Origin of the sequence: Thalassotalea sp. PLHSN55, assembly GCF_052030545.1 — a bacterium.
Taxonomy (GTDB): domain Bacteria; phylum Pseudomonadota; class Gammaproteobacteria; order Enterobacterales; family Alteromonadaceae; genus CANMXU01.
On sequence record NZ_JBPDIH010000013.1, the window covers coordinates 1 to 57,671 of the forward strand.

Sequence of the window (57,671 nt, forward strand, 5' to 3'; positions counted from 1 at the left end):
GGTAAGCGGTAAGCGGTAAGCGGTAAGCGGTAAGCGGTAAGCGGTAAGCGGTAAGCGGTAAGCGGTAAGCGGTAAGCAAGAAATGTTAGTCGAATTATCCGAACAAGCAAGCACTGGTTAAGCCGCTACTTTTAAAATAGACTAGGGGCTGTTGATCTTTCGTGTTTATTTTTGCAGCCGTTTATAGGGATTTAGACAAAGCATTGCGCTTTTATGTGGTTATTCCACATAAAAGCGCAATAATGAGGTATAAATGCCTAGAAAGTTCAACAGACCCTGGGTTATCACGTTTAATACTTATAATAATTAGAGCACCTTTATGTTTCCCAATTGGCAATTAGCAACATTAAGCTTTTCTTATATCGGGCTGTTGTTTTTAATTGCCTTTGTTGGTGATAAGTATCGCCACAAATTCGTTGAAAAACACCAATCTATCATTTATGCACTTACCTTAGGTGTTTATTGTACTTCTTGGAGCTTTCTTGGCACGGCTGGGCAAACCGCAAACAATATTCTGTCGCATCTGCCGATTTATATTGGCCCAATTCTGCTGTTCATCTTTGCTTGGCCGTTTATTCAACGCATTATTCGGGTTAGTTTAAAGCTTAACTTAACTTCAATTGCTGATTTACTTGCCGCTCGCTACGGCAAATCGCATAACCTTGCTGTTATCGTCACCTTAGTGGCGCTGGTTGGCACCATGCCCTATATCGCGTTGCAATTAAAAGCGATTGTTTATTCATTCACCCAATTGCAGGCAGAAAAAAGCTTTATTAATTGGCATTTAGGTTTAGCTGTTAGTTTAGTACTGGCCGGCTTTACTATATTTTTTGGTATTCGCCATATCGACGTTACTGAACGTCACCCGGGGGTTATGCTTGCCATTGCTTTTGAATCGTTAATTAAGCTATTTGCCTTTTTAGCGGTTGGCATATTCGCGACATTTTTCTTGTTTGATTCGCCGTCTGAGCTTTGGCAACGCGCTAATGTCGACATGCAACTTGAACAGCAATTAAGCCTGCCAAATATTGCCTCAATGTTAGCCATGTTAGTGATCACCATGGCGGCATTTTTATCATTACCGCGCCAGTTTCAGGTCATGGTTGTTGAATTGAAAGATGAAAAACATACCTGGTTGAGCCGTCGTTTATTTCCAATTTATTTGTTAATTTTTGCCATATTTGCCATTCCGTTAGGGCTTGCCGGACAAGCCTTGTTAGGCAATGCCGTACCTTCAGACGCCTATGTATTATTCCTGCCAAGTTTAAAGCAACAAACCTGGTTAACCTTGCTATCTTTCTTAGGCGCTATTTCAGCAGCAAGCTCAATGGTGATTATCTCAGCCATTGCGCTAAGTACCATGCTCAGTAATGAAATTGTTTTTCCATTACTTTTTCATTCGAATAAATCAACGCCAAGCGATTACGACAACTTTAGATTACGCCTACTGAACATTCGTAAATTCCTAGTATTATTAGTTATTTTGTTAGGTTTTGGTGTTTCACTGTTATTGTCGCCCGATACATTATCTTCATTAGGAGAAATCGCTTTTGGCGCCTTTGCGCAATTAACGCCCGCACTTATCGCCGCCTTTTATTGGCGCCGAGCAAGTTTAACCGGCGTATATGGCGGTATTTTAGTGGGCTTTATGTTGTGGCTTATTTTTAACTTCTTGCCGCAATTTGGCTTATACGTTCAGCCTTTTACTGATGGTTTTATTCCAGCAAGTTCAATGGCAACCTTGCTCAGCTTAAGCGCCAATGTTTTTGTGGTGTGGACCTTATCGCAAATTAGTCGTCAAAGTGTACAAGAGCGAGTGCAGGCGTCGCTTTTCTTAGAGTGGCAATCACCTAAAGTACTAACCTCACAAAAATTTAAACATATTGATTACCGTGAATTAGAGCTATTGGTTTCACGCTTTGTTGGTAATAAAAAAGCCCAACAGAGTTTTAATTATTTCCAACGGGCAACGATTAAAAAACAAGTAGGTAACGATACCTATAATCAGTTACTGCTTGAACATACCGAAAATACCTTAGCCAGTGTGATGGGCGCATCGTCAGCGCGCTTAGTACTTTCTTCGGCGCTTGAAGGCCGAGATATTGCTTTAGATGAACTGGCGGTGTTGGTTGAAGATGCCTCGACTCAGCGCCAGCAATACAGTCAAAATTTACTGCAAAGCGCGATTGAAAATGCCAGTGAAGGCATTTCCATTGTCGACGGCAATTTAAAGTTGGTGGCGTGGAATAAAAAATACCTCGACTTTTTTAATTATCCCAAAGAATTAGTGTATGTGGGCTGTCCGGTTGAAAGTTTAATTCGCTACAACGCCCAACGCGGTTTATGTGGCGCTGGTAGTGTTAATGAACAAGTGAATAAACGTATTGCCTATTTGCGCAAAGGTAGTCCGCACTCGTCTGAACGTCAACATCATAATGGTCAAGCCATTCGCATTGCCGGTAATCCGTTGCCCGATGGCGGCTTTGTGATGATGTTTTCTGATATCACCGCTTATCGCAAAGCCGAACAAGTGCTAAAAGAGGCTAACTTAGATCTTGAAACCATTATTAATGAACGCACCCAAAAGCTTGAACAGGCCAATGAAGCTTTAGCCAAAGAAAGTCAAAAAGCAGAGCAAGCACATGTGAAAAAAAGCCAATACTTAAAAGCATGTAGCCATGACCTAATGCAGCCATTAGAAGCGGCACGTTTATTTACCTCGGCTTTAGCTGATCAAAACAATTTAAATACTGACCAACGACGCCAAGTAAACAACATAGATCATTCTTTAAAAGTGGCGAGCGATTTATTATCCGATTTAGGTGAAATAGCGCGCATTGAAAGTGGCAATATCAAACCACAAATCGTTGTTTTTTCGATCAATGAATTGTTCGACGACTTAGCATTAGAGTTTGAAGCCTCAGCGCTCGATGTACATGTCGACTTTCGGGTAGTTAAACATTCTGCGTGGATAAAATCAGATAAACGCTTATTACGCCGCATTTTACAAAATCTTATTGGCAATGCTTTTCGTTATGCCAGCCCAGGTAAGGTATTGCTAGGCGCTCGTGTGCGCAATGGCAATGTTGATATTGAAGTACTCGACAATGGTCCGGGTATTCCGGTTGAAAAACAAGAAATAGTATTTGAGCAATTTACCCAGCTTGATACGCCAAGTGCCAATGCCGGGCGCGGGTTAGGCTTAGGTTTAAATATCACCCAAAGTTTAACGCAATTATTGCAACATAGTTTGTCGCTGCAATCACAAGAGCATAAAGGCTGTAAGTTCACCTTAACGGTTGAAAAAGCCTGTGCTGGCGTAACTGTTAAGCCAACTGCAGCGAAAGTGGGTTCAGTATTTACCGATGTCACGGTACTGTGTATCGATAACGATCCCGATGTACTCGCTGGCATGGTGGAATTACTTGCTGCCTGGCAATGTAATGTTTATACCGCCGACTCGTACCAATCGGCCGATGAAATTTTCAAACATGAAAAAGATGAAATCAAAATTGTGCTCGCCGATTACCAACTCGACAACGATGAAGACGGCTTAACCTTGATCGCTTCGCTGCGCGAGCAATGCCAGCATTATTTACCAGCAATTCTGATCACCGCAACAACCGATGCCGATATCGACAATAAAGCGGCAGAAGCTGACGTCGGTTTTATGCGTAAACTTGTTAAACCAGCAGCACTTCGCGCGATGATGAGCGCCATGCTTGCCAAACACCTAAAAGACAGTTATTTATAGTTCATTAGGCTTAGTTGAGCAGGGCACATTAATGGCAGCAATATCAATTGAAAACGCTGAACACTACCACTGGGGTGAAAACTGTCATGGCTGGCATTTAGTCAAATCAAAAAGCTTAAGCGTGATCCAAGAATTAGTGCCGTCGGGCAGCTCAGAAACACGTCATTTTCACCAACAAGCTGAGCAGTTTTTTTACGTATTATCTGGCACTGCCACATTCGAGTGTGAAAATAACATCACGATATTACAGGCTAATCAAGGCATTCATGTTGCCGCAGGGCAGGTTCATCAATTACGCAATCAACATGATGAAGACCTTATTTTTACCGTCACCTCAACACCACCAAGTCATGGCGATCGCATTAGCTGTTAATCAGTGTTCGTTAACAACTAAAATAACAAGGAGCTGTACTTATGGCGTATGAACGCATAATGGCAATCGATGTCAGTAACGATGAAATTTATGATCAGTACCGCAAGCATATGAAGCCAATATTGCGTACTTACGGTGGTGAATTTGGTTTTGACTTTCGTATTGCCGAAGTTTTACAGTCAAAAACTAACGACCCTATTAACCGCGTTTTTACCTTATCTTTTCCTAGCAAAGACGCTATGGAAGCATTTTTTACCGACGCAAAATATTTAGCGGTGAAAAAACAATATTTTGAACCATCGGTTAGCAGCACAACCGTTATTTCATTGCATCAGACTCAAGAGTAAGCGAAAAATGGCATTAAATCTTAACATTAGACACCTAGAATCGACTGATTTGGCACAAATCACCGCTATTTATCACGATACTTCGGTCACCCAAAATACTTCTCAACTGCCTTATTTAAGCAGCGAAAAAGTGGCAAGTTTCTTTGCAAACCAAGGTGACTATACCCTAGTTGCAGAATATGAAGGCAAAGCCATTGGCCATATCAGTTTATTGTTGTCTCAAAAAATGCGCGATAAACACTGCGCAACCATCGCATTGGCGGTAGATAGTCACTTTCATGGTAAAGGCGTCGGTAAAGCCTTGATGAGTGCGGCACTTGATCAAGCCGATAACTGGATGAATATCGTGCGGTTAGAGTTAGATGTGCAAGTTGATAATTTACCCGCAGTCGCCTTGTACAAAAAAATGGGTTTTAAAATTGAAGGAGAAAAAAAGTTCAGTACTTTTAGCGCCGGCAAGTATACCAACCTTTACCTAATGGCACGTATTCGCCCTAATTTTACTGGCTAACCTGAGCGTTTGGGTATTCAGCTATGATGAAAAACGCATTGAAAATTACTCTTGGCAGCTTACTATTGCTAGTTGTTGGCTATTACAGTTACTTATACGTACTGCCAAGCGTTACTGTTATTAATCACACCAATAAAACGTTAATTGCTGCCAACGTCAGTTTGCCTAATAGTCACTTAGATTTTGGCGACATCGCAAGCGGGCAACAAAACACCATTTATTATCAACTTAAACAGCAAGACGGCGAATATCACTACAACTTTATCTTAAGCGATGTTAGTAATTTCACTGACTTAACTGAAAAGCCAGATAAAAACACGGTATTAACAGGGCGTTGTGGCTATATCACCGATAACGAGATCCATAAACGCGTAGTCATTGAACTAAACCCATCGCTAGGTATCAAATGCTCAAGTTAAGCCAATTGAGGAAAATAATATGAAAAAACTAAGCTGCTCAGTACTGATATTACTCGCACTCTCAGCCTGCACCAGTAAACAGTTATATCAAGCAGGACAAGGCCAACAACGCAGCCAGTGTATTAATGACGCGGCAACCGCTGATGAACATCGAGCCTGCCTCAATCAAGAGCAAAAATCGTTTGAAGAATACGAACGAGAGCGCCAAGCATTAGAACAATCAAATCAAAAGCATAAGCCTTGAGCTACAATTTGAGCTAGAGTCCGAGCATTAAGCTTGGCACTAACATATTCGTTGTCGACTAGGGTGCTACTTCGTTTAAGCCAGCACCTAGACTTAGGTATTGACTATTGGTTAATACCTTAATATGTTTATCTAATTGTTCACCGTTGCTCCACCTAACTGAAACACTGATTGGCTGCTGACAATTGGCTAAACCAAAATGGACTTGCTGATGGCGACTTAATGAATAGGCAGCAGCAGTTGCAGCTACTTTTTTAGTTTGCTTGATATCACAGCCGGTGACTTCAACAACGGCGCCCAAGGCTGCCGCTTGATGTTGCATACTCTTACCAACAGCAATGGTTAAATGTTTAGCCTGCTGCTGAGTTTGTTCAGTTAACAACTCATTGGCAAATAAATGCCATTTACCACGCTCGTTACCCAGAATAATATCCATGTCGCCATCTCGATCAAAATCAAGCGCTTCAGCGCCTAAACCAATGGCACCAAGCTCGGTAGACAAAATGCCATGGCTTAACTGACGTGAAAATCCCTTGCCGGCTTGGTTTAGGTAAAGCTCAGCTTGATTAGCGCTAATTAAATTACCGCGTTGGGTCACGACTAAATCTTGAAATCCGTCGTTATTCACATCTGCAACAACAATACCGGTCGCATGTTTGTTATTGTCAGCGTCAAGCCAGTTACTTTGGTCGCTAAACTTACCGTGTTCATTGATCAACAAAACATCTGCAGGTGGCTGCTTTTTTTTGTTACTCGGTGATTGCTGATAACGTTTCACGCCATGTAATACACCAGTGGCAGGCGACCAAATATTGCCAGCAATACGCCACTGTTGATTGCCCACATAGCCAATGTACATGCCTTTTTCAGTCATTTTTTCAGGAAAGCCTAAGACATCGCTGTTGACTAATCTTAGATCTCGACCTGAATGAGTTTCACCCGGAAATTGATATTGATACGCCGACTCGCCTAAATACACCTGTTTATTCGGCCATTGTGATTGCAGGTTCTCTATATTAAGCACATCGCCGATCACTAAACCGTCGAAATTAAATTCACCACGTTTAGTGTAAAAACCAAATAACTGCTGCTGTGCATCATAAAAAGTATCACCTGCACTAAACTCTTCACCACGACTAAAATAGAGGTCAAAATCGCCGTCGTTATCAACATCAATTTCGGCAATCGCGGTCACTTTGGTTAACGTTTTTGGTAGCACTTTTTTGGTGACATTAGTAAAAGAAAAGTCACCATTGCCTTGATAAACCTGCACTTCATTGTGGCCATACAACAATAAATCGAGCTTATTGTCATTGTTAAAGTCAGTGACCAAGGTTTTTTGACCATCGGCTTTTACCGCAGGTAATCGACCACGCAACACCAATTGCCCATTGCCGGTATTTTCATATAAATAGTTTTCACTTTGCCCTTGTTTCTCTTTTGATGGAAAAGCAAAGTTGATCAGATCTAAATCGCCATCGTTATCTAAATCAGCAAACTTCACCGTACGACCACGCATGGTAGCCAATGGCTGAGTAAAGTCTGGTAAAGGAATAATTTTACGCTGCTGACTTACGGTAAAAATTTTGGCATTACGCGCATTACTGCCAGAACCGCCACCGCGAGCGACAATAATTTCTAAATTACCGTCGCCGTTAAAGTCCGCCACCGAAATACCATGCATGTCGCCCATCATGACATCGTAAGGGCGTGAGTATTTACCTTGATTATTCCACATAATGCGCAGTGCAAAACCATGATCATTGAGCACTAAATCTGGCCAGCCATCTTGGTCTAAATCAGCAACGACCGGCGCGTCCCATTGGCGCAAGTTTTTCTCTTCTCTTGGAAATAACGATGTTTGTTCGCTAAACGAGAGGCTACTAGCAGCTTGAACGCCTGTAATTGTTGACGGTGTCGCATTACATGCCGTCACTGCAAACACCGCGGCAAGCGTCACAGCGCGTGGTGGCATTATTTTTATTGCCATAAATTTCATTATTTATCCTTTACTGCTTAACTACTTTATTAGTTAATGACTTTGCTAGTGAATAACTTGCTGACCAGCAAAATATTGAAGATCTGCTTTATTTAACAACAACGTTTGCTGCTCACCATTACTCCAAACTACGTGCGCTTGTTGCGGCTGTTTGCAACTACCTAAACCAAAATGCAAATTACTCATTTGTGCGTGTGAAAATGCAGATCCTGTGCTGCCAACAACTTGTGTTAATTGCTGCTGACAAGCCAATACAGTCACCTTGGCGGTCATTGCCGACGCGCCCTGTGTTAACGATTTACCGACGCTTATGTGCAAAAAGTGGTTATTACTAAGTGGTGTTTTGTCAGCCGTGATTAATTGATTGCTGAACAAATGCCAACGACCACGTTCATTGCCAAAAATAATATCAACGTCGCCATCATTATCGTAATCAAGCGCTTGTGCACCAGCACCTGTTGCCCCTAACTCTGTTGAAATAAGGCCATGGTTACTGGCAACTTCAAATGATTTTCCCTGCTTGTTTAACAGTAAAGTTTGTTTATTTGCAGTCGCCATATTGCCGCTATTGACTATAAAGATATCGCTAAAGCCGTCGTTGTTAAAATCTGCCACGGTTGCGCTGGTGGTTTGCGCGCTACTGGTAAGGTTTAGTTTATCGCTAGCATCAATAAATTTGCCATTAACGTTTTCAAAAAGCTTTACCGGCAATGCCAGTGGCTTGGTCGTGTTTGGCGTTGATAGCACTCGGTGAACAACCCCGGCAGTGGGCGAGTGAGTATCGCCACCAATACGCCACATGCCATTACCTAGATAGCCAATATATAGCCCTTTTTTGTCTAACTCACTTGGCCAACCCATGGCTTGTTCAGCCGTTAAAGTAAGGCTTTTCTCGCCATGACGATCTGTTTGTTTAGCTTTAAGTAATTGCTTGTTTTGACCCACAAAAATATCAAAATGCGGGTACGCCATTTGCAAATTTTCGATGACTAAATCGCCTTCAATATGTAGATCGTCAAACTGAAATTTTTCATTACGCGCAAAAAAAGCAAAACGTTGCTGTTTGGCATCATAAAAACGCTGTTGATGAAATTGGTGCTGGGCGCGAGTTAAGACAAGATCTTGATCGCCATCGTTATCAAAATCGATTTCGGCAATGCTACTAACGTGCTTAGTATTGCTCAACTTAGCCAAAACTTGGCCGGAATTATCTCGATAAGCCAAGCCAGTTTCACCTTGTACCGCAATGATATTATCACCGCCGTAAAAAATAACATCTTGGTCGTTATCGTTATTAAAATCAGTAACTAAGGTTTTATAGCCTAGCCATTTTGCCGTTGGCAATAAGCCATGAAAGTGCAGCGATTGTTGTGAGTTTTGATAAAGCTGATTAGCGCCTTTTGGTTGGCTTTTTAACGGAAATGCTGAAAATAACGCATCAAGTTTGCCATCATTATCACCATCGAGTAATTTAACCGCGCGACCACGGCTACGCTCATAAAGGGTAAACTCTTCGCCGCCGCTAATATTTCGCATGCGATCAACATGATAAATTTTAGGGTAACGCGGTTTTTTGCCACCGCCACCACCTTGCGAGACAATAATGTCGATCAAGCCGTCTTGGTTATAATCTGAAACCCCTATACCATGCGTATCGCCCAAAGCTAAATCAACCGGGGCGGCATAACGGCCTTGGTTGTTCCAATATAATTTTACTTTTTGCGAATGCTCGGTGAGCAACAAATCAACAAAACCGTCTTGGTCTAGATCGGCAACAATCGCTGAATCCCACTTGCGACGTGAAACGGGTTCTAAGGCAATAATGTCATTACCAGCTGGCGCAAACATCATTTGTGGTGTCGTACTTTTTTTGTTGGGCACGTTTTCGCAGCCGGACATAACTAAAAGCCCCAACACGCCAGCGAGTAAGGTCAGTAATTTAACGGGTAACAACATAACAACGTTCACTATTTTTCCATGCTTAAATTATCAATCACAAAGTGCTTGCCAAATTTTTTGCTAAGCACTGAATTTTTCTTGGCACTGTCTTGAATATCAATAATCCACGCATACTTGCCTTGACCAAAATTACTTTGCAACGCTTCGAACGGCATTTCAAACGCCCCCGGTTTTGTAACAGGTACCGACAATTCTCCCAGCTCTTGCCAGTTTTCACTGTTGGTAAGGCGAATATGTAAAGTACGCGGCTGATGCACTTTATAATGGACTTTTAAGGTATGAGTGGCATCGTCGGCAATAGTTTTAGGCCAGTTAACTTGCGTAACCAGATCAATTTTTTCACCAAGGTTAACTTTACTTGTTGATGTCGCTTTTACTGGGGCGACCTTAGCTAAAGCGGCTTTATCGGTGATCATTAAATATTGTGGTTCAAATTCACTTACCCGATCAGCCCACTTTTTACCTCTAGGGGCTAAATAGGCATTCCAGCGATAACGACCTTCTGCCAACTCGGGCACTTGGTAAGCAAATTGATAATCGCCCGATTGCTTAATGCGTTTTTTTAAGGTTTTAAGGGTTTTCCAGTTTGTGGTGTCTTGCAACGTCACAAATAATTCACGTTGTTTACTAACATCAACATTCACAGCAATCGTGATTGTTTGTAGTGCATGAGCTTGCTCTGGCAAGGCAAATCGGTTGATTGCATCTTTGGCAATTGCCAAGCCACTGGTGCTAATTAACACTGTGAATATCGTGATTAATTTTATATAGATTTTTTTCATCATTAGCCTCTTTTGTATTGGGCGCATACGTTGTAACGCATGGTTGTTATCTGACTTTTATTCTTATTTATTATCTTTGGCTATTTATACACACGTACCCAATCAACTTGCATTGCACTCGGGTAACCTTCTGCCGTTGCTTTTTCAGGTACCGCACAGCGGACAAAACCCTGGTGACATTGGTTATACGAAACGTGTGGGTAACGTAAACCTAGCGACAAGGTAACGTGCATCGGCAAATGCCAGTGTAGATTTGGCTTTTCAGCGACTTTTTTGCCGTCTAAATACCAGGTAATTTTTTCGGGTGTAACGTGTGCACCATAAATATGAAAATCGTCACGCGGATCAAAATCGGCAATCACTTTGTTACGGGTTAGTTCAGGGAATTTTCCCGGACGTTTCCACGTTTCTTTACCGTTTTCAATCACACGAGTATGTAAGTTCATGTCGATAACTTCAGGACCTTCATGGTGCTTAGTTTTACTGTCCCATTCTGATTGTTGTAACTCAACAATATCGACTTCAGAGTAGGTGGTATCGCCTTCTTTATTGGTTTTTATACCCAACTTACGCAATGTATCGCCTTGGCTGTAAATCCAAAAAGCAGGGCTTGCACCTGGAAAAGTCGGCATGCCTTTAATGCGTGCTTCGTAATAACCATAGGTTTGATATTGATACGAGCGCAAAATACCTGAGGTATAAAAGAGCTCGGTTGTTACTTTTTGACCACCTTTTGCATAAGCACGACGAGTCGCCTGATGCGGTTGGTAGGCAATATTGATATTAAGTTTTCCATTATCTTGCCAAGTATTTTCAGGTAACCAAGACCAAGGTCCCCAATCGCTTGGGTCGTTATTCCATTTACTGTGGTTGATAGCATCACTATTAAACTCGTCAGACAGCGCCGCTACATATTGCCACTTTTTAGCATCGCTCTGCGGGCTATTAATAACGGGCTGAAAATTAGTATCTGCTGCTTCATCGCCAGCAAATGACGTTTGGTTTAGCTGACAACCAGATAGCACTAACGCGGTCAAAGCTAATTGACTAAGTAACTTAAACATGGTGATTTACCTTTAAAATAAGACGAGCAAAGAAGTAGATAAAGCCGCCAAAATAGCGGCTTTTTTTTGGTTAAGTTAAGCTAAGTTACGTTAAATTAAGTTAAGTTTAATTAGCCTAAGTATAAATACGGGTTCAGGTTTAGCGAGTAGGTTGAATAATAGCTTCATTACGCGTGGACGCTATTATTCAACCTAACAAGCAAGTATTATTGCACTGGCATTACTGCATATTCATCTAACAAGATGGTGTCGCCTTCGGCTAGACCTGTGACATCCCAAAACTGGAATACGTCTGTGACCATGTTCCACTTATCAGAAACTGTCCATACTGGCGTGCCACTTACTGAATCAATCAATTCTACTAATTGCCATTCAGTTGTTGGTTTTAATACTGCCGATTGAACACCAGCACCAGGGCGTCTAAATTCAAAACCCGGACCTGATGGACCACCTTCATATTTCCATGCTAATACTGTGTGTTGCAAAGTCACTTCGCTGGCAGGAATTGCACCAAGCTTCACCCAAACAGAATACTTGTATTTAGCACCTACCGATGCGCCGCCTAAGCCGTATGTAGCACTGTGCCAGTTACGTTGCTTATTCCAAACTTGCTGAGTGACACTGGTCATTTCGTCTGCGCCCGCAGTAATTTGAATTGACTGACCACTTAATGCGGTATCAGAAGCGGCAACGGTTCCACCGCCCCAATTTGCGCCAGCCGCATCAAGTAAAAAGTCGGTGTTAAAACCAGCAGCATGTGCCGATACGCCCGGATCACACATTGAATTGGCAACAACTGTGGCGGTAACACTTTGACCTTCAACATCTGCAAGTTCTGTTGAACCTGTATTACCTTCAGCGATATTGACACTGGCATCAAACATTAAGCCAACTTTGGATACATCGCCTGTGGTAAAACGTCCGGTACCTTGCTCGCCATATGAAATCGCTTCAGCCATGGCAAAATCAGCATTGTTACTTTGCCATTGGTAAACATAATCACCGCTAAGCGCATCGCCTGTCGCTGGTGTTGGTGTTACGTTAAAGCCAGCAGATACACAAGCAGGTACTTCTTTTAAACCTGTTGGTAAACCATTGCTATCGGTGTCTTGGTTAGTAATGTCTAACGTGAAGGCTGAGAATACTTCTAACGCAACCGTGATCGACTTAGTTGGGTCTTCAGTACTGGCAATAGTTGCTGTAGTTGTACCGATAGCGACCGTTGTAATTGCGCCATTTTCATCAATTGTCGCAATCGACGGATCTGCCGTTGTATATGTTAAACCTTGATCACAAGCTTTTTGTGGAAAAACGCTAGCAAATAAAGTCGTTTCTGAGCCCAATAATACTTTTGCCGGTTCAGCAATAACACTTTCTACCGCATCGTAAACCGCATTCATTTCAAGTACTAAAGTTCTTCGTGGCAGGGCTTCACCCGGTGCGCGAGCATAGCCGTTATCAACATCGTAACTAATGGTGTAAGTCACTTGCGCTGGATTGTCAGGAATACCATCGCCAATGTTGTTACCTTCAGCGTCTTCAGCGCCCCAAACGTCAGTTAAATCACAGGTACTTAAACGGTCAGCAAAAACATCGGTTGCTACGACTAACTTACCATCTTTTTCAACAAACGGTGAAATAGTTTGATTGGCAATGGTATTAGACGGGCTTTGTGGTGTGCGATAGTTTGGCGACACTTCAAAGGTCATTTCTGAAATATTAATCAGCCCAGTTAACGCTTCACCGCCTGCCGTTGCGCCGGCAAGTAAATCAATTTCTTGACTACCGGTTTCTTCATCAAGTGATGCCATTAACGGTGCTTCGTCGAATGCTACTGGGTTTTCATTGGTAAATTTTGCATCGTAGCCTTCGTCGCTACCGCCGCCACAGCCGGTTAATGCACCTGTGGTGAACACTGCTAGTGCTGTATATTTTAGTAAGTTATTAGTCATCTTACTTCTCCAAATCTTGTGTTAAGCAGGGCGTTAACCCTGCTCTTATAAGCTTATTTTTAGCTTTATTTATTATTAGAAAGTACCGCGAATACCTACGCGGAACTGACGACCAGTTTTATAAACCGCTGCGGTTCGTGTTGTCGTTACACTGCCGTCTTCAAGTACGTTACCTTCATCCAATACAGCAACTTGATCGTTTGGATTTGCAAGGTCGATAGTATTTGAACTGGTAATAAAGACTCGGCGAGTATCGTCGGTAATATTAAGGGCATTAAAGGTTAAGCTGATGCTGTCGGTAATCGCGTAGCTTGAACTAAAGTCAACACGATTGGTTGCGTCTTGCCAAGTAACCGCACCATTTAAGCCATCATCAACCAATTGCACGTCGTTAAAGCGATGAGCTAAACGGAATTGCAAACCATCTTTTTCCCAAAATAACGTGGTATTAGATGAATGTTTTGGCGTATAAGGTTGTGGGAACGATTTTAAGCTAAGTCCTGTTGTACCAATGGCTTCAACTTCACGTTCTGAATCTTGGTAAGTGTAGTTCAGGCTTAAACCTAAACCGCTTAACACACCCGGTAAAAAGTCGTACGACTGGGTATAACCAAATTCTAAACCTTTAATTTTTGCGCCTTTACCATTTTTAATGGTGGCAATGTTGGCAACATCACACTCAATTCGCCATTGGTCAAAGAAACCGGCAACTTGACGCATTGGCATACAGTCATCAGCATCACCTGGCTCGCGGTTAGGATCAAAGTCCATTAATAAATCAGCACTTTCTAACTCATACTGCGTACGTACATCTTTGTAGTGGTATGGGGTAACAATGTTTTCTTCAAAGTTTTCCATGTCTTTGTGGAATAACGCCACAGATAACATGCTCGTAGGATTGAAGTACCACTCGTACGATAAATCTAAGTTGTCAGATGTTAATGGTTTTAACTGCGAATTACCGGCGGAACCACCGGCAGCATCCCACTGATCTTCACGCACTTGTGTTCTTGGGTTTAACGAGTCAAAACGAGGACGAGTCATGGTTTTTGACGCGGCAAAACGAATGATGGTTTCATCATTTAACATGTAGTTTAAGTTGATACTCGGTAACCACATGTCGTGCTCAGCAGTTTGGGTAACCCACGCAGTACGACTTTGCACTTCACGCCCCGGACCTGCTGGACCTGTAAATGCAGTAGTGCGATCTAGGTATGGCCACATATGACCATTTCGTGAGAAATGCGCCCAGTTATTTGCTGTTGCCGTGACTAAATTGCCGTTTTGGTCGTAAATTTGTGAAGGTAGCGCATTGTTAGTCACTATATTGCCGTTTTCATCAACCCACAATAGACGGTTAACGTCTGGACCTGTCATGCCATCAGCACCTGGGATTAACCACTGACCAGTCTCTCTATCGTAAGGAATCGTGCCGTCTTTGTTGTAGTCATAACCATGAGTTACCGCCCACGACCAACAGTTTTGTAAGTCAGCATCGTTTGCTGGTGTATAACGCGTATCACCGTTTGCTTGCGCTTGAGGTTCAGGACACGCCGGTGAATTCATGTTAGCTAAACCGCGTTCAACTAATAGATTGTATGGGTCAACCATCTGTGGAAAACGAACAAAGTTAATACCGCCAACGCCTGTCGCTTCAGTTTCGTCTTTAACATAACGAATACCAATGTTACCAGTTAAACGACCGTCCATTAGTTCAAAATTCATTTTGGCGTAAGCCGCTTTTGATTCAGTCGCAATGTTTCGGCTGCCGTCAATCGTTTCGCGTATGCCAATTTCACTGGCATCTTTACCTGATAAAATCTCTAACGCCTTAGTCGCGTCTAGCATCGGCCAACCACCAAAAAATGCGGTGCTACGGTCGCCTTGAATGTCTTCACCAAAATCATCGAATGGGAAAGCACTACCAGATAAAATGTCTGCTACACGAATGGAGCCCATACCACGTACTTCAAAGTCGGCATTGGGATCGTCTAAATCGATAAGATCTAAACCATTTGTTGTTGCACGGTTTTGAATCGAAACATCTTTTTTGCGATCTGCCCACTTAGCACCAAACTCTATTGAGGTGATGTAGTCGTTGTCTAATTCCCAATCGAAATCAACAAAAATAGATTTGTTAGTATCTTCTAATTCGTTCTTACGTAGCGTTAAGTTACCTAAGTGATTGTGCTCTAAATCAAACGGGTTAAAACGGCTGTATACGGTGTTAGCTGTGCCATCAAACGCATCAAACTCGGCCGGCGTAATACCGGTAAAGTAACTACAATCTGCTAGGTTACCTGAAGCACAATCGTAGCCAACACGTTCTAAAACTTCATCTGGCATGCCTTCAACAACGTTACGACCGGCAGTACCCCATGTTGCAGTACCTATGGTGATATAACGATCATCTTCATCATCATCTGGCGTTTCATCAGTAGTTTGTGAAAAACCACCGCGTAGCGTCATGGCAAAGTTATCAGTAAAGTTATGCTCGATAGTCAACGAGGCTAAGTTAGTATCAACTTCACGCAAACCGTTTGAACGTAAAAAGTTACCCGCCATTGAACGGCTTGATGAACGTTCTAAGGTATTGGTGGTTAAATCAACACCATTAAGTGCAGTATTGTCGTCATCTGCATGAATTAAGTTCAGCGGAGATAAGTTCAAACGCATGGTATGGTTATCAACATAAATATCTTGCTGAGTATGGGTTAAATCAAGCTGAATATCGGTATCGTCGGTCGGTCGAAACTGCAAGCCTGTTGAAATAGAAAAGCGTTCACGTTTATCGGTATTAACACCAAAATCAACAGTTTCACGAGCAAGCGTATATAAATCGCCTTCCACCAGTTGTTGGGTTTCTGGGTCGTAATCAACTAAGGTGTCGATTGAATTTAATAGCGGCTGACCATTTTCACCCATAATGACATTGTTGTCTTCATCACGTTGATAGCCTAATACACGCAGTGGTTTACCGGTATGAATATCATGTGCGGTGCGACCACCATCAGCAATATCGTTAATGCGAATTGCACCGTCGGCCCAACCTGTTTGCACGCGGTCTTGACGCGTTTCTTGCGTATCTTTTGAAGCCGTAATAACAAAACCAAAGGCTTCGTCAAAATACTTATCGGCGTAACTTAAGTTAATGCGCGGCGTCGACTCACCTGAAAATTCATTGTAGCGACCTTCGACAGTAAATGAGCGACGTGGCTTATTTAAATCAAGCGGTTTTACCGTGCGTAAAACAACACTTGCACCTAATGAACCTTCATCTTGGTCAGCAGCAGAGGTTTTTTGAACATCGATTGACGCTAGAATATCAGACGAAAAGGCACTTAAATCAACACTATTGTCGTTACTTGCCGTCGCATCAGAACCGTCGGTACTTAAACCGCCAGTTAAAGCAACACCGTTCATTGAGATCTGGTTTAATGAAGGACCCGCACCACGTACCGAAATACGCGTACCTTCACCGGCTTCTTCTTGCACCGTAACACCGGTAACGCGTGATAATGCATCTGCGATGTTTTGGTCAGTCGATTTACCCACGTCTTCAGCATGAATAGAATCACTTACCCCGTCAGAAAATCGTTTTGCGTTCATAGCTTTACGTAAGCTACCGATAAAACCTCTTACTTCTATAACTTCAATTTCTTCTGCTTCTTTGTCTTTTTTCGCTTGTTGTTGTTCTGACTCGGCAGCATAAGTAGGTGTTGTTATAAAAGACGCAAATATAGCAGCTGATATAGCCGATAACTTATAGTTGTGCGCCATGATACTCTCCTTACAATATTCTATTATTTTATTTATTTTTTTATTGCGTCTCAGTTCAACTTAACTGGCAGCAATATTCGTGACAATAGCTTGTTACAAATTGCTTACACGACTAAGCCACACCCGCTATTTCTAGTGAGCTTAGTAAGCACTTATTCTTATTATTTAAGGTTTAAATGAGTTTCTTTTTTGCTATCGACAATGGTTTGATGATAGGTATCCATTCGCTCGATATCGTAGTTTTCAAATTTTCGCTGCAGTAGCCAGCGCGGTCGCTCTAGCGTAGATTCCCAGGCAAATAATTGTTTGAACATTTGCTTCACTCGCTCGGGTTCAGCCGCTGCTAAGTCATGTTGCTCTTTAAGGTCGTTAGGTAAGTAGTAAAGTTGTGCCGGTCGGTCAGGAAATCGCATAAGTTTCCAATCACCAACACGAATTGTGCCGCGAACGTCTTTTTTCCAATACAAAACGTCATGTGGGCGGCCAGTATTTTTCCCAAAAACGTAAGGTAAAAGGTCGACGCCATCTAAACTTGACAGTTTTTCACTGTCGCCACCGGCTGCGCCATAAAAGGTTGGCGTTAAATCTAATAAGCTGATCGGGTATTGATATTCACTACCGCCAGTGATTTTATTTGGCCACTTCATAATGAAAGGAACACGCACGCCACCTTCTAAATGATTTGACTTCGAACCACTTAATGGAAAGTTGCTTGAGGCATTTCTGTCTGTCGGGCCGCCGTTGTCATTGGTAAATACCACAATGGTATTGTCATCTATGCCTAATGCTTTTAAGGCATCGATAATTTTGCCACTTGCGCGATCCATGGCTAACGTCATGGCCGCAAGTGTTTGCAGCTTGCCCGTTAAGTTAGGAAATTGCGCTAAATCTTCTTTGGTTGCATCCATAGGTGTATGCACTGCATTAAAAGCAACAAAGGCAAGAAACGGTTTGTCGGCTTTATGTTGACGTTCAATAAAGTCGATGGCTTCGTCAGCTAATACATCAGTTAAATAACCGTTATGTTCACCCATATTGGCAAAGTTACGCTCCATTAAATCAAGGTGACTTGCTGGTGCTTTTGAATAAGCAAAGTAACTTCTTGCGCCGCCACGAAAACCATAGAATTCATCAAAACCACGATTCAACGGGTGAAACTTATCGTCACCACCTAAGTGCCATTTACCGTAATACGCCGTTTGATAACCTTGCTGCTTTAGGTATTCACCCATGGTTTTTTCGTTTACCGGCACGCCCATGTCGTTGCCATCGGCACCTGAATTTTTACTCATGTAACCTGGTACGTTGTTTTCTTCAAAACCAAAACGTTGTTGGTATTTACCGGTAATTAAGCCAGCGCGAGACGGACCACAAGTTGGGTCTGATACATACGCTTGACGAAATAACATGCCGTCGTTAGCCAGTTCGTCAAGACGTGGTGTCTTCATAATTTTCGAACCATGAAAACCAAAGTCGCCATAACCGGCATCATCGGCAAACAACACAACAATATTCGGTTTTTGCTGTTTAGCGTATGCACTAGGAAGCAAAGCAACTGCGCAGATAACCAGCGATAATACTTTTGTCAGGCGCAATGTCTGCTGAAATAAATTAGTCATTGATCAGTACCGATACACGTTTGTTAGTTAAGTATTCTTGCAAGCTGTATTGTGAGCAGTCTTTACCTACGCCACTTTGTTTTAAGCCGCCGTGTGGTAAATGCACGCCGTAGTGAACTTCGTTAACACAAACACTACCTGCTTGAATTTGATTGGCCGCTTGCAAACCACGTTTTAAGTTTGTGGTGTACACATAAGCCGCTAAACCGTATTCACTGTCGTTTGCCATCGCGATAACATCGTCGTTATCGCCAAAGGGAATGACAGGTAAAACTGGGCCAAAAATCTCATTGCTCGCTAATGCCATGTTCTGATTAACATCGGCAACAATCGTTGGCTGTAGGTAAAAACCTTTTGGATGACTGGCAGGAATTTCTCCGCCTAGCGTAATACGTGCACCGTCGGCTGCTGCTGATTCAATTAAACCAATAATACGGCTTCGCTCACGTGCGCTACTTAGTGGTCCCATTTGGCGACCTTCGCCACGTCCTGCTTGCAAATTAATGCCTTCGGCATGTGCTTTTGCATGAGCTAAAAAATCTTGGTAAACCGACTCGTGCACAAAACAACGGTTGGGTGATACACACACTTGACCACTGTTACCAAATTTAAGATCGACAATGTTTTGCGCAGCTTTTTTCACTTCAGCATCGTCATAAACCACCACTGGCGCGTTTCCGCCTAGTTCAACCGAGAAATGTTTAACGCTAGTACACGCCGTTTTCATGGCGCGAATACCCGATTGTGTTGAACCTATCATGGTAAATAACGATGGAATATCGCTGGTTAATAACGGGTTAGTCACGTCGTAATCGTTACTGGTGATAATGTTAACAACACCAGCAGGAAAACCTGCTTCTAACGCCAATTCCGCGCAGCGTAAGGTTGCAAGCGGTGTAGTTTGTGACGGTTTGATAATTGATGTACAACCTGATGCTAACGCTGGACCTAACTTGTAACCTAGGTTAAGTAGTGGGAAGTTCCATGCTAAATAACCCACCACAACCCCTAACGCTTGACGTTGTACGTAATGATGAAAACGACCACTAGGGTCAACAATGACCGGTTGCTCGATACGTTTAACTTCTTCAACAAAATAACGTAAACAGGTCACTAACATGCCAAAATCGTATTCAGCGTTATCGAGTGGTTTGCCTGTTTCAGCAATTAAAATGTCGATAATTTCTTCTTTGTGCTGCTCTAAAATATCGGCATATTTCAAAATAAGCTGCTCACGCACTTCCACTGCCGTAGTTGACCAGCTTGCAAAGCTCGCATTCGCGGCAGATAACGCCATTTCAACTTGAGTTGCGTCAATATCTGGTACTTGGGCGATCACTGCTTCATTGTCTGGGTTGATCACATCAAAGGTTTTTGCTGAGCTATGTAGCTCGCCATTGATAAGCATTTTAAAGTTTAAATTGTTCATTTTGATTCCGTTGCACAAATATCAAATTCTTTCAGTTGATCTAAGTCTATCTCAACACCGAGACCTGCGCCTGTTGGCACACTCGCTTGACCATTATTTACTGACACTATGGTTTTATATAAATTATCGCGTAGTGGGTTTTCGGTGCGATCGTATTCAAGCATTAACTCTTTCGGCTCTGCGCGGCCAGGTTCGTGATAAGCGGTTGCTAAAAAGTGAGTCGCTGCGGCTAAATTTAATTGCGTACCCCAAACATGTGGGATCATATTAATGCCTTGCGCCGACGCTAAGGTGCGAATTTTTAAGGCTTCGCTTGGACCACCGCAATACGCTAAATCAGCTTGTAATAATTGCACGCCACCTGCGTCTAACAGTTTTTTAAAGCCAAAACGTGTTTGTTCACATTCACCGGTCGCAATAGCTACTGTGCATTTATCTTGCAGTTGGCGGAATAATTCAGGGTGCTCAGGTGATAATGGCTCTTCAAACCAAATGTAGTTATTTTCGTCTAATACCTTAGCAATACGTGTTGCTTCACTTAGGTCGTAGGCATGATTTGAGTCTGCGGCAAGTAAGGTGTTAGGTAGGGCTTCACGCATGGCAATAATCAGTTTTTCGTCAAAGTCAGGGTTTTTACCGACTTTAATTTTCATTGCCTGATAACCTTCTTCGGCATAGCCTTTTGCTTCTGCAACTAATTCTGGTAATAAAATTTCTTCAGGCGCGTCTCTAAAGTACATGCCTGTTGCATAACAAGGCACTTGCTCACGCTGTTTGCCGCCCATTAAATCACTTACTGATAAATTCAGCGCTTTACCTTTTAGATCCCAAAGTGCCATGTCGATGCCAGACATTGCCGACATCATAATACCCGAACGGGCAAAATCTAATGAAGAGCGCCACATATGGTGCCAAATTGCATCGGTAGATAAGGCGTTCATCGACAGTATGCGCGGCGCATAAAATTTTTCTACTGCTGCTTGAATAACATCTGCCGGACCATAACACTCGCCCCAACCTGAAATGCCTTGGTCAGTGATAACTTCAATCACTAGCACATTACGTTGGTTGTATGCCCACTGAGAAAAACCAAAAGGCTGTTCTAAATGGCATCTTAAATGGTGTGTTTTAATACATTCTATTTTCATCTTCTATCCAACTTTTGGGCTAGATTACTGCTATTGCAAAATACGTTTGAGATAAATACACAGGCAAAGAAAAGGCATCTCAAAACACTTTTACTCATTGTGGAATCTATATAAACATATGATGTTTGCATTTACAATACTTTTGATGAAAATAAATGGTGCATTCTTTAACCATATTGACAAAAATATGCTCAAGACAGAAAAGCACCACTTTAATTAACTCATTGTAATTATATGAAATATTAAATAACTAGATGTGAAATGCACCGCACATCAAGACAATTTTTTGGACAGTAAAAAATTTGTAACCTTGCAGATTTGTGCACATTCAAAGTGCATTCATGGTGAGAAATTAACGATAATTTTGGCAAAACAGCGCATACAAGGTATTTCAGAAACAAAAAAGCCCAGCGTAATATGCTGGGCTTTAGGCGATAAATGCGAGTGAATGATTGTTTAAACTTATGCTCAGCTTATTCTATCGAGAACATTTCACCGTATCGTGGCATATCTGCTTTACGCCATTCATCACCTTCTTGATGAATATGAAACCATTGTGGCGGCTTATTTGACCACGCCCAATGCGCAACATCGTTAACCATGTCTTGCAAAATTAATGGGTGTTTGTCGCTTAAGTCATGCTGTTCGCTGATATCATTTTCAATATCAAACAACTGCCATTGACCGGTTTTTTTAGTGCGTACTGCTTTAAACTGATCACGCCTTACTGAAATATCGTGTGCCGCTAAGCGATGGCGCATAATAAATAAGCTTTCACCAGAGCGGGCATTGGAACCGTTTAATACATCTTGCCAAATATCTTTACCGTCAAGTTGCTTATTTGGCGGCAGGATTGCGCCGGCAAGTTGGCTAAAAGTAGGGTAGAGATCTAACGCAGATACTGGATATTGATAGTGCTTACCTTGCTTGATTGCTTGCGGCCAATGCACAAACATTGGTACCCGATGACCGCCTTCATGGGCACTGCCTTTGCCTTCTTTAAGTGGTTTATTTACTCCGCCTTGACTGACTTTACCGCCATTGTCGCTTAAAAATACAATTAAGGTATTTTCATATTGTCCTGTGGCTTTTAAGGAATCAACAATACGTTTGATACCGCGATCTACCGCATAAACCATCGCTGCATAGGTACGACGCTTTTTATCTTTAATATGACTAAATTTTGCCAAGTCTTCTGCTTTAGCTTCTAACGGCACATGTGGCGCATTGTAAGCAAGGTAAAGGAAAAATGGCTGCTGTGAATTTGTGGCTGCTTTTTCAACAAAGTTCACTGCTTCACGCGATAAAGCATCGGTAATATATTCAGTTTCTCTAACGTCTTTACCGTTAAACTCTAATGGCTTTAAATAATCGTTGATGTATTGCAGTCCTTGCTTTTTCAGCGCTTGATAACGTGGACGATATTTGTCAGGAAAATACTGATGTCCGCCGCCTAAAAAGCCATAAAAGTCGTCAAAACCACGATTGTTGGGATGATATGGCGCTAATTCACCTAAATGCCATTTACCAATTGCACCAGTGTAATAGTTCGCTTGTTGCAGCGTTTTACTGATGTATTGTTCGTTAACGTCGATGCCAGTAGATGAGCCATTTACCGGTAAATTAAAATCCGCACCGATTTTATGCGGATAACGACCGGTCATTAATGCGGCGCGGCTTGGTCCACAAAAAGGGTGAGCAACATAGGCTGAACCAAAGACCACGCCTTGATTAGCCAGTTGATCAAGTTGTGGCGTTTTAATTTCAGTATTGCCATTAAAGCCAACATCGGCATAGCCTAAATCGTCGGTGAGCACTAACAAAATATTAGGTCTTGGTGCTTCTTTAGCAAAAAGACTAAGTGAACAAAGCGCAGCTAACGCGCAGATGCTTTTTAACGTGATAATTTTCATTATTAACCTCTAGGCCAAGCCGATGCTCGGCAGATAATCGTAAGTTTGACTATTGCCAAGTAAACTTAGCGTAAATACGCTTTTGCGTGATATTCCAGTTTTGCTAACGAAGGATCATCAACACGTGCTAATTCTGCTTTGAGCAATTGCACCATCTGTGCGCGTTGCTTTTTGTAGGCAGGATTGTTAATAAGATTGGTTACTTCGCCAGGGTCTTTTTGTAAATCGTATAATTCATCGCGATTGTCTCCGGGGTTCCAAACAAATTTCAGCTCAGGTGTGCGCACAGCACGAATACCAAACCAAGAGCCGTTATACCATTCATACGCATACAAGGCAGTGTCGGCATGACCTTGCTCCGCTTGGTCGCCTTGTTCAATAAGTGGTATTAAGCTGTGCCCGTCGACTTCACCGTCAGCCGGTAGTTGCATCCACTGGGCGAGTGTCGGCGTAATATCTAACATTGACACTTGACGTGTGACGGTGCGCGATTGTTGCTTAGGATCTTTGATAAGTAACGGCATACGCATTAATTCGTCGTACGCATACGGACCTTTGTCGTAAAGGTTATGTTCACCTAACATGCTGCCTTGGTCGCCAAGCAATACGATATGTAAATCGTCGTAAATACCTTCATCTTTTGCCGTTTGCAATAACTCACCAACAATGCGATCAACCATAGCAATTGCGCCATAATAATAAGCTCGCGATTTGCGCCAATCCATTTCCGACATGTGGCTGACATCATGCCAAGGCCACCAAATACCATCTTGAGCAAGGGGTTTGTTGATACGTTTTACGCCATGATTGCTCGGTAATTCAACCTTGCTTGGGTCAAACATACTGGCATATGGTTCTGGCACGCGGTAAGCAGGGTGAGGTTGATTAAAGCTGATCACACCAAAAAACGGACGCTCATCTTTCGCCACTTGTTTCAGCATTTTTTGACCATTAAGCACTTTTTTATAAGCGTTTGTATCTTTATAGCCGCCCGGTAAGGTTAACCAATATTCGTGCTTTTCATTATTTTTATCGAGCTTGCCGTTTTTATAACCTTCTATTTGCGCCACTTTGGCATAAGGGGTGTATTGGCGACTAAATCGCTCGCGCGGTTCATGACCGTGGCTCAAGTCTATTTCTGCGCCGCGCATTTCTGTGCCACGAGCACCTAAGTGCCATTTGCCAACATGACCAACGAGATAGCCGGCCTCAGATGCACGTTTGATTAAACCACCTTCTTTTAAATCAAGCTCTGATAATCGGGAATGATACAGCTCTACATTATCATCAAGACCAGTTTTATGACCCCAACGACCGGTGTACATCGCTGCACGCGAAGGTGAGCAAAGCCCTGTGGTGGTCATGGCATTGTCAAAACGGGTTGACTCAGCAGCTAATGCGTCAATATTAGGCGTATGTACAGGGCCGCCACGATAAGAAAAGGAGTCAAAACGCATATCATCAAACATCAATACTAATACGTTAGGCTTTTTAGCAGGTGTCGCCGTTGTTTTAACATCGGCATTAGCCGTACAACCTAACAGTAGTGTGCTTAACGCCAGACTAACTAACGCGAGTGTTGTTTTATTTTTCATTTTATTGTTCTCGTCTTGGCAAAGTGCAGTTAGCTGAACCAAATTCCCTTGCGAATTTTGATCACCATGTGCAAATGCCTATTTAAGATGTGATTTATTTAAACATACTATGTTTAACAATAAAACCTGAATTGCTATATTTATTAGCTAATATTGTGTAAAAAATATGTAAAGGCGCAAACAGGTAAGTGAGACATACATTTAACACGCCCTAAAAACAAAAAACGCCACAAATACCTTGTAGCGTTTTTATCAAATAAGATTTTTTAAGACTGGCTATTCGCGAAAGTCGTCGCCAAACGCTTCTTTTAGTCGTCTGATCGCGTCCGTTAATAACTTTTCCGTTAAGCGCTCAGCACCTTCGGCATCACCCGAGGCGATCATTTGATACACATCGCGATGAAATTTAACCGAATCGCTATTTTTACGCGGGTCTTGGTTAGTAATGCGAACACTAACTAATAGCGCCGAGTAAATAACACCTTCCATCGCGTTTAAAAATTCATTGTTAGCTGCACGTAATACCGCTTTATGGAAAAGGGCGTCAGCAACAACAAATTTTTCAATAGTGCCTTCTTCTTGTTCCATGCGAATTACCGCATCTTCAATTTCTTTTAAATCTTCTTTACTTGCGCGTTCAGCCGCCCAACGTGCAGCTTTTGGTTCAAACGATAAACGAACATCCATTAACTGGCTGATGAAGGCTTCATTTGGCGGTGCAGTAATATGCCAAGCTAACACATCGTCATCTAATAAAATCCACTCATGGCGTGGACGAACTTTAGTGCCAATGCCTCTGCGTACGTCAAGTAACCCTTTACCCACGAGTATTTTCACTGCATCACGAATAACCACGCGACTTACTTGAAAACGTTCTGCAAGGGCATTTTCGTCATCAATTAAGGTACCGGGTTCAAATGTACCAGCAACAATACGGCGACCTAATTCTCTGGCAACTTGTACCGAAAGGCTAGGTGTCATCTTGGTTGCACGTTTTAAATCGTAATAAACTAACTCACTCATAATTTGGGGACTTATCTAAGGTAACAATAAATTAAACATAGTATGTTTGTAGTTTACAGTCTTGTCGGGCTTTAGCAAGGTTAAATAACTATCACAGCACGTTTTTTCATCAACAACTTTTAAAGCTACTGACATAAGCTTGCGCATTATTACGAATTTCCTCGTTTGACATACCGGCTTTATATAAGGCTGAACCTAAACCAAAACCAACAGCGCCAATATCAACATAAGGCTTCATACTATCAACCGACGGTTCAATACCGCCAACCGGAAAACACAAGGCTGATGGAGGTAATACTGACTTCAACGCTTTAAAGCCTTCTTGTCCTACCATAGAAATCGGGAATAATTTTAAACCGGTAGCGCCAAGTTCAAGTGCTTTAAAGGCTTCACTTGGGGTAACAACGCCAGGAAAGGTTGCACAGCCGGCATCAACCGCAAGTTTCATTACTTGTTCATTTAAGTTTGGCGTAACCACTAAATTTGCACCGGTTGCAATCACTTGCTCTGCCAACACTGATGTGGTCACTGTGCCGGCACCAATTAAGTATCGGTCACCAAATTCTTCGACTAATAATTTGATGCTGGTTAAGGCATCTGGGCTGTTTAGCGGCACTTCAATAATAGTAAAGCCTTCAGCAACCAAAATATTTGCCACATTAATCACTTCATCGGGCTTAACGCCACGTAAAATCGCAATTAAAGGTAGGTGATTGCTAAGCTCAAAACTAGCGGTCATGGTTGAGTTCCTGTATTAAAATGTTCATACCCTCAAGGAAACAGTCATTGCCTGACATAGGTATGCTCTCGATACCAAAATGATGACAAGCTAATTGGTATCTATGGGTTAGTTTGTCTCCGCCGACTAAATAGACTTGTTTAGCTTGCAGATCTTGTAATTCATAACCAATCAACATACCTGAAAGATAATCAGGCACTTGTTGCTCGTTTAATTGGTCAAATAAACGATGGGTCCAGGTCAGAAAAATACTGTTCGTCAGTTTGGCACCTTTTGATTCGGCAACGCCTTTTAAAAAGGCCTGTTGATCAAATTCAATATCACTCACCACGTCTTTGGCGAGAAATAAATGTTTACTCAGTACTGAAAATATCTCGCCCGTTAATATGCTCGAAAATTGGATAATTTTATTATTACGCATTAACGCATGTTTGCTGTGTGTGCCCGGTAGTATTGCGGTAAATTCACTTTGGTTAATCAGGTTATTTAAGCCAAATAGTTGCACTTCTTCACCACGCATTACATCAAACCTATCGTTTGGCAGTTGATGTTTTACTCCTGGCATAATGACCGCTTGTGGTCCCCAAGGTAATTGGAATTTATGCGCTGATTCTACTAATTGTGCTGGATTAACTTGCGTCGCAGCATAAGGTACGTTCACCCAACCTTTTTTCGAGCCAACCATACCTGCCATGTAAATAGGTAAGTGTTGATATTCGGGTAGCCAGTCTGCCAACATTTCCTGCAAGGTTTCTGCAAACTTGCCATTTTCGACACTTAAAAAGCCTAAGTTTAATTCTTTAATATCGATAACTTTATGGCTAGCACTCAATGCAAAAGCACGAAAGTTGGTGGTGCCCCAATCAATAACTAAATAACTTACTTGATTCATTCTATTTTCCTATGCTTTGGCCAGCTCAAGCTCAATTGCTTCTATGGTTTTACCTTTAGTTTCAGGTAACGCAAACCACATTACGACAAGGCCAGCTAAACCGAGTACGGCATAAATTAAAAATATGGCGGAAACCCCCATATTATCGAGTTGCCACGGGAAAAATTGCTGAATTGACCATGAAGAAATCGTTTGTACTAACGCGGCAAACGGCAACGCGACACTACGCACGGAGTTTGGAAATACTTCAGAAAATATTACCCACATTATGGGTCCAATCGACATATTAAATGCAGCTAAAAATGCAAATATACCAAATAAAACCAAGGCGGCATTAACACCCATAATACTAGCATTGATAATGGCACCGCTAACTAATGGCAGCTCTTTTTTGTCAAATATATGCGCTAATTCAGTTTTTAAAGCAACATCACTAGTAAAGGTTTTTCCCGCTAAGCGCTCAATTTTATTTTGATCGATACCTTCTTGCTGAAGATGGGCAACCACGGCAGCCGTTGCTTGTTCATCAAACACATAACTGGCTTGGCTAAAACCGTACCAAGTAGCGCCATGGGCCACAACCACCAACAACAATCCCGCAATGGTTAGAAAGCGCCTTCCTAATTTTTCCACCAAGGAAATCGCAATTAAGGTTGCCGCTAAACCAACTACACCAGTGGTGATGGTTTGCATAAAGGTATCTTCAACGCTCATACCTACTTGCTCAAACACCATAGGCGCAAAAAAGAGTACTGCGTTCATGCCAGTGGCGCCTTGCACTATGGCGTAACACACCGCTAAAAACAGCACAAATTTCATCCGCGCACTAAACAACTCTTTTAATTGACCAAGGGTATCGAGCTTTTGTTCGCTTTGTAGACTTTGCTTAACTTGGCTAATTAGCGCGTCTACTTGTTCAATTGGCGCTATTTTTTCAAAAACGCTTTGCGCTTCATCACTGCGGTCTTTCATCACCAACCAACGTGGCGACTCTGGAATTTTTAACAATAAAACAACCCAAACCGCATTCGCAATGAGCTCGGCACCTAACATAATACGCCAAACATTTTCGTTGGTGATCCAGCTAATACCGTCCATCGCCAGTAATAAAAAGTAATTAACAATAAAGGCGAGTAATAAGCCTAAACCAATCATAAATTGATTAATGGAGACAAATTTACCGCGCTTTTCAGCCGGTGCTATTTCACCAATATACATGGCTGAAACGGTTATCGAAGCAAAGGCAACACCACCAATAAAGCGCCCAACTACAAGCATTTCGTAGCTTACCGCTGTAGCAGAAATTAATGAAGATAATGAATAGGTTATGCCAATACCTAACAGCATTTTTGAGCGACCATATTTGTCACATAAGTGGCCAGTAAAAAATAAGGCAACAATAACACCTAATAAAGCACAGCCAACAACCGTACCTTGTTGCAAGCTGTCTAATTCAAACACTGAACTCACAAAACGAATGGCACCCGAAATATTGGCAGCATCTAAGCCAAAAACAAAGCCACCAAAAGCAGCGATGAGGGAATACTGGGTAACACGACGGTCAGAATTATTTTTCATAATTTTACACTATGGGCTGTACATAAGATCATTTTAAACATACTATGTTTAAAAGTTTCAAAACACAATAGTTAATTTAGCTTTAATAAAGACGAATTAAAAAACTGCGTAAGTATAGCTTAGAAAAAATAGTCACTATTGGTTACTCACGCTAACGCAAACAGATAAAGAAGCACTTGATCAGCTACTATTAACCAAGTGCTGTAGCAATAAAGAAATTAAGAACGAGGTAAATAATGAGTGTTCCAGCTAACTTAGACAAAGCCATTTTGGCAAATTCAGCAAGTCCCCATGTAAAGCTAAAAGCGACAAATTTTGGTGATTGTCAGTGGACCAATGGCTTTTGGGCAGAGAAAACACAAAAAGCAATCGACGTTATGATCCCTTACATGGGCGATGTGTTATGTGGCGATATTGGCCATGCGCTAAACAATTTCAAAATAGCAGCAGGTCTTAAAGACGGCGAACATAAAGGCATGTATTGGCACGATGGTGACTTTTATAAGTTTATGGAAGCAAAAACCTATGCTTATGCACTTTCAAAAGACGCTAAGTTATTAACCGAGCTTGATGAATACATCGACATTCTTGCTAAAGCACAAGAGCCTGATGGTTATTTGCAAACACAAATTCAATTGCGTGACGACGCTGATAGATACGAAAACCGTAAGTATCATGAAATGTACAACACCGGTCATTTATTTATTAGTGCTTGTGCACATTTTCGCTTAACCGGGCAACGCAATTTCTTAGACCTTGCCATTAAACATGCTGACCTGCTGTACACCATTTTCTATCCAGATACTAAACACTTCCAACGTTTTGGTTTCAACCAAACCCAAATAATGGGCTTAGTTGAGTTATACCGCAGCGTAGGCGATAAAAAGTACTTATTGCTGGCACAAAAATTTATTGATCGCCGTGGTACCTTTGAAATTAAGCACGATGCGACAACCGTCGGTTATCCTATTGGTGACATGGTGCAAGAGCGCACGCCACTACGTGAAGAAACCGAGCCAGTAGGTCATGCAGTTTTAGCCCTTTATTACTACGCAGGTGCGGCAGACGTTTATGCTGAAACAGGTGAAACGGCACTAATTAGCGCCCTTGATAGATTATGGGAAAGTGTTACCCAGAAAAAAATGTACGCCACCGGTGCCGTGGGTCAAACCCATTACGGCGCGTCGGCAAACCGCGATATGATTGAAGAAGGTTTCATCGACGATTACATGATGCCAAACCTGACTGCCTATAACGAAACTTGTGCCAACTTATGTAATGCCATGTTTAGCTTTAGAATGTTAGGCATTCACGGACAAGCAAAATACGCCGACATTATTGAGCTAGTAATGCACAACAGTGGCTTGTCGGGCATTAGTGTTGAAGGTAAAGACTACTTCTACGCTAACCCACTGCGCATGTTACACAATACACGTAACTATGACGCCCATGCCGATGTAACAGAAACGCCAAATCGTGAAGGTTATTTAAGTTGTTTCTGTTGCCCGCCAAATTTAGTACGCACCATTTCTAACCTTTCAGGCTGGGCATACAGTATTTCAGACAATGGCGTTTACGTTAATTTATATGGCGGCAACCAATTAGCCACCACCTTGCAAGACGGTTCAACCATTAAGCTTTCTCAAGCAACTGAATATCCGTGGAAAGGTTTAGTGAAGTTAACGGTTGATGCCTGTAAAAACGAAGCGTTTGATATTGCTTTACGTATTCCGGGCTGGGCTAAAGAAGCAACAATTACGATAAACGGTAAACCAGCTGATGTTGCAGCAACACCACAAAGCTACGCCATCATAAACCGACAGTGGCAGCAGGGCGACGTGATCACCCTCGATATTCCAATGGAAGCAACCTTTATTGAAGGTCACCCTCGTATCGAAGAAGTACGCAACCAAGTGGCCGTAAAGCGTGGTCCAATTGTTTATTGTGTTGAATCACCTGACTTACCCGAAGATAAAAGCGTACTCGACGTTTACCTTTCGGGCGATAGTGAACTTAAAATCAACCATCAAGAAAATTTCTTGGGCGGTATTTCTACCATTGAAACCGAGTTATTGCTGCGTAAAAACACCTCAAAAGAGAACATGTACAACGCAGTGAGTAAACCGCAATGGCAAACTATGACAACACAATTGGTGCCGTACTTTGCATGGAGTAACCGTGGTACCGCAGAAATGACGGTATTTATGCCGATTGTGTGGAGTTAAAACCCACTTTAACCTTCTTCCCCGTTTAAGCTCTTCAATACAATTAGGTATTGAAGGGCTTTTTTTTAAACTAATAATAAGGAAACGATAATGGAAGTTACTATAAAACAACAAGTTATAAACAAGAGAAGTTACCTAAAAATACTACTTACAACGCTCGGGATGCTGAGCTTTAGTGCCGCTGTACAAGCTGATAGCATCGGCAACAAAGGGCAATATTTTTCTAATAAAGTCTTTAATACTGTCGTTAGCACTATCGACAATACCGGCTCTTGTAGCACCAGCAATAGCAACGCTTCACCAGCGGCTTGTACAGGAAAAATTCAAACCGCACTAAACAATGCTTCAGCAGCTAAAGGCGTTGTCGTAATTAAAAAAGGTACGTACACCCTAAATCGCATTAAAATGCCGTCGAATGTTCGTTTAGAAATAGCACCTGACACCGTACTTAAAATGAACCAAAACATTCTTTTTGATCTTGGCAAAAATGGCGGAAATTCAGCAAAAATAGAAAATGTTGAAATTACTACAACGGGTGCAAAAACCAATGCAAGCAAGAATGATCGTTTTATTATTGATGTAAATACTAATACTGTTTTTGTTGATAAACGTTTAATTCGTATTGGCTATGCTGAAAATTTTTCTGTATCTAGATTGCATCAAAAAGACAACTTTTCACAAACACCCAATATTTTTTTAGTGGCTGATGATGATGGAAAATCCGGCGTAAAAAGCGATCCTGGTGGTACCAACCTCAATCGAAATGTTAGCTACAATACTTCATTTTCCCGTATTCCGAACAAAGGTTATTTTCAAGATATTAGCGGCGAAAACATTGCCACAGGTTATGCAGTAATTCAGCCTTTTAGTGGTGAAAATTTGTATATGAAAAATATTTCTGCAACTCGTGGCGTAACCGTTCGCATTGAGCCGGGTAGCGGCATTGCCACCGACCGACTAAATCGTGCCGGACCTAGACTAGGCGCCTATAAGAATATTGTTTTGCAAAACATTAGTAATACCGGTGGTTTTGCCGCCATATTCTTAAAGCCGCACGCCAAAATTAATGAAAACATTGAAATAAAGGGCTTATCAAAGGGCACTAACTCTACTTTTGTTATTTGGGTTGACTCAGGTTCAGCGCCAACTTGGGTCGATAATCAAGATATAGGCTTTACCCGCGGTTACTTCACCAGCACCGAAATTAATGGCACGGTAAAACACATTGTTAATAATACCAGTTTTAGATCTGATATCACCAAAGCTGGAACCTATTTCTTACCTCGTAACGGCATTCGAGATACCGTTTCAAACCCTTCTAATGGTAATTTTCAATTTTATCAACTGCCAAGAGATGGCTCAGGTTCTCGCTGGTTAGGTCAACCCATTGCGCCGATCGCAATCGCCTCGGCATATTCAGCAACTGATGTGGGCAATAACCGCGTAAAAAGAACAGACCAAATTGGCAAGTTTGTAAGCGCTAGCATTGAAGCACCAATGCAAGCTTCACAAGAAGCACTTGATCAAGGTTCAACAAATACGTTGCGCAAACGTTATCGTAAATTTGGCGGCCGCTACTTAGTTGATATAAATGCCAATATTCAACCAGACAGTGACATCAACTTTCAATTGTTAGGGAAAGATGCAGGCGATGTTACCTTTTCAAACCCAGTACTTTACCGCCAACATGCAATAGAAGGCACCAATAAAAACGGTGGCTCAATTGTGCAATCAACAGAGTTCATTGCCAAATAACGCCTAGTCGTTTCAAACTGTTTTGTTACACAGCAACTTATTGATTAGTTAGTAAATAGGTTGCTGTTGATTTTTAACTTTCCTATACTAAAAACACAAACAAAACATCATATGTTTACATAGATATCATTTGATCGTATATTGATGAGCGAAATTTAATCACCTTGATAAGTTTCGCAAAAAACCAAAACACAAAAACGAAAATAAATAACCTGAAGTGATGATCTCCTCACTATACGGCGTGTATAAACCGAGCTCAGGTAAATAAGGATGAAGATGAAAAACAACAACAAGCATTCGATTACAACTAAACTATCGCAAATCAGCATTGCTGTTGCTCTAGCAGCAACAAGTGCTAATGCATTCGCAGATTCGCTAGCCGGCGAATTTCAGCAAAGTATCATCGACCAAGGTAAGGCGTATTTCACCAACTTAGTCGACGATGCACAGCCAACCATTATTACTGCCATCGACGGTGAAACATGGGCCGAGCAAACCGCGCGAGTGCAAGCTGCAATAGATGCTGCATCGTTAGAGCATAATGGTGGCGTGGTGCAATTAGTGGGTGAGCATTTTCGTTTAGGTCACATTGAACTTAAAAACAATGTGCGAGTAGAAGTCGACCCTGCAGCCACTATCGATATGATGGAAAAAGTTCTATTTGATATGGGGCGTGGCGCGTCAAATTGGGTATTGCCCGAACGTCAGCAAAATATTGAAGTGACTTCGATGGTGCAAGGGGAAAAATTTACCATCAATGTCAATCGTCCAGTGAAGAAACGTAATGCCATTCCATTTCGTGTTGGCTACGTATACAACTACGCTTTGTCGCATTTCCATATTGATGACTATTACACCATTTTCCCGTCAGTATTCATTGTCGCCGATAGCGATAATCGTAAAGAATGGCACAATTCAACCTACGATCGCATTTCGTTTAAAGGTGCAATCGTTAACGCGAGCTCTGACGAAGTTCACACCGGCTACGCCTTAGTTCAGCCTTTTAGTGGCAAGCGCATTTACATGAAAGACTTAACTGCTGAAGGTGGCTTAACGATCCGTTTAGAACCCGGTAGTGGTAAGTCAAACGATTGGTTAAATCGCGCCGGTCCAGAAGTCGGCAATATCGCCGAAGTTCGTCTAATTAACATTCATAATACCGACGGTATGGCGGCATTATTTCTAAAATCGCATGAAAAAATTATCTCAGATATTCATGCCACTAACATCACTGCTACCGACAGTGCCTTTGCAGTAATGTCAAACTCAAGTGATTCAAAGGTTTTTCAACGTGGACGCTTTGAAAATATCAAAGTCGACGGTTTAATCAAACTCGATTTCACCATAGATGAACCGCGCGCTGACATTGGCCCTTCTTCACAATATTTCATTGTTGACAGCCACTTAGCTCAATTGCAAGCCGACGCACTTATCGACTTTGAAGCGGGCAATCGCAACAATAGCAACCCCATTTATGGTGATCTGCCGTTATCGCCAACCGGTGATATGGCGCGCCGCGAAACAAAACCTATGGCACCCGTATTAATGGCGTCAGCCGATAGTGCCGAAACTGCAGGATCACGCTTTTTAGGTCGCTGGCACTATGATATTTCATCAGCCGATATTCAAGGCTCAGACGCTTTAGCGCTTGAGCACGACACCTTAACTTTGTATCGAGAAGAAGCGCGTTTGCTTAATGGTCGACCGGGCACTGACTGGGCACAAGAAAAAGCGTGGGATATGGATGGCGATGGTACGCGCAATCGTTTTGAAGATGACTTTGACGGCGATTTAGTGCTAAACGAAGACGACGCCTTTCCTTACGACAAAGATGAAACTATAGATTCCGACGGTGATGGCTACGGTGACAATAGTGATAAATTCCCGTACGACCCGAGTGAATGGTTAGACACCGATAACGATAATATCGGTAACAACCTTGATAGCGACGACGATAACGACGGTCATGAAGATAGCCAAGATGCATTTGCCTTAGATGCCAGCGAATGGCTAGATACAGACGACGACAACATTGGCAACAATGCTGATTTAGACGATGACCACGATGGCGTTGCCGACAGCGACGATCCCTTCCCGTTAGATGCGCGTTTACGTATTTTAGGCGATCTTGACGGCGACGACGATATCGATGCTATGGATATACGCGCCTTTAATTTTGCACTGCGCAATGGCACAACTCTACCGCTAGCATTTGATTTAAATAACGATGGCAACGTTGATCGCCGCGATACTCGCTACTTAACCAAACTATGCACTAACAACCGCTGTGGAGTGAAATAATGCTTACCTTACTTAAAAAAATAATCGCCGTTACGGCACTGTTGTCTTTACCGGTTTCTGCCTCAGCTTCTTTGATCAGCACGGAATTTGACCAAGTCAGCTATCTTGAAAACGACATAGTGACCATGGATATTTTTATTAATAATGCCAATGCCGATATCGCTTGGCTTGAATTTGATCTTGATTTTGACGATAGCCAATTTATGTTCAGTGATTTTACTTTTACTGACCAGGTTATCGCCAATACTTGGTATAGCGATGCGTTTGATTTTATTGGTTTGTCACCATTAACCGTGCAAGTTGAATTTGCTGATTTATGGCAAGACCAACTAACAAGCTCTTTTAAGTTAGGTAGTGCCACATTTGTCGCACAAATGGACGCAGCACCGACAACCACTATTGGCTACTTTGAAACAACCGATAGCAATGGCAATGTAGTTGAAGCACAATCAGCTCAACCGGTACCAGAGCCGGCAAGCTTGGCAATGTTTGCCTTGGCGTTGTTATTTATGTTGTTACGCGTTAAAAAACAAGCATAACTATCAAACCATTAACTGCCAAAAAATTAGCTGGCTGCACGAGCTTATTTCGGCTTCGCTAAGTCGAAAACCTAGTCAACAGCAATCAATAAAAACCTCAATACTGGCAAAGTATTGAGGTTTTTTTATGCTAAATAGCTAGAAAAACTCACCAATAGCGTAATTTTTGTTATAAGCTACTAGCCCTTAATCACCGACTAATTGCCAAGTACTATGATCACCATTAAACAGCTGCAACATCCTCATTTAGCCATTAGCGAATGGCAAGTTTTAGCCAACGAACATTGGTGTATTTTAGGGAGAAATGGTTCAGGCAAACAGTACATAGATCAGCTGTTGTTGGGTGAATTAACCAATATTCAAGCAGAAACCTTATCCTTGCCACCTGCTGAAAAAGTACGTTTAGTATCGTTTGAAGCGCAACAAGCGGTTTTTGAACATGAATTAAAAATGGATCGCACTAACGAACTTAACCAAGCAGATATAGGTCGACAGGTTAAAGATTTTTTACCTGCTGATAAACTTGATCATCCACTCATTAAAAAACTGCACTTAGAACATAAGTTAACCACTGGTTATCGCCAGCTAAGTACGGGCGAAAGTCGCAAGGTGTTAATTCTAGAGGCGATATTTTCAGGCTGTGAATTATTAATTTGTGATAACCCTTTTGACAGTTTAGACGTTGCCTCATGCCAAGCGTTGTCAGACACCTTACATACCATTTCAAACCAAGGTATTAATATTTTATTGCTGTTAAGCAACCGCCAAGACATTCCTACTTGGTGTGACAAAATCGCTTTTATTGAACGTAATAAACTGTCCACATTAGGTGATTTGTCGTGTGCTGATACCCAAAAAGCCATTGATGAATTGTTATCGCCAGTGCCGTTTGATGCTAGCCAGTGGCCCGATGCACCTGAAGATGCCGAGCAAGAATTGCCTGCAAATTTAGTCGAAATGAATAACTGCACCGTCACGTACAACAACAAAGCAGCACTCAAAGATTTTTCATTAACCATTACGCCGCAACAACATACCTTGATCACGGGTCCTAATGGCTCAGGAAAATCGACCCTTGTTCAGTTGATCACTGGTGACTGCACGCAATGTTATAGCAACGACGTGAACATATTTGGCTATCAACGTGGCAGTGGTGAAAGCATATGGCAATTGAAAAAAAGCATGGGCATTGTCAGCTCAGAAATGCATCGCGCGTATCGCGTAAATTGCAATGCCTTAACCGTAGTTGCGTCAGGGTTTAGCGACTCAATTGGTATTTACAGTGAAATTAGCCAACAAGACGTCGACATTGCCAAACAATGGTTAGCTATGGTGGGTATGGCAGAGCAAGCTAATTGCTTGTTCCAACAATTAAGTTATGGTGAACAACGACTAATACTTATTGCGCGCGCGTTAGTGAAAGCGCCGTGGTTATTATTACTTGATGAACCAACACAAGGGTTAGATGAATTAAATCGCCATCGCGTACTTAACTTTTTAGAAAAAATAGCGGCAAGTCAACACAGTACTATTGTTTTGGTTAGCCACAGAAGTGATGAATATTTACCGCTATTTAAGCAACATGTTCAATTATAACAAAGTAGTTTGAGCTAAGTAGGTTTAGTCAATTAGGTTTGGCTAGCTAGGCTTAGCAAATTGAGCTAAGCCTAAACTAAGTCAGCAAAAAATTAACCGGTATTACGCATACCCGTTGCAACACCTGTCATGGTCACCATTAATAATTGCTCACAACTAGAGGCCTTATCTTGGCAACGAAGACGTTTAAGGGCTTCTATTTGTAGTAAGTGTAGTGGTAGCAAGTACGGCTGACGCAACTGAAACGAGGTACGATTCCACTGGTCACTTTCTAACGACTCGGTTTGCCCAAGCAGTTGCAGCACCTTCTCTTTGTCTTTAACTAACTGCGATCTAAGTTCAGTACCTAAGCTTTGCAACTCTGCGCTCACTAAGGTGTTGTCGTAAAGTTGAGATATAACCGGATCCGCTTTTAAATACACCATTTCGGTTAACGAAATTCTAGCGCGAAAATACGACCAGTTTTCCAACATGTCTTTGATCACGCTACTTTGCTGCTCTCCAATTTCAGCCAGTGCTTGACCAAAACCTAACCAACTTGGCACCACCAAGCGATTTTGACTCCAAGCAAAAATCCAAGGAATAGCACGAAGTGATTCAATACCACCATCAGACTTACGCTTGCTTGGTCTTGAACCTAAGGGCAAAGACGATAATTCCTGCTCTGGCGTAGCTTGACGGAAATAAGTAACAAAGTCTTGTTGATGACAAACATAGTCTCGATAAATTTCACAACTACGCGCCGCCATTTCGTCCATCAGCGCGCGCCATTGTGGTTTTGGCGCCGCTTGTGGTTTTACTAATCGCGCTAAAATTGCGCTGGCATATAAATGCAAACTGCGCACAGCTAAGTTAGGTAAACCAAATTTAAAGCGTATGGTTTCACCTTGCTCGGTTACCCGCAAACCACCGTCTAAAGTACCCGGTGGTTGAGATGCAATCGCAGCATGTGCTGGTCCGCCGCCACGACCGATAGTACCACCACGACCGTGGAATAGTTTTAAAGTGGTTTTATGTTTTTCTGCAATAGCCACTAAGCTTTCTTGTGCTTGATATTGCGCCCATGCCGCTGCTAAAACGCCGGCATCTTTAGCAGAGTCGCTGTAACCTATCATGACATGCTGAGCACCACGTGCTCGAGTTTTATACGCCTTATTGGCAAGTAGAACATCGATAACATCAGCAGCATTGTTTAAATCATCTAGGGTTTCAAATAATGGCGCAATTGGCATGTCCCAAGTAATGCCTGTCGCCTTCATTAATAGATTTACCGCAAGCACGTCACTTTCACGACTCGCCATTGAAATAATATAAATACCTAAGACTTCTTTAGGCTGCTTAGCAATAAAACTAAACGTATCGAGCACTTCTTGGGTTTGTTCACTCCAGTTGTGCTCTGGCAATAGCGGGCGAGGATTGTCAATTTCTTGCTGTAAAAATTGACAACGTTGCTGCTCACTCCAAGTTAGATAGTCGCCTAAGCCAAGTGTGGCAACAATTTCAGCGATGGTTTGATCATGAAATTCACTGTGCTGGCGAACATCAAGCTTAACCAATGAAATACCAAAGCAATGTACTTTACGGATCACATCAAGCAATAACGAATTCGCACTGCGGGTTAAGCCAACGGCAAGTAGACTATCGCGACACTGGTAAAGCGGTGTAAGCAACTCGTCTGGACTTGCTAATGCACCTTGGCACTCGCCTTCACTTAACAGCGCAATACTATGACGAAGCTTTTTAATGACTTGCTTCAAGATGCAGCGATATGGACCAACATTATCAACATCTTCTGCTAAAAGCTGGTCTGTTGCTTTGTGCATCGACAATTCTAAATAGAGATTTTTGAAATCGGTAAGATAAAGTTCCGCTGCCATTAAGCGCGCATTAATAATGGCTTGCTGACTTAATTTTGCCGTCACAAATGGGTTGCCGTCGCGATCGCCTGCCATCCAACTCGCCATGGTGATTGGTGTTGCTGATAACGGCAGTGGTTTGTTGGTAATTTTCTGACAAAGTTGGTCAAGTTCACGAACAAAAGTTGGCACCGCAAACCATAAGCTGTCACTAATCGCATTTAAACCCCAACGCGACTCGTCAAGCGGTGTAGGGCGTTGATGGCGAATTTCGTCGGTATTCCACGCTTGCTCAATAAGCTCTTCGATACGCGGATTTAATTCGGCGTCGCTATTGACCAATTGCTCGGCAATTTCATGATATTTATGAATAAAAGTGCGACGATTTACTTCGGTCGGATGAGCAGTTAATACTAACTCAATATGTAATTTATCAATGGCTTGCGCAAACGATGTTGGGTCAACATCACCTAGTTTTTCTTGCAGCGACTCCAATGGGTGCGGCAAATCTAACTCAGCTAAGCCTTGTTCACTAATGGTGTGTTGCTGCTCAGCAATATTAGCTAAATTTAAAAACTGACTAAAAGCACGCGCGTAAATCAACAATTTATCGTTATCGCACTGTGCAAACAATTGCTGAAGTTGTTCAACCGCTTTATTTTCGCCGGCGACACCGTCTTTGGCTAATAGCCTGACATGCTCAACATTATCAAGCCAATCTTGGCCTTTTTCATCAGCAATGGTTTGTCCGAGTACTGCACCTAAGGCACGAATATTCTGCGAGATAGTTTCTAACATACTTAGCCTCTAACTATTGGTTATAGTTGCTCCAACAGGCAAAACTCATTGCTTGTTGGTAAACCCTTTCTTTAATCATAGGTTAGAAGTTAACGGTTTTTAAATAAGGGTCAACTAGTGAAATATTACATCCGTACTTTCATTCTCTTTTTCGTTATCTCCTTTACTCGCGTTTTTATTCGCTCTTAATTATGTCTTTTGCTTAAAGCTTTCATACCAATTTGATTTAATACATGTTCACCACGCGCAAAAGCGACAATTATGCTATATTGCCGCTTTTACGCTTGTTAATAATGCCAATAAATTAATTCAAAAAGTAGTTCACGAAAATAAGATCAAAAATTATGAGAGTAGCAGCCAATTCCGCCAGTGCCCAATCAGCATTAACCGAGCTAAGTCATTTACAAAAATATTTTGTTGAGCAATTACAAAAAGCCGCAGAAATCGCCAATAAGCCCACCGCTTTTAGCACATTCGAATGGCTACGCGATGAAGGTAAACACGGTGGTGGCCAACGATTTGGTGCGCAAGAAAATGGCTTATTTAATCGCGCCTCGGTGAATGTTTCGCAAATTCAGTATCAAGACATGCCGGAAAAAGCCTTTTCATCAGCCACTGCGCTATCAACCATTATTCACCCTGAACATCCTTTAGCGCCATCGATGCATATGCATATTAGTTGGACTGAGCTAAAAAATGGCAAAAGCTATTGGCGCATTATGGCGGATTTAAACCCGTCGATAGAAGATAAAGCCGATACCGATCAGTTTTTAGCGATGCTAACACAAGCTGCCGGTCCACATTTACAGAGCGGGCTTGAACAAGGCGAAGCATATTTTTACATTCCAGCACTGAACAAGCATCGCGGTGTTTGTCATTTCTATTTAGAAGGTTTTGTCGGCGACCAAAATACGCCCGAAAATTATGCCATTGAGTTTGGTAGGCAAACCATAGATTGCTACATCGATATTCTAACCAAGAAAACTCGCGCTGTTGCACCTGCAACTGCGATACAAAAACAGCAACAACTTGATTATCACACTTTATACTTTTTCCAAGTATTAACTTTAGATAAAGGCACTACCGCTGGCCTATTAATTCACGATCAAAACGATATTGGCACCTTAGCCTCACTACCTTCACACATTAATCGTGATCTACTGCAAACTTGGGCAAACAATTCTGAGCTAGAATTGCAGCAATTATTAATTCGCTTATTAGACGTGGTGCCAAAGCAAGCAGTTGCAGAAATTACTCTTGAAGTAAAAACCCAAATTGCCCAAGCACTGCGCCAGCATTACCAAGAATTAGCTAAGGCTAAATAGATCCCCAATACTATGCAAACACCGTTATTGCCATTAATTAAAAACTTGTTGTTAATTACCACAGGCTCAGCTTTTTTAGCTTTTAGTATGAGCTTTTTTTTAATACCTGCACAAATTGCGACTGGCGGCACGCCGGGCATGTCGATTCTAATTCACTACATTAGTGATGTCCCCGTTGCTGCTGCAATGATCATCGTTAATGTACCTATGCTACTCGCCGGTTTTAAATTTATCGACATAGGTTTTGCGCTGCGTACGGTATTTTCAATCGCCGTGACCTCGCTATTAATTGCGCTGTTACCGCGTTATTTTGACTTTATTGGCGTCGATAATCTGATCTTGTCTGCGTTATATGGTGGCATTTGTTTAGGCGCTGGCATTGGCTTAATTTTAAAAGGCCAAGCATCGGCAGGCGGCACAACCATCATTGCCAAAATCGTCTCGCACTATACTCCCGTTAAACCTGCTCAAGCAATTTTAGCATTGGATATGTTGGTGATTATTGCTATCGCAATTATATATCAAAACATAGAGTTAGCGCTGTGGAGTTTGCTAAGTATTTACGTAACCTCAAAAACAATTGATAAAGTACTGAGCGGCAGTCCAATTCAGAAAATTGTCCATATTGTTTCAGATAATGCCAAAGGCATTGGCAGCGGAATTACCCAAGAGTTAGGGCGCAGTGGCAGTATTTTAAATGCCAGCAACTTAGCTGAAGATAAAAACAAAAAAATATTGTTTGTTGTTGTCGGGTCGCGTGAAATTCCACGCTTGAAAAACATCATCGATCAGCATGATGAAAATGCCTTAGTGATCATTATGAACGCCTCTGAAATGATGGGTTCGAGTCAGTTAAATTAAAAGTAATATTATATCAAGATAAAAACGAAAGGTAGTAATCAACCTTTTTAGCAAGTCAAAAAATTAGAACTGTGCATAACCTAGCAGTTCTTTATTTTAGTAAAATCAAATCACCTTTCACTTAACACCAAAAGATTTTTATTAATTGTAAATACATATTTTACATATGTTTTTTGACTAATATTGCACCATAATGCAAAATACAATTAATTACATTTTCATATAACAAGGAAGTATTATGCCAATAAAAAAGCTGGCTCAGCTCTTATTTATATTTTTTTTAACAGCGTGTGGGGGTGGGGGTTCTGAAAGTTCTCCTAGCGACACTCCAACGACACCAGATCCAATCTATGGAACAAATAAAAGTATAAAAACTAGTCAATCAATTCTACCTGCAAGTACAAACTGCCCTTATGGTGGAATTATTGTGCATTCAGGTATTGATCAAAATGACAATAATAAACTAGATAGTAATGAAATTACAGGAAGCCAAGATGTATGTCATGGTTCAGCAAGCTTAGTTGATATTATTGATGAGCCTGAAGGTGAACACTGTAAGAATGGTGGCATTAAATTAATTACCGGCGTTGATACAAATGCCAATGGTTTACTTGATCAAAATGAATACTACAGCACTCGCTATATTTGTCATGGCACAAATGGCGAAATACAAGAGCAAGTTGAAACAGTTAGCTTATCAGGTAAAGGCACATTATCAGGTAAAATATCCATTGATTTATTTTCAATCCCAAAAGGAAAATCCGCGAAGCATATCTCGACATTAAGTGAAAATAAGGCAGATACTCAGGCTGTTCTGGTTTCAGAATGCACAGGAGCCGACTTACCCGCTGAAGAAGTTCAAATAGAGAACACTGAAGTTGATTCTGAAACGGTACAATTAGAAGAGCCTGTAACTCATCCCATAGAGCTTGAATTATCTACTGATGGTAGCTTTACCACTGACGTTCCTGCATGCGATAACTATTCAATAATAGTTGTGAATAGCGAAACAAATGAGGGAGTTAAAGTTGATGATATTTCGGTTACACCTGATGAAGAAACTAACATAACGGATATAAATGAAGAAGATTTACTACCAAATTCAAATGTTACAGCTCAGTATATTTCTTCAATTACCAATGAACCTATTGAAAATGCTTTAGTGACTTTACAACCATTGGGGTTAACAGTTATTACCGATGAGAATGGTGTAGCTACCTTTACAGGCTTTCCAGCTGGAGAGTATTCTCTCGCTATAGAGCATACAAGCTATATCAGTAAACTAACCAGCTTTATCATTGATTCAGATACAACTTTAGACCTTAAAACTATTGTTCTTCATAACGAAAAAGGTAGTTTAATTGGCCAAGTTAAAGCGAATGGTCTAGAAAACAATAGCAATTTTGTTGTATATGCTAAAGCAGCTGATGGCTCTACCTTCACTGCTATTACCAACACATCTGGTCGTTACAAATTTTCAGGTATCCCCGTTGGTGAAGGCTACAGTGTTATCGTTGCCAACAATGACTTTAAAGCTTCTAAAATAGATAATATAAAGGTTACCAATGGTCAAACAACACTGGTAAATCAAATTCTCTTACAGCCAATAGTTAATCAAGAGTCCGGTGTCATAGGTTTCATTAACCTGTCTGATCAAGCAGGAGAGCTTACGCATGCTGGTGTAATAATTTCAATAGAAGGCACTGACAAAGAAGCTATTTCTGCCAGAGACGGTTCTTTTGTCATTAACGGCTTACCTGCTGGTAGTTATCAAGTTAATTATATTCATGCTAATTATGGCCAGCTAAGTAGTGAAATCACCTTAACTCCGGCAACCAACTTAGTTTTAGAGACTGCATATTTACAAAGCTATACGGGTGATTACTCAGGTCAACTTGTTGATGAAAATGACACCCCTTTTGCTGGCGTTTCAGTATTATTATCTCCTATAGGTTTGACTACGATAACCGATGAGCAAGGACATTTCGTTTTCAATAGTGTACCTATTGGTGAGTTTACTCTAAAAATTAGCAATGATGGTTACCAAAATTTTGAACAAGAAGTATCAATAACACAAGATACACAATCAAATAATGAACCCTACAAACTAGAGCCACACTTCTTTAATGGGCATATAACTGCAGAAGGAGAAATTTTAGCTAATGCTTCTATAGTATTGAGCGGCGGAAAATTATTAGGGCAAGTAACAACGACAACAAACTCGGATGGTGAGTTTATTTTTCGTGCTCTACCTGTTGGAAATTATCAATTGTCTGCTTCAGCTGACGGCTACGACAATCAAATAATCAATTTTACTTTAGCTAACAATGAAAATTACACGTTACCTTACTCAGTAGATCTGCAACGCCAATATGGTTATCTCTCAGGTGTGGTTTCACTAAAAGATAATGCTGATAATTCAAATATTACGGTGAATATTCCAACCTTATCAGCCCCTATTCAAACCGACTATAATGGCTTCTGGCAAGTTAGTTTACCAACAGGTACTTATACCCAAGGTATTCAATATGCAAAAGATGACTATATTAGTAAAAGCTTATCATCAAGCTTTGTCGTTTTAGCGAATCAAACTGTTAACGTAGCTTTTTCAGAGCTAGAAAAAGAAGTTGGTTCAATATCTGGCGTGGTAAATTACCAAGGAAACCCAGTGTCTGAAGCTGTTGTTTCAATCGTTGGTACTAATTTACAAGTTTTAACTAATAACCAAGGTCACTTCAGTTTAGATAGTATAGCTGTAGGTAATGTTGACCTTAACGTAAGCAAAGTTGGCTTTATCAGTCAATTTCATCAAGTCGAGGTAATTCAAAATACAAATACCCCTCTAGAAATGACTGAGCTGATAGCAAGATCAGTAACTGGTCACGTTCTAGCAAGTGGAGATGAGGTGTCGGCTGTGCAAGTCAGCTTAGTCGGTACACAAGGTACTTTAATTGCGCAAACTGACGACCAAGGACACTTTAGTTTAGCTCCAGTTGCCACCGGTAATTTTCAAATACAACTCGTTAAATCAGGTTATGTATCACAAACATCACAATTAATTATTCCAGATGTTGAAACTTACGCAATCCCTTACGATTTTTCTTTAGCGCAACTGCAAGGTACGATCAAAGGTTCTGCGTCCTTAGAAAAACAAGTAAATCATGCTGGTATATCAGTTTTAGTGAACGGTACTGAATATCAGTCATTTACAGATGCGACAGGGCAGTGGCAAGTACAATTGCCTATAGGTGGCTATAGCCAAGGTATTACCTTTACTAAAGACCTGTATGCAAATTATCACTCAGCAGACGCTATTGTTGTTAACGAATTTGGTAGTTTTAACATAGCGCCTGTTACATTATTACAAACTCATACTTTAGTAGAATTTAATTTAACGGCAGCAAGTGGCTGCTCTGATCAATTAACAGTAACCGTTAATGGCCATAATTTTGAACAAAGCTACCCAATTGACAATGGCCTATTTTCTGAAGTACTACCTTTAGGTGAGTACCAATTTATATCAGAATGTGCCGCCGAAGGTTGGGAAACCTCAATCGAAACAATTACTTTCGAAGCTGGCGCTGAACATGTCATCCTAGAAGATAAAAACCTTCGTCAAAGTTATCTAGTTATCAATCAAGGCGCTGCATATACTAATTTAACCACGGTAAACTTAGCTATTGGCAATACTGATGCTGTTGAGATGAATATTCAGTTACCACAAGCTGATTATTCAACAGGTTGGATTCCTTACTCTACAACTCACGTATTAGGCCTAGACAATAACGACGGCTTACAGCAAGTGGTTGCCTCCTTCAAAGATGTTAGCGGTAATGCCTTAGCAGATGTTAGTGACTCAATTACATTAGACACAACTATCAACGTTAATAACTTTGTCGCTACAGGAGCTAGCACCAAGGGAGATGAGTTACATGTAAAACTAGATCTTTCGGGTGAACAAAGCGCAACTATTACATCAAGCCTGGCTGGTGTATTTGAGGATATTCGTTTATTAGATAATGGTGCTGGTGGTGACACTACCGCTAATGACGGTATTTATGAGCGCAAGCTTTTAATCTCAACCGCCAATGAAATAGATGGGGTTGTTAACGCAACAATTATCGATAGAGCCAATAACACCTTAACATTAGCAACCCAAGCTCATGTTGTTTTATCAACAGCACCGACCATTGAAAATGTCGCAATTAATTCAGACGTTGCTAGCCAAGAAATGAGTTTCTCTTTTACTACTGACGAAGCAACAACCAGTATTATTGTTTATGGTGAAGCTAGTGATAGCATGAACCAAGAATTGGTTGTTTCCTCATTATTATCCGTAAATCACTCGGTAACCTTAACTAACTTAAATGCTAACTCGGATGTTTGGTATAAAATAGTTGCGACCGATAGCGCCGACCAATCTGGTGAGTATATTGGTAAAAACAAACTTGCCCCAACTCAACTAACTAAAGTTAAAGCTTTTGCTGGCAACAATGAAGTTGGTGTTATCTGGTCGGAAGCCAATGACAGCTCAGTGATTGGTTACAAACTTTATCGTTCTACTGATAATGTTGAATTTATTTTAGTTAATAATCAAGGACTGCTCACCAACGCCTATTATGCTGATGCAACAACAGCAAATGATACCTTATATTACTATCAAGTCACCGCGTTAGATTTTGATGGTAATGAAAGCGAAATGTCTGAGTCTGTATCTGCTCAGCCAGGCGCAGCTCTAGCAGGCCCAACAGTAGTTGAAGGTGGCGTTAAGTTATCTGATGAAGTTTGGTTAGCGTCTCGCTCGCCTTATCAATTGACGGCCAATATGAAAATCACGGAAGCAGCTAGAATCGTGCTTTTACCAGGAGCCGAGCTAGCATTTACCACCAATCAAACCAGTGATGAAGAATCATCAGATAGCGAACGAAAAATATTAGTTGAAGGTGAATTTTTAGCCTTAGGAAACAATGAACAGAGAGTAAAAATATCAACCGATGGTATCTATAGCTTTTTTGATTTTACTTATGATGCTGATAATCTAGGTTCTTATTTCGGTAAGTTAGTCTTCGACAATGCAGATATTACAGATATTAGTATCAAAGAAAATAGCAGCTCACAGTTATTAAATGCTAACCATAAAATTGAAAATCCAAATGATACTTACCGTGATTATCAAGTTCGATTTACGTCTGTTGATAACTCAACTATTAGTAATAGTACCGGTGAATTAAACACTTATACCGATTACCTGTGGAATGAACAAACTCAAAGTTATGATGAAGTTGAAATGACTCAAATAACCAACTTTGCTCATTTAAATTTGCAAGTAGATGTAGTTAATAATTCAACCATTGAATATCAAAAAGAGGGTGTATCGCTTGCAAATTTTAATTACTGGGAAAATCCTCTTGGCATCAATATAAATAATTCACTAAACAGCCAGCTAACTTTAGTTCAAGGTCATATTGGATCTGGAAAAGTATTAACACTGACCAATAGCAAGGTTTCAATTGAAAACCTAAACGACAGTCAGCTTATTAAAACTGAACTCACACCATCTGGTTTTGCTAAAATTAATTACAATAGTTTTGATGTCGATTCACACATAAAAGAAACCACAGAAGGCGAAAACTACCGTTTTAATATTGCTTTTAATGATTGGTCTACTACCAACATTGAAGAGATATTAAGTCGTAGCCAATTTAATCAACAAGAAGGTAATCGTTTATTCCCTGTAATTACCGGGCCAAACTTATACTCGGCTGACTTTGATAACGACGGTACACCCGATTATATAGATTATGATAATGACAACGACGGCTACGCCGATACTCAAGAAGAAGCACAATCTATTTTAGAGTCTGAATTTGGCTCGCCTGTTGTCTACAATCCATTAGATGCTAATTCTCACCCAGGCAATGATAATTTTGTTATTGATACTGATAACGATGGCATTGCCGATATTAACGACGATGATCGAGATGGCGATGGCCTAACTGATGAGCAAGAATATGTGCTTAATACTGATATACACCTTGCTGACTCTGATGGTGACGGTATTAATGACTATGTAGAGCATCAACTAGGTTATAACCCTTTAGATAGAAACCATAAACCTTTATCAGGAGCTATTAGCGGCATTACATTAACCAGTAGCCATGAAAATAATCAAGGCAAGGTAGTGTTAGGTGAAGGCACTTCATTAACTAATTGTGAAATAAATGCAGGCCTACACATCACTATCGCTGGTAATGCCAATCCTCATATTAGTAACTGTAATTTTAATGGCATATTAGGCCAGCCTGTACTAATCGAAAATGAAAATTACGATCGAGACAACACACAGCCTAAGTTAAGTATATATAACAGTACGTTAAGCTATACCATTATTGATAATGTTGATACTCGAGAGGTTGAACTCGATTATTCAACAATCACCCACGTTGAAATCACCCTTAACTCAGATTCTTCGTGGCATGGAAATACCATTGTTAATAGTTATATTAGCGGTATTCATTGGGTATATAACTCATCAATCACTGCCAGTAAGCTGATAAATCCATCTTATGCTTTGCTTTATAACAGCAATATTGAAGCAAGCTATATAAATATATCCAGAATGGATGGAGATGTAATTATTAATAGCTCGGTGATTGCTGGGGAAATAAATGCTAAAGCTGATATTCGTAACAGTATTTTATTAAGTGGCAGTTTATCTGGCTATCGAAACATCAACTTAAAAAATGCTGATATTTACCAAGTACCTTATTGGTATGATGGCGACGCTACTCACTTTTTTGATGGTGTTGCAGTTATTGATAATAACGACCAAGTGATTGATTATGGCTTTGGCTCGCCAGTAGATATCCAAGGTGATGGCGTAGCCGCAACACAGGTATGTTTTGACAATGAAAACAGCTGCCACTTTGTTGATGGCATTGCTAACCCCAAATCAGCTAAAAACTTCCCTGGTGGTGTTAACCAATTATGGGATATGCGAAGCGTTGGTGCCGGCTTAGTTGAGCCTGGCATTGCCAGCAAAATAATTAACCAACAGCACTATGCTGATTTACCGCTTCAGCTCGATGAACATATTTACAAAGCGCAGTTAACTTTTAACGCTGATGGGACCGTCACCATGGCTTATTACAAGGCACAAGTTGGAGATGAAGCTTGGATAGAAAACATCAACGGTAATGTCGTTGGGCAATGGTATGTTTCAGGTAATAACATAATATTTACTTGGCCCAATAATGAAGAAAATAGCGAATTACCTTGGCGAGAAACAGAAGTTACTATAGATGAAAGTGGGCTTATTCACTTTGATGGTCAAGCTTTGTCTGACGATATAGGCTCCCCTTATACACAAGCTGAGATGCAAGCACTTGGTTATGAATACTATAACTTAAGCGGTGTAGTGAAATTACAAAACTACCGCCACCAGTGGTTAGACATGCAATTAGGCCTCGAAGCACAAGTATCTGTTAAGGTCAGTAATCAACACAGCAAAACCCTGTATATGCCAATATCAAGCGAAGATGGTAGCTACAGTTATTCTGGCTGGTTATGGAATGGTCAGTTTAATAGCAATAATGCTAAAACGGTTAATGTCTATGACACTTCAAATACCGCTGATGAGTCAATTGTTAGTAAATCATTTAACTCTCCGCTATTAGGTACCGAAATAGAGCCTTTTATTGTTAGGCTACATGGCTTTGATACTTTTGAAGCCAACGACTTTTACCATAAAACCTTGTATCACCAATATCAAGACGACGATGGCAAGTTAAAGTTACTTGAAATGACCTTTAGCCAAACTGATGATATGGGCATGAGCACTGTTGATATTAAGTTCTATCAAGCTGATTTTGGTGATGCATCATGGTCTTATCTTGGAAACTGCGAAGGGTTAGGCTGTGTTCCAAATAAAGCAGATGATCAAGGGCATTGGTATATCAATACCAGCAACTACAATCACCTATCTATTTCATTGTTAGACGCGAACCTTAATTTTTATTTATTAGAGCGTCAAGTCAATGGTTATTTAGTTAATAAACTAACTAATAGCAACTATGCTGGTACGGCATATTCACTGAGTGAAAACATACCTAAAATTGCTGGCAGTGCAATAGGTACCAATAAACCGTTATTTCAGCTTAATAATATTGAATATAATGTAAGCAGTTATACCTCTCGTTATATGCCTGAAAAACGGGTGCTTTCAATAGCAGGAAAAAGCGTTAATGAAAACAAAGCAACATACCTATATCACAATACAGGGCTAAGCGATCCACAAATAAACTTTAAAGAGTTTTATCGTTATGAATTAAATAGCGAATGGTCCACCTCTTATCAGGTAACTAACTTTAATGCGATAACAGGTGATTCAGGCCAACTTATTTATCAAAAAAATGAGCAAACCGCTTTTGAGTTCTGGTTAATCGACAATTCCCAAAATGATACTTGGGTAGTACAGCAATCGGGACAGTATCCTCAAATTTGGGAGAATTATGAGCCTGAAATTGATAATGATGACGCCATGCAACTAAGTAGTCATAACAGTACTCATTTAGCTGCTAGCTCGTTATTAAACAGCAATAACCAGCAAACTTGGATTAAACATCTTTCAGGTGACCATTTCTTAGAAATGACCTTTGTTAATGATAATACCTTAAACATTCAAGAAATCAGCTACCAAGGTAATACCTGGCATAACGTGGGTAATATTGAAGTTTCAAGTTGGAGTGAAGCTGAGATAGGCGCTAATCCGCACTTAAGTTTTGATTATAACGGTGAAATCTATACATTACGTATATTAACGGTTAGTGACCAAGTAGCTGGGTTATGGAACATTAATAACGGTACCCCGCAAGTATGGCTTGCCAATCGTCCACTTTTTGAATAACTGAAAATTTCCCTATTTAAAATGTAGAAAAAGCACCTTAGGGTGCTTTTTTAATTTCAAACCTTCCTGTTGATTCATTTGCACTGTTACCTTAGATTGAAGTTAACGTTTAATTAGCGTAATAATTAAACTATCTTATTAACCGTCATCAAAGCGCAATTATTTACGCTCTAAGGAAACAGCATGATCCCAATAACAATAAAAAAATGGCATGAAATCGTTAAAACCAAAGATATTAATTTACTGGATGATATTCTCGCTGACGACGCAAAACTATACTCGCCCGTGGTACATACGGTGCAAGAAGGCAAAGCGATAACTAAAATGTATTTGTATGGCGCAGCAATGACCATTGCCAATGAATCATTTAACTATGTGCGACAGGTTTACGATGACGGTTTTGCCTTGCTCGAGTTTGAAACGGAAATTAACGGCATATTTGTTAACGGTGTTGATATGATTTCATGGAACCAAGACAATAAAATTACCGAATTTAAAGTGATGATCCGCCCATTACAAGGCGTTAATGCCGTTCATAAAATTATGGGCGAAGCGCTCGAGAAAATGCAGCGCAGCTAATAAACCAAGGTTTAAGATGAGCGAATTAACCAAAATGTTAGCGGGTGAATTTTATACGCCTAGCGATAAGCAGCTTGGTGAAATGCGCTCAACTGCCAGACAACTTACCTACCAATATAATCAAACTACACCGTCGCAAATAAGCCTACGACAAAACATACTCACCACCTTGTTTGCACAGGTTGGCAGTAATGTTGAAATAGAGCCCAACTTTCACTGTGATTACGGCAGTAATATTTATCTTGGTGATAATTTTTTTGCGAACTTTGGCTGCGTTATTTTAGATTGCGCCACCGTTACCATAGGCGACAACTGTTTAGTTGGGCCACAAGTGGGTATTTATACCGCTTGTCATCCACTTAATCCTGAACAGCGAAACAGCGGTGTAGAATTTAGCAAACCAATCACCATAGGTGACAATTGCTGGTTAGGCGGTCATGCAACCATTAATTCCGGCGTAAGTTTAGGTAATAATGTTGTCGTTGCATCTGGCGCTGTAGTGACCAAAAACTTTGCCGACAACCTCGTTATTGCAGGCAACCCTGCCAAAGTGATCAAAACACTTTGTTAATAGCACCTTAGTTATTCATGGCGACGCGAATTCACAGCTTATTTTGGCAATTCTCACCAAGTTTTCTAGACTAAAGACATCAGCTAGTGTGGTTTCATCGTTGAAAAGAAAGCAGCCCTTTAAGTAAAACTATTGTAAAACTGTGGCAACGGCTTTTGTAACCTTGGTCAATTATTATTAAATTTAACCTTTACTTAACCGAGACTAGCTTAATATGACGCCATCATCACCAAGAAGGGCAACTTATGACAATTTCTAAAACATCAAAATATTTGCACGTAATTATCGCTACCACCATGATTTGCTTACTTGCGGTAGGTATTTACATGGAAGAAACCGAAGCTTTTGCTTTATATCCTATTCATAAATCTATCGGTATTATTATTTTAGCCTTCGCTATATACCGTATATTCGTTCGCATAATGGAAGGTTGGCCGACACCCGTTGGTAATAGCTCAGCGCTGCAACATGCTGCCGCTAAACTCGTGCATTGGGGATTAATAATTTCAACGGTATTATTTCCAGTGTCAGGCATGATGATGTCGGGAGCGGGCGGTAAAGGTCTTGAAGTATTTGGCTTTGAACTACTAGCAAAAAACATAGATGCGGTTACCGGTAAAACTACGCCAATTAATGAAAGCATTGCCGGCTTAGGGCACCAGATCCACGGTACGTTAATGTGGGTTTTAATTGCATTAATTGTGTTACATGTTGCTGGCGCACTGAAACATCATTTTATCGATAAAGATGAAACCATTACCCGCATGTTTACTTTTAAAGATTAAAATCTAGTGACAAACAACATCACCAAAAAAGCAGCGTTTAGTCGCTGCTTTTTATTGGCTATTTTTTAGCTTTGCTCAAACCTAACGACTAAGGCTGTTTTTGATAAACCCTAACAAAGTCTATTTCGTACTTGCTTGGGAAAGGTGTTTGACTTGGGTCACCGCCAGCACTGCCGCCAATCGCTAAATTCAGTAATAAATAATGCGGCTGTTGGAATGGCTGTTTAGGAAATCTCCCCTCAGGGTTAACTGCCTTTGATAAATCGATTGTATTAAGTAGCTTGCCATCTAAGTACATATGAATAAAGTCTTTATCCCAATCCATACGCCACAGATGAAACTTCTCATCCCAATTCGGATCGTTAAACTCACTCATTGGCGTTTTAACTGAATCCCATTTGGGTTTTTCATTTTTAGCTTTTGCCCACGCTGCATTCGCAAGAATTTTCCCTTGGTAATACTCCATTAAATCAAGCTCACCATTGGCTGGCCAGTTGCCTTCATTGCCTAAAAACCAAATAGCAGGCCACAAACCATCTTGTGTTTTAATGCGCGCCCTTACTTCAAAACGTCCGTACTGCCAGCTGTGTTTTCCTTTGGTATTAATCGAACCCGAGGTATAAAACGCTTTTTTACGCTGCTTGCGCCAATTGTTAGATTTAGCTTGGTACGCGGCATTGGCAACCACTTCTTTTTTAGCGGTTATTTCCAAAATACCATTATTACAATTAACGTTATCACTTTGATAATATTGCGCTTCAAAATTACGTTTAAAGCCCTGTTCGTAGTTCCAATCATTCTCATCAAGTTTGCTTTGACAATTAAACTCATCTTGCCAAACCAATTGATAACCATCGACATGTGGTGCGCTATGGCTTTCGTTTGCATTATTAATGGTTGAAGTTGAACAAGAGAATAAAAAACTAGATAACAACACAGTGCTAAAGACTAAAGGTGATCGGTTCAAAGTATTACTCCCGCATGGCTAATTAGCATCTAGCCTGCTTTTATGATTTTTATATTAGTTGGTAATTTGTACTAAATAAATTCCTCAGCAATACTAACCTAAACCCAACAGGTAAAACGATTTATCCGCTAATTGTTAAGTGTTTTTAACAAAAAAGTTAAACGTGTGTGAGTAAAAGCGGTTCCAGTTTGATATTTACCAAACTAAAAATAATTTATATTACACACTTGAACATTATTGTAAATTTGACTATAACATAATAGGTTTTAGATTAAATTAAAAACAATATCCTCATAGATAAGATATAAAATACGAAATTTCAACTTTAACCATCTATTAAATCATTGCTTTATAAACAATATATCGAAAGCTTGTTTTTAAACGCTTAGTAAAAATTAATGTACGCAAAATATTATAATAATAGAAGTAACTAGTTTTTTGTTTCAACCCAATAATTATAGTCATATTGAATAGAAGTGTTTTTTGGGGTTATTAATATTCCCTACATTTAAATGTTCTCATAGTGGCAAGCTTTACGAAACAACTTATTTTTTGCTTCAGTATAAGGAATAATAAAATGAAGAAATCGATTATTCGTTACACCGGTATAGTGGCTTTAGCGTCACTTTTAGTGGCGTGCGGAGGCAATAACGACGATACAAAAGTACCAGAAGTAGAAGTTCCCGAAACTCCAGCTCCGCCACCGCCTGAAACAGAAAAACCAGAAACAGAAACCCCTGACCCTGCGGAAATCACCAACGGTAGTTTTGAAGAAGATACCGCGGGTCAAACCTCTCCGCTAGGCAATTGGATATTCAGACCTGATCAAGAAGCAAGCGCTTCTTCTACGATTGAAGTAATCGAATCAGAAGAAGGAGTTAATAGCTATAAAGGTACAAAAGCCGTTGAAGTTGTTGTTAGTACATTAGGAGACAACCCTTGGGGTATTGAAATCGCCTATGAAGACATTCCTGTTATTGGCGGTAAGACCTATGAATTTAGTGTTTGGGTAAAAGGAGAAGAGGGAACTAGCGCAGATTTTTGGGTGCAAACACCTGCGCCTGCCTATGGTCAACTCAGCCTTGTAAAAGAAGCTCTAACCGGTGAGTGGCAACAAATTACACTAACAGCAGCAACTAGCGAAGCTGATACGTTAATCAGATTAGCCATTCACTTTTCGAAAGAAGAAAACATCGACAAATCGATATTTATAGACGAATTTTCAGGGGTTATTTTAACTGACGTACCTGCTGAAGAAATTCCTGATGTTGAATACAGTGCCGTTACCGTTGAAAGCTTAAAGGCACTAGCACCTGATTTTCATCTTGGTGTTGCGGTTCCTGCGGGTGGTTTTGGTAACAGCATCATCAACAGACCTGAAGTAAAAACGCTTATCGAACAGCACTTTAATCAGTTATCTGCTGAAAACATAATGAAACCGACTTATTTGCAGCCAGAGCAAGGCGAGTTTTTCTATGATGATTCTGATGAACTTGTTAATTATGCAAAAGACAATTCACTCTCTGTGCACGGCCATGTATTTATCTGGCATTCGCAAATCGCTGGTTGGATGGAAACCTTCGAAGGCGATAGAGACGAGTGGGTGACCATGATGGAAGATCATATCACGCAAATCGCCACTCACTTTGAAGAAGAAGGTGATAACGACACCATAACTAGCTGGGACGTAGTTAATGAAGCCTTTATGGAGAATGGAAAATATCGCGGTGAAAAAACCACCACTGACAGTGCCGATGCATCTGTTTGGTTTGAAAATATTGGTGCTGAATTTTTACCGTTAGCCTTTAAAGCCGCAAGAGCAGCAGATCCTGATGCCGATTTATACTACAACGATTACAACCTAATTTGGAATGGCGATAAATTGGACGCTGTTATCGACATGGTTAACGATTTCCAAACCAATGGTGTACCAATTGACGGCATCGGCTTTCAATCTCATATTTCACTTAACAGCCCAGATATCGCAACAATTCAAGCACAACTGCAAAAAGTGGTCGATATTCGCCCTAAAATTAAAGTAAAAATTACTGAGCTAGATGTTCGTATGAACAATGAAGGCGGTGCCCCTTTAACCTACCTAACTAGTGAAAGAGCTGATCAACAAAAGCAATACTATTACGACATTGTTAAAACGTATTTAGAAACCGTGCCTGTCGATCAACGTGGTGGCATTACCGTTTGGGGTGTAGTTGACGGCGACAGTTGGTTGCAAACATGGCCCGAGCCTACTACCGAGTGGCCACTTTTATTTTTTAATGACCTTAGCGCCAAACCAGCGCTACAAGGTTTCGCTGACGCTTTAGCAGAATTAATTGAAGTGGTAGAAGCACCAGAAGCTTCGAATGAAATACTGACCAACGCGAGCTTCGAAGACGGACTTGACTCATGGCAAGCTCGTGGAGATGCAAACATAACCTTAGCAACTACACAAGCTCACAGTGGCGACAATAGTGCCTTAGTGGCGAGTCGTACAGCAACTTGGAACGGTATTCAAACGGATATTAAAGGGTTACTAACAACAGGTGAAACCTATAACGTTTCAGCTTGGGTTAAACTCGCGGATGATAACAGCGCGGTATCTCCCGGCATAAAACTCACACTGGAAATACAGCATGAAAGTACTGATTACCTTGAACTAACGCCTGTTACCACAGTAGCCCCTGGGGATTGGGTGCAACTATCAGGTACTTATACTCACTCGATCACAACTGAAGAAAGTGTCGCCTTGCTTTATGCGGAATCAGATGAGCTAACCGCTGATTTTTATGTGGATGATGTATCGTTTACATTAGTAGAAGAATAAAACTCAACGCCTAACGGGTTACTCAACACTAAAAAGCGGCCACTTGAAAAAGTAGGCCGCTTATTTAGATCTCAGAGTCCAATGATACCAATTTGATTAAATAAATGATCGTCCCTTTGAGATAAAACACTTCAATGCAAGTCGCTTTTTTAGCAAAGGTTATTCCCTTGCAAAAATAAGGAACACCACAATAGAGTGTTTCAGCAAGCCGTTTCGAAGCTTTTCAGCGGTCCGTTCCACCCCTTAATTGCTGTGTAAAAGTCTTTGATATAGAAGACTATACCTGCAAAATTTTTGCGAGTTCTAGCACCGCTGAAATAGCGCTGAGTTGACCAAGTTATTAATCAAATTGGTATTAATAGAGCTTTTTAGGTTACACAAAAATCGATAATAACTTTTTACAAAACTTAGCTTGCAGCTAGAATATAATAAACTTATTATATAACAAATTTATTATGTGAGTTATTCATGAAAGTTCTCTTCTTATGCACCGAAAATTCAGCTCGTTCTATAATGGCCGAAGCCTTGTTAAAACATCATGGAAAAGGCGAGTACGAGGTATACAGCGCGGGTAGTGAACCATTTAATGTTGACAGACGCACGCTGTCGGCAATTGAACACTTTGGCTTATCTACCGAGGGTTTGCGTTCTAAACACCTTGATG

The 57,671-nt window shown here is 41.0% G+C and carries 36 protein-coding genes (1 of these 36 running past the window's edge); 19 read left to right on the forward strand and 17 right to left on the reverse strand.

Going from position 1 to position 57,671, the window contains the following annotated elements; genetic code table 11:
* The first annotated feature begins 319 nt into the window (after positions 1–319).
* Genes ACRRSQ_RS18850 through ACRRSQ_RS18875 form a run of 6 tightly spaced genes read left to right on the forward strand, consistent with a single transcriptional unit; the run spans position 320 to position 5,648 of the window.
* A complete protein-coding gene (locus tag ACRRSQ_RS18850) occupies positions 320–3,754 on the forward strand; it encodes a hybrid sensor histidine kinase/response regulator (protein ID WP_440877327.1) in 3,435 nt (1,144 codons plus the stop codon).
* Positions 3,755–3,785: 31 nt separating this feature from the next.
* Positions 3,786–4,127, forward strand: a complete 342-nt coding sequence (locus ACRRSQ_RS18855) for a cupin domain-containing protein (RefSeq protein ID WP_440877328.1) — start codon at positions 3,786–3,788, stop codon at positions 4,125–4,127.
* A 41-nt stretch (positions 4,128–4,168) separates the two neighbouring features.
* Entirely contained in the window at positions 4,169–4,474 is a 306-nt protein-coding gene (locus ACRRSQ_RS18860) for a DUF1330 domain-containing protein (protein ID WP_440877329.1), read from the forward strand.
* A 7-nt stretch (positions 4,475–4,481) separates the two neighbouring features.
* A complete protein-coding gene (locus ACRRSQ_RS18865; protein WP_440877330.1) occupies positions 4,482–4,985 on the forward strand; it encodes a GNAT family N-acetyltransferase in 504 nt (167 codons plus the stop codon).
* A gap of 23 nt (positions 4,986–5,008) precedes the next feature.
* Entirely contained in the window at positions 5,009–5,404 is a 396-nt protein-coding gene (locus ACRRSQ_RS18870) for a hypothetical protein (protein WP_440877331.1), read from the forward strand.
* A 19-nt stretch (positions 5,405–5,423) separates the two neighbouring features.
* Positions 5,424–5,648, forward strand: coding sequence for a hypothetical protein (locus ACRRSQ_RS18875; RefSeq protein WP_440877332.1), 225 nt, complete (start codon positions 5,424–5,426; stop codon positions 5,646–5,648).
* A gap of 58 nt (positions 5,649–5,706) precedes the next feature.
* Here the strand turns inward: ACRRSQ_RS18875 and ACRRSQ_RS18880 are convergent, their stop codons facing one another.
* The 15 genes from ACRRSQ_RS18880 to ACRRSQ_RS18950 all read right to left on the reverse strand — a co-directional run bounded on the left by ACRRSQ_RS18880 (position 5,707) and on the right by ACRRSQ_RS18950 (position 29,120).
* Positions 5,707–7,647, reverse strand: a complete 1,941-nt coding sequence (locus ACRRSQ_RS18880; RefSeq protein WP_440877333.1) for a CRTAC1 family protein — start codon at positions 7,645–7,647, stop codon at positions 5,707–5,709.
* 45 nt (positions 7,648–7,692) lie between these two features.
* Positions 7,693–9,615, reverse strand: coding sequence for a CRTAC1 family protein (locus ACRRSQ_RS18885; RefSeq protein ID WP_440877334.1), 1,923 nt, complete (start codon positions 9,613–9,615; stop codon positions 7,693–7,695).
* Positions 9,615–10,391, reverse strand: a complete 777-nt coding sequence (locus tag ACRRSQ_RS18890) for a hypothetical protein (protein ID WP_440877335.1) — start codon at positions 10,389–10,391, stop codon at positions 9,615–9,617. Before ACRRSQ_RS18890 ends, ACRRSQ_RS18885 begins: the two co-directional genes overlap by 1 nt.
* 77 nt (positions 10,392–10,468) lie before the next feature.
* Entirely contained in the window at positions 10,469–11,452 is a 984-nt protein-coding gene (locus tag ACRRSQ_RS18895) for a kappa-carrageenase (RefSeq protein WP_440877336.1), read from the reverse strand.
* A 206-nt stretch (positions 11,453–11,658) separates the two neighbouring features.
* Positions 11,659–13,404 (reverse strand): Ig-like domain-containing protein, encoded by a 1,746-nt coding sequence (locus ACRRSQ_RS18900; protein ID WP_440877337.1) that lies wholly within the window; start codon positions 13,402–13,404, stop codon positions 11,659–11,661.
* Positions 13,405–13,479: 75 nt separating this feature from the next.
* Positions 13,480–17,184 (reverse strand): TonB-dependent receptor, encoded by a 3,705-nt coding sequence (locus ACRRSQ_RS18905; RefSeq protein WP_440877338.1) that lies wholly within the window; start codon positions 17,182–17,184, stop codon positions 13,480–13,482.
* Between the two features lie 161 nt (positions 17,185–17,345).
* On the reverse strand, positions 17,346–18,803 hold the full coding sequence (locus ACRRSQ_RS18910) for a sulfatase-like hydrolase/transferase (RefSeq protein ID WP_440877339.1): 1,458 nt from the start codon (positions 18,801–18,803) through the stop codon (positions 17,346–17,348).
* Complete coding sequence (locus ACRRSQ_RS18915; RefSeq protein ID WP_440877340.1) at positions 18,796–20,232, reverse strand: aldehyde dehydrogenase family protein; 1,437 nt, start codon at positions 20,230–20,232, stop codon at positions 18,796–18,798. The genes ACRRSQ_RS18910 and ACRRSQ_RS18915 overlap by 8 nt, the downstream gene beginning before the upstream one ends.
* Positions 20,229–21,380 (reverse strand): mandelate racemase/muconate lactonizing enzyme family protein, encoded by a 1,152-nt coding sequence (locus ACRRSQ_RS18920; protein ID WP_440877341.1) that lies wholly within the window; start codon positions 21,378–21,380, stop codon positions 20,229–20,231. Before ACRRSQ_RS18920 ends, ACRRSQ_RS18915 begins: the two co-directional genes overlap by 4 nt.
* 473 nt (positions 21,381–21,853) lie before the next feature.
* Positions 21,854–23,293, reverse strand: a complete 1,440-nt coding sequence (locus tag ACRRSQ_RS18925; RefSeq protein WP_440877342.1) for a sulfatase family protein — start codon at positions 23,291–23,293, stop codon at positions 21,854–21,856.
* Between the two features lie 65 nt (positions 23,294–23,358).
* A complete protein-coding gene (locus ACRRSQ_RS18930; RefSeq protein WP_440877343.1) occupies positions 23,359–24,888 on the reverse strand; it encodes a sulfatase-like hydrolase/transferase in 1,530 nt (509 codons plus the stop codon).
* A gap of 276 nt (positions 24,889–25,164) precedes the next feature.
* Complete coding sequence (locus tag ACRRSQ_RS18935) at positions 25,165–25,911, reverse strand: FadR/GntR family transcriptional regulator (RefSeq protein ID WP_440877344.1); 747 nt, start codon at positions 25,909–25,911, stop codon at positions 25,165–25,167.
* Between the two features lie 109 nt (positions 25,912–26,020).
* Positions 26,021–26,650 carry a 2-dehydro-3-deoxy-6-phosphogalactonate aldolase gene (locus ACRRSQ_RS18940; RefSeq protein WP_440877345.1) on the reverse strand — a complete coding sequence of 210 codons (630 nt, stop codon included), beginning with the start codon at positions 26,648–26,650 and terminating at the stop codon, positions 26,021–26,023.
* Positions 26,640–27,542: a 2-dehydro-3-deoxygalactonokinase gene (locus ACRRSQ_RS18945; RefSeq protein WP_440877346.1), complete on the reverse strand. Its 903-nt coding sequence runs from the start codon at positions 27,540–27,542 to the stop codon at positions 26,640–26,642. Before ACRRSQ_RS18945 ends, ACRRSQ_RS18940 begins: the two co-directional genes overlap by 11 nt.
* 9 nt (positions 27,543–27,551) lie before the next feature.
* Entirely contained in the window at positions 27,552–29,120 is a 1,569-nt protein-coding gene (locus ACRRSQ_RS18950) for an MFS transporter (RefSeq protein ID WP_440877347.1), read from the reverse strand.
* A 236-nt stretch (positions 29,121–29,356) separates the two neighbouring features.
* Between ACRRSQ_RS18950 and ACRRSQ_RS18955 the strand changes: the two genes are divergently transcribed.
* From ACRRSQ_RS18955 to ACRRSQ_RS18975, 5 genes are all read left to right on the forward strand, one after another.
* Positions 29,357–31,345, forward strand: coding sequence for a glycoside hydrolase family 127 protein (locus tag ACRRSQ_RS18955; protein ID WP_440877348.1), 1,989 nt, complete (start codon positions 29,357–29,359; stop codon positions 31,343–31,345).
* Between the two features lie 90 nt (positions 31,346–31,435).
* Positions 31,436–33,100 (forward strand): hypothetical protein, encoded by a 1,665-nt coding sequence (locus tag ACRRSQ_RS18960; protein ID WP_440877349.1) that lies wholly within the window; start codon positions 31,436–31,438, stop codon positions 33,098–33,100.
* Positions 33,101–33,376: 276 nt separating this feature from the next.
* Positions 33,377–35,401 (forward strand): hypothetical protein, encoded by a 2,025-nt coding sequence (locus ACRRSQ_RS18965; protein WP_440877350.1) that lies wholly within the window; start codon positions 33,377–33,379, stop codon positions 35,399–35,401.
* Positions 35,401–35,940 carry a PEP-CTERM sorting domain-containing protein gene (locus ACRRSQ_RS18970; RefSeq protein ID WP_440877351.1) on the forward strand — a complete coding sequence of 180 codons (540 nt, stop codon included), beginning with the start codon at positions 35,401–35,403 and terminating at the stop codon, positions 35,938–35,940. Before ACRRSQ_RS18965 ends, ACRRSQ_RS18970 begins: the two co-directional genes overlap by 1 nt.
* 213 nt (positions 35,941–36,153) lie before the next feature.
* The gene (locus ACRRSQ_RS18975) at positions 36,154–37,536 is read left to right on the forward strand and encodes an ATP-binding cassette domain-containing protein (protein ID WP_440877352.1); all 1,383 of its coding nucleotides are present in this window, start codon (positions 36,154–36,156) and stop codon (positions 37,534–37,536) included.
* 92 nt (positions 37,537–37,628) lie between these two features.
* Here ACRRSQ_RS18975 and ppc read toward each other — a convergent pair whose 3' ends face one another.
* On the reverse strand, positions 37,629–40,190 hold the full coding sequence (gene ppc, locus ACRRSQ_RS18980; RefSeq protein ID WP_440877353.1) for a phosphoenolpyruvate carboxylase: 2,562 nt from the start codon (positions 40,188–40,190) through the stop codon (positions 37,629–37,631).
* A 344-nt stretch (positions 40,191–40,534) separates the two neighbouring features.
* On the opposite strand from ppc, the gene ACRRSQ_RS18985 reads away from it, so the two are divergent.
* The 6 genes from ACRRSQ_RS18985 (at position 40,535) to ACRRSQ_RS19010 (ending at position 53,216) form a co-directional block, all read left to right on the forward strand.
* Complete coding sequence (locus tag ACRRSQ_RS18985) at positions 40,535–41,515, forward strand: coproporphyrinogen III oxidase (RefSeq protein ID WP_440877354.1); 981 nt, start codon at positions 40,535–40,537, stop codon at positions 41,513–41,515.
* A gap of 12 nt (positions 41,516–41,527) precedes the next feature.
* Entirely contained in the window at positions 41,528–42,376 is an 849-nt protein-coding gene (locus ACRRSQ_RS18990; RefSeq protein ID WP_440877355.1) for a YitT family protein, read from the forward strand.
* Positions 42,377–42,614: 238 nt separating this feature from the next.
* Positions 42,615–51,281, forward strand: coding sequence for a carboxypeptidase regulatory-like domain-containing protein (locus ACRRSQ_RS18995; RefSeq protein WP_440877356.1), 8,667 nt, complete (start codon positions 42,615–42,617; stop codon positions 51,279–51,281).
* Between the two features lie 183 nt (positions 51,282–51,464).
* Positions 51,465–51,860 carry a hypothetical protein gene (locus tag ACRRSQ_RS19000; RefSeq protein WP_440877357.1) on the forward strand — a complete coding sequence of 132 codons (396 nt, stop codon included), beginning with the start codon at positions 51,465–51,467 and terminating at the stop codon, positions 51,858–51,860.
* A gap of 16 nt (positions 51,861–51,876) precedes the next feature.
* Positions 51,877–52,431 (forward strand): sugar O-acetyltransferase, encoded by a 555-nt coding sequence (locus tag ACRRSQ_RS19005; RefSeq protein ID WP_440877358.1) that lies wholly within the window; start codon positions 51,877–51,879, stop codon positions 52,429–52,431.
* Positions 52,432–52,676: 245 nt separating this feature from the next.
* The gene (locus tag ACRRSQ_RS19010; RefSeq protein WP_440877359.1) at positions 52,677–53,216 is read left to right on the forward strand and encodes a cytochrome b; all 540 of its coding nucleotides are present in this window, start codon (positions 52,677–52,679) and stop codon (positions 53,214–53,216) included.
* A gap of 88 nt (positions 53,217–53,304) precedes the next feature.
* On the opposite strand, the gene ACRRSQ_RS19015 is transcribed toward ACRRSQ_RS19010, so the two are convergent.
* Positions 53,305–54,183: a glycoside hydrolase family 16 protein gene (locus ACRRSQ_RS19015; RefSeq protein ID WP_440877360.1), complete on the reverse strand. Its 879-nt coding sequence runs from the start codon at positions 54,181–54,183 to the stop codon at positions 53,305–53,307.
* Between the two features lie 577 nt (positions 54,184–54,760).
* Between ACRRSQ_RS19015 and ACRRSQ_RS19020 the strand changes: the two genes are divergently transcribed.
* Positions 54,761–57,007, forward strand: coding sequence for an endo-1,4-beta-xylanase (locus ACRRSQ_RS19020; protein ID WP_440877361.1), 2,247 nt, complete (start codon positions 54,761–54,763; stop codon positions 57,005–57,007).
* Between the two features lie 468 nt (positions 57,008–57,475).
* A protein-coding gene (locus tag ACRRSQ_RS19025) for a metalloregulator ArsR/SmtB family transcription factor (RefSeq protein ID WP_440877362.1) crosses the window boundary here: on the forward strand, positions 57,476–57,671 show its start. 566 nt of this gene lie beyond the right edge of the window; only the first 196 of its 762 coding nucleotides appear in the window; the start codon lies at positions 57,476–57,478; its stop codon lies off the right edge, out of view.

Coding starts and splice junctions, on each gene's coding strand:
- ACRRSQ_RS18850 (WP_440877327.1), top strand. CDS start 320: ATGTTTCCCAATTGGCAATTAGCAACATTAAGCTTTTCTTATATCGGG.
- ACRRSQ_RS18855 (WP_440877328.1), top strand. CDS start 3,786: ATGGCAGCAATATCAATTGAAAACGCTGAACACTACCACTGGGGTGAA.
- ACRRSQ_RS18860 (WP_440877329.1), top strand. CDS start 4,169: ATGGCGTATGAACGCATAATGGCAATCGATGTCAGTAACGATGAAATT.
- ACRRSQ_RS18865 (WP_440877330.1), top strand. CDS start 4,482: ATGGCATTAAATCTTAACATTAGACACCTAGAATCGACTGATTTGGCA.
- ACRRSQ_RS18870 (WP_440877331.1), top strand. CDS start 5,009: ATGATGAAAAACGCATTGAAAATTACTCTTGGCAGCTTACTATTGCTA.
- ACRRSQ_RS18875 (WP_440877332.1), top strand. CDS start 5,424: ATGAAAAAACTAAGCTGCTCAGTACTGATATTACTCGCACTCTCAGCC.
- ACRRSQ_RS18880 (WP_440877333.1), bottom strand. CDS start 7,647: ATGAAATTTATGGCAATAAAAATAATGCCACCACGCGCTGTGACGCTT.
- ACRRSQ_RS18890 (WP_440877335.1), bottom strand. CDS start 10,391: ATGATGAAAAAAATCTATATAAAATTAATCACGATATTCACAGTGTTA.
- ACRRSQ_RS18895 (WP_440877336.1), bottom strand. CDS start 11,452: ATGTTTAAGTTACTTAGTCAATTAGCTTTGACCGCGTTAGTGCTATCT.
- ACRRSQ_RS18900 (WP_440877337.1), bottom strand. CDS start 13,404: ATGACTAATAACTTACTAAAATATACAGCACTAGCAGTGTTCACCACA.
- ACRRSQ_RS18905 (WP_440877338.1), bottom strand. CDS start 17,184: ATGGCGCACAACTATAAGTTATCGGCTATATCAGCTGCTATATTTGCG.
- ACRRSQ_RS18910 (WP_440877339.1), bottom strand. CDS start 18,803: ATGACTAATTTATTTCAGCAGACATTGCGCCTGACAAAAGTATTATCG.
- ACRRSQ_RS18915 (WP_440877340.1), bottom strand. CDS start 20,232: ATGAACAATTTAAACTTTAAAATGCTTATCAATGGCGAGCTACATAGC.
- ACRRSQ_RS18920 (WP_440877341.1), bottom strand. CDS start 21,380: ATGAAAATAGAATGTATTAAAACACACCATTTAAGATGCCATTTAGAA.
- ACRRSQ_RS18925 (WP_440877342.1), bottom strand. CDS start 23,293: ATGAAAATTATCACGTTAAAAAGCATCTGCGCGTTAGCTGCGCTTTGT.
- ACRRSQ_RS18930 (WP_440877343.1), bottom strand. CDS start 24,888: ATGAAAAATAAAACAACACTCGCGTTAGTTAGTCTGGCGTTAAGCACA.
- ACRRSQ_RS18935 (WP_440877344.1), bottom strand. CDS start 25,911: ATGAGTGAGTTAGTTTATTACGATTTAAAACGTGCAACCAAGATGACA.
- ACRRSQ_RS18940 (WP_440877345.1), bottom strand. CDS start 26,650: ATGACCGCTAGTTTTGAGCTTAGCAATCACCTACCTTTAATTGCGATT.
- ACRRSQ_RS18945 (WP_440877346.1), bottom strand. CDS start 27,542: ATGAATCAAGTAAGTTATTTAGTTATTGATTGGGGCACCACCAACTTT.
- ACRRSQ_RS18950 (WP_440877347.1), bottom strand. CDS start 29,120: ATGAAAAATAATTCTGACCGTCGTGTTACCCAGTATTCCCTCATCGCT.
- ACRRSQ_RS18955 (WP_440877348.1), top strand. CDS start 29,357: ATGAGTGTTCCAGCTAACTTAGACAAAGCCATTTTGGCAAATTCAGCA.
- ACRRSQ_RS18960 (WP_440877349.1), top strand. CDS start 31,436: ATGGAAGTTACTATAAAACAACAAGTTATAAACAAGAGAAGTTACCTA.
- ACRRSQ_RS18965 (WP_440877350.1), top strand. CDS start 33,377: ATGAAAAACAACAACAAGCATTCGATTACAACTAAACTATCGCAAATC.
- ACRRSQ_RS18970 (WP_440877351.1), top strand. CDS start 35,401: ATGCTTACCTTACTTAAAAAAATAATCGCCGTTACGGCACTGTTGTCT.
- ACRRSQ_RS18975 (WP_440877352.1), top strand. CDS start 36,154: ATGATCACCATTAAACAGCTGCAACATCCTCATTTAGCCATTAGCGAA.
- ppc (WP_440877353.1), bottom strand. CDS start 40,190: ATGTTAGAAACTATCTCGCAGAATATTCGTGCCTTAGGTGCAGTACTC.
- ACRRSQ_RS18985 (WP_440877354.1), top strand. CDS start 40,535: ATGAGAGTAGCAGCCAATTCCGCCAGTGCCCAATCAGCATTAACCGAG.
- ACRRSQ_RS18990 (WP_440877355.1), top strand. CDS start 41,528: ATGCAAACACCGTTATTGCCATTAATTAAAAACTTGTTGTTAATTACC.
- ACRRSQ_RS18995 (WP_440877356.1), top strand. CDS start 42,615: ATGCCAATAAAAAAGCTGGCTCAGCTCTTATTTATATTTTTTTTAACA.
- ACRRSQ_RS19000 (WP_440877357.1), top strand. CDS start 51,465: ATGATCCCAATAACAATAAAAAAATGGCATGAAATCGTTAAAACCAAA.
- ACRRSQ_RS19005 (WP_440877358.1), top strand. CDS start 51,877: ATGAGCGAATTAACCAAAATGTTAGCGGGTGAATTTTATACGCCTAGC.
- ACRRSQ_RS19010 (WP_440877359.1), top strand. CDS start 52,677: ATGACAATTTCTAAAACATCAAAATATTTGCACGTAATTATCGCTACC.
- ACRRSQ_RS19020 (WP_440877361.1), top strand. CDS start 54,761: ATGAAGAAATCGATTATTCGTTACACCGGTATAGTGGCTTTAGCGTCA.